Origin of the sequence: Megasphaera hominis, assembly GCF_014269395.1 — a bacterium.
Lineage (GTDB): Bacteria > Bacillota > Negativicutes > Veillonellales > Megasphaeraceae > Megasphaera > Megasphaera hominis.
In genome coordinates, this window is the sequence record NZ_JACOGK010000013.1 from 1 (window position 1) to 57,671 (window position 57,671).

At 49.4% G+C, this 57,671-nt stretch carries 52 protein-coding genes and 2 tRNA genes (1 of these 54 running past the window's edge); 44 read left to right on the plus strand and 10 right to left on the minus strand.

Features of this window, described 5'->3' with window-relative positions:
• Positions 1–943: 943 nt before the first annotated feature.
• The 16 genes from H8J70_RS05485 (at position 944) to folE (ending at position 15,791) form a co-directional block, all read left to right on the plus strand.
• Entirely contained in the window at positions 944–1,627 is a 684-nt protein-coding gene (locus H8J70_RS05485) for a TerC family protein (protein WP_186502858.1), read from the plus strand.
• An 88-nt stretch (positions 1,628–1,715) separates the two neighbouring features.
• Positions 1,716–1,792 (plus strand) — tRNA-Pro (locus tag H8J70_RS05490).
• A gap of 61 nt (positions 1,793–1,853) precedes the next feature.
• Positions 1,854–1,945, plus strand: a tRNA-Ser gene (locus H8J70_RS05495).
• 248 nt (positions 1,946–2,193) lie between these two features.
• Positions 2,194–2,997: a RibD family protein gene (locus H8J70_RS05500; RefSeq protein WP_186502859.1), complete on the plus strand. Its 804-nt coding sequence runs from the start codon at positions 2,194–2,196 to the stop codon at positions 2,995–2,997.
• Positions 2,998–3,026: 29 nt separating this feature from the next.
• A complete protein-coding gene (locus tag H8J70_RS05505; RefSeq protein ID WP_246415277.1) occupies positions 3,027–4,169 on the plus strand; it encodes a DUF362 domain-containing protein in 1,143 nt (380 codons plus the stop codon).
• Between the two features lie 267 nt (positions 4,170–4,436).
• A complete protein-coding gene (locus tag H8J70_RS05510) occupies positions 4,437–4,844 on the plus strand; it encodes an RrF2 family transcriptional regulator (protein ID WP_186502860.1) in 408 nt (135 codons plus the stop codon).
• A 24-nt stretch (positions 4,845–4,868) separates the two neighbouring features.
• Positions 4,869–6,782 carry an acyl-CoA dehydrogenase family protein gene (locus H8J70_RS12850; protein WP_186502861.1) on the plus strand — a complete coding sequence of 638 codons (1,914 nt, stop codon included), beginning with the start codon at positions 4,869–4,871 and terminating at the stop codon, positions 6,780–6,782.
• A gap of 25 nt (positions 6,783–6,807) precedes the next feature.
• Positions 6,808–8,031, plus strand: coding sequence for an FprA family A-type flavoprotein (locus H8J70_RS05520; RefSeq protein WP_186502862.1), 1,224 nt, complete (start codon positions 6,808–6,810; stop codon positions 8,029–8,031).
• Positions 8,032–8,608: 577 nt separating this feature from the next.
• On the plus strand, positions 8,609–9,973 hold the full coding sequence (locus H8J70_RS05525) for a VirB8 family type IV secretion system protein (protein ID WP_186502863.1): 1,365 nt from the start codon (positions 8,609–8,611) through the stop codon (positions 9,971–9,973).
• A gap of 33 nt (positions 9,974–10,006) precedes the next feature.
• A complete protein-coding gene (locus H8J70_RS05530) occupies positions 10,007–12,061 on the plus strand; it encodes a zinc-ribbon domain-containing protein (protein ID WP_186502864.1) in 2,055 nt (684 codons plus the stop codon).
• 19 nt (positions 12,062–12,080) lie between these two features.
• A complete protein-coding gene (locus H8J70_RS05535) occupies positions 12,081–12,677 on the plus strand; it encodes a hypothetical protein (protein WP_186502865.1) in 597 nt (198 codons plus the stop codon).
• A gap of 13 nt (positions 12,678–12,690) precedes the next feature.
• The gene (locus H8J70_RS05540) at positions 12,691–13,212 is read left to right on the plus strand and encodes a DUF805 domain-containing protein (RefSeq protein WP_186502866.1); all 522 of its coding nucleotides are present in this window, start codon (positions 12,691–12,693) and stop codon (positions 13,210–13,212) included.
• A 483-nt stretch (positions 13,213–13,695) separates the two neighbouring features.
• Positions 13,696–13,971 (plus strand): GNAT family N-acetyltransferase, encoded by a 276-nt coding sequence (locus H8J70_RS05545; RefSeq protein ID WP_186502867.1) that lies wholly within the window; start codon positions 13,696–13,698, stop codon positions 13,969–13,971.
• 164 nt (positions 13,972–14,135) lie between these two features.
• Positions 14,136–14,555: a 6-carboxytetrahydropterin synthase QueD gene (gene queD / locus H8J70_RS05550; RefSeq protein WP_186502868.1), complete on the plus strand. Its 420-nt coding sequence runs from the start codon at positions 14,136–14,138 to the stop codon at positions 14,553–14,555.
• A gap of 2 nt (positions 14,556–14,557) precedes the next feature.
• Positions 14,558–15,220, plus strand: a complete 663-nt coding sequence (queE, locus tag H8J70_RS05555) for a putative 7-carboxy-7-deazaguanine synthase QueE (RefSeq protein WP_222433597.1) — start codon at positions 14,558–14,560, stop codon at positions 15,218–15,220.
• Positions 15,221–15,224: 4 nt separating this feature from the next.
• On the plus strand, positions 15,225–15,791 hold the full coding sequence (gene folE, locus H8J70_RS05560) for a GTP cyclohydrolase I FolE (RefSeq protein ID WP_343068696.1): 567 nt from the start codon (positions 15,225–15,227) through the stop codon (positions 15,789–15,791).
• A 52-nt stretch (positions 15,792–15,843) separates the two neighbouring features.
• On the opposite strand, the gene H8J70_RS05565 is transcribed toward folE, so the two are convergent.
• The 5 genes from H8J70_RS05565 to H8J70_RS05585 all read right to left on the minus strand — a co-directional run bounded on the left by H8J70_RS05565 (position 15,844) and on the right by H8J70_RS05585 (position 22,905).
• Positions 15,844–16,908, minus strand: coding sequence for a S66 peptidase family protein (locus H8J70_RS05565; RefSeq protein WP_246415278.1), 1,065 nt, complete (start codon positions 16,906–16,908; stop codon positions 15,844–15,846).
• Positions 16,909–17,000: 92 nt separating this feature from the next.
• The gene (locus H8J70_RS05570; RefSeq protein WP_186502870.1) at positions 17,001–17,633 is read right to left on the minus strand and encodes a TetR/AcrR family transcriptional regulator; all 633 of its coding nucleotides are present in this window, start codon (positions 17,631–17,633) and stop codon (positions 17,001–17,003) included.
• A 222-nt stretch (positions 17,634–17,855) separates the two neighbouring features.
• Positions 17,856–19,022, minus strand: coding sequence for a YkvI family membrane protein (locus H8J70_RS05575; protein WP_186502871.1), 1,167 nt, complete (start codon positions 19,020–19,022; stop codon positions 17,856–17,858).
• Positions 19,023–19,123: 101 nt separating this feature from the next.
• On the minus strand, positions 19,124–20,392 hold the full coding sequence (locus tag H8J70_RS05580) for an NAD/NADP octopine/nopaline dehydrogenase family protein (RefSeq protein WP_186502872.1): 1,269 nt from the start codon (positions 20,390–20,392) through the stop codon (positions 19,124–19,126).
• 338 nt (positions 20,393–20,730) lie between these two features.
• A complete protein-coding gene (locus H8J70_RS05585) occupies positions 20,731–22,905 on the minus strand; it encodes a Tex family protein (protein ID WP_186502873.1) in 2,175 nt (724 codons plus the stop codon).
• A gap of 263 nt (positions 22,906–23,168) precedes the next feature.
• Here H8J70_RS05585 and H8J70_RS05590 point away from each other — a divergent pair, with 263 nt between their 5' ends.
• From H8J70_RS05590 to H8J70_RS05630, 9 genes are all read left to right on the plus strand, one after another.
• Positions 23,169–23,576 (plus strand): Fur family transcriptional regulator, encoded by a 408-nt coding sequence (locus H8J70_RS05590; protein ID WP_186502874.1) that lies wholly within the window; start codon positions 23,169–23,171, stop codon positions 23,574–23,576.
• A gap of 82 nt (positions 23,577–23,658) precedes the next feature.
• Complete coding sequence (locus tag H8J70_RS05595) at positions 23,659–24,492, plus strand: deoxyribonuclease IV (protein ID WP_186502875.1); 834 nt, start codon at positions 23,659–23,661, stop codon at positions 24,490–24,492.
• 18 nt (positions 24,493–24,510) lie between these two features.
• Entirely contained in the window at positions 24,511–25,662 is a 1,152-nt protein-coding gene (locus H8J70_RS05600) for an exonuclease SbcCD subunit D (RefSeq protein WP_186502876.1), read from the plus strand.
• Positions 25,659–28,703, plus strand: a complete 3,045-nt coding sequence (locus H8J70_RS05605) for an SbcC/MukB-like Walker B domain-containing protein (protein WP_186502877.1) — start codon at positions 25,659–25,661, stop codon at positions 28,701–28,703. Before H8J70_RS05600 ends, H8J70_RS05605 begins: the two co-directional genes overlap by 4 nt.
• Before the next feature lie 86 nt (positions 28,704–28,789).
• Complete coding sequence (locus H8J70_RS05610) at positions 28,790–29,272, plus strand: YbaK/EbsC family protein (RefSeq protein WP_186502878.1); 483 nt, start codon at positions 28,790–28,792, stop codon at positions 29,270–29,272.
• A gap of 17 nt (positions 29,273–29,289) precedes the next feature.
• Positions 29,290–29,652: a VOC family protein gene (locus tag H8J70_RS05615; RefSeq protein ID WP_186502879.1), complete on the plus strand. Its 363-nt coding sequence runs from the start codon at positions 29,290–29,292 to the stop codon at positions 29,650–29,652.
• Between the two features lie 85 nt (positions 29,653–29,737).
• Positions 29,738–30,472: an HAD family hydrolase gene (locus tag H8J70_RS05620; RefSeq protein WP_186502880.1), complete on the plus strand. Its 735-nt coding sequence runs from the start codon at positions 29,738–29,740 to the stop codon at positions 30,470–30,472.
• Complete coding sequence (locus H8J70_RS05625; protein ID WP_186502881.1) at positions 30,459–31,682, plus strand: multidrug effflux MFS transporter; 1,224 nt, start codon at positions 30,459–30,461, stop codon at positions 31,680–31,682. The genes H8J70_RS05620 and H8J70_RS05625 overlap by 14 nt, the downstream gene beginning before the upstream one ends.
• A 27-nt stretch (positions 31,683–31,709) precedes the next feature.
• On the plus strand, positions 31,710–32,138 hold the full coding sequence (locus H8J70_RS05630) for a YbjN domain-containing protein (RefSeq protein ID WP_186502882.1): 429 nt from the start codon (positions 31,710–31,712) through the stop codon (positions 32,136–32,138).
• A gap of 133 nt (positions 32,139–32,271) precedes the next feature.
• On the opposite strand, the gene H8J70_RS05635 is transcribed toward H8J70_RS05630, so the two are convergent.
• The 3 genes from H8J70_RS05635 to H8J70_RS05645 all read right to left on the minus strand — a co-directional run bounded on the left by H8J70_RS05635 (position 32,272) and on the right by H8J70_RS05645 (position 36,381).
• A complete protein-coding gene (locus H8J70_RS05635) occupies positions 32,272–33,591 on the minus strand; it encodes an amidohydrolase (RefSeq protein WP_186502883.1) in 1,320 nt (439 codons plus the stop codon).
• A gap of 58 nt (positions 33,592–33,649) precedes the next feature.
• Positions 33,650–34,957, minus strand: a complete 1,308-nt coding sequence (locus tag H8J70_RS12585; protein ID WP_186502884.1) for a DUF3100 domain-containing protein — start codon at positions 34,955–34,957, stop codon at positions 33,650–33,652.
• A 161-nt stretch (positions 34,958–35,118) separates the two neighbouring features.
• Entirely contained in the window at positions 35,119–36,381 is a 1,263-nt protein-coding gene (locus H8J70_RS05645) for a M20 metallopeptidase family protein (protein WP_186502885.1), read from the minus strand.
• A 230-nt stretch (positions 36,382–36,611) separates the two neighbouring features.
• Here H8J70_RS05645 and H8J70_RS05650 point away from each other — a divergent pair, with 230 nt between their 5' ends.
• The 10 genes from H8J70_RS05650 (at position 36,612) to H8J70_RS05695 (ending at position 47,461) form a co-directional block, all read left to right on the plus strand.
• Complete coding sequence (locus H8J70_RS05650) at positions 36,612–38,051, plus strand: CCA tRNA nucleotidyltransferase (RefSeq protein WP_186502886.1); 1,440 nt, start codon at positions 36,612–36,614, stop codon at positions 38,049–38,051.
• Positions 38,032–40,014, plus strand: a complete 1,983-nt coding sequence (locus H8J70_RS05655) for a penicillin-binding transpeptidase domain-containing protein (protein ID WP_186502887.1) — start codon at positions 38,032–38,034, stop codon at positions 40,012–40,014. The genes H8J70_RS05650 and H8J70_RS05655 overlap by 20 nt, the downstream gene beginning before the upstream one ends.
• 13 nt (positions 40,015–40,027) lie before the next feature.
• On the plus strand, positions 40,028–40,867 hold the full coding sequence (locus H8J70_RS05660; protein ID WP_186502888.1) for a bifunctional 5,10-methylenetetrahydrofolate dehydrogenase/5,10-methenyltetrahydrofolate cyclohydrolase: 840 nt from the start codon (positions 40,028–40,030) through the stop codon (positions 40,865–40,867).
• A 29-nt stretch (positions 40,868–40,896) separates the two neighbouring features.
• Entirely contained in the window at positions 40,897–42,063 is a 1,167-nt protein-coding gene (locus H8J70_RS05665) for a class I SAM-dependent methyltransferase (RefSeq protein ID WP_186502889.1), read from the plus strand.
• A gap of 174 nt (positions 42,064–42,237) precedes the next feature.
• On the plus strand, positions 42,238–42,612 hold the full coding sequence (locus H8J70_RS05670; protein ID WP_186502890.1) for a desulfoferrodoxin family protein: 375 nt from the start codon (positions 42,238–42,240) through the stop codon (positions 42,610–42,612).
• A 78-nt stretch (positions 42,613–42,690) separates the two neighbouring features.
• Positions 42,691–43,266, plus strand: a complete 576-nt coding sequence (locus tag H8J70_RS05675; protein WP_186502891.1) for a histidine phosphatase family protein — start codon at positions 42,691–42,693, stop codon at positions 43,264–43,266.
• Positions 43,267–43,370: 104 nt separating this feature from the next.
• Positions 43,371–43,958: a 30S ribosomal protein S4 gene (rpsD, locus tag H8J70_RS05680; RefSeq protein ID WP_186502892.1), complete on the plus strand. Its 588-nt coding sequence runs from the start codon at positions 43,371–43,373 to the stop codon at positions 43,956–43,958.
• 152 nt (positions 43,959–44,110) lie between these two features.
• Positions 44,111–45,091: an asparaginase gene (locus H8J70_RS05685; RefSeq protein WP_186502893.1), complete on the plus strand. Its 981-nt coding sequence runs from the start codon at positions 44,111–44,113 to the stop codon at positions 45,089–45,091.
• 125 nt (positions 45,092–45,216) lie between these two features.
• The gene (locus H8J70_RS05690) at positions 45,217–46,248 is read left to right on the plus strand and encodes an S-layer homology domain-containing protein (RefSeq protein WP_186502894.1); all 1,032 of its coding nucleotides are present in this window, start codon (positions 45,217–45,219) and stop codon (positions 46,246–46,248) included.
• A gap of 19 nt (positions 46,249–46,267) precedes the next feature.
• Positions 46,268–47,461 (plus strand): S-layer homology domain-containing protein, encoded by a 1,194-nt coding sequence (locus H8J70_RS05695; RefSeq protein WP_186502895.1) that lies wholly within the window; start codon positions 46,268–46,270, stop codon positions 47,459–47,461.
• Between the two features lie 40 nt (positions 47,462–47,501).
• Here the strand turns inward: H8J70_RS05695 and H8J70_RS05700 are convergent, their stop codons facing one another.
• A complete protein-coding gene (locus H8J70_RS05700) occupies positions 47,502–48,179 on the minus strand; it encodes an HAD family hydrolase (protein WP_246415279.1) in 678 nt (225 codons plus the stop codon).
• 159 nt (positions 48,180–48,338) lie between these two features.
• Between H8J70_RS05700 and H8J70_RS05705 the strand changes: the two genes are divergently transcribed.
• The 3 genes from H8J70_RS05705 to H8J70_RS05715 all read left to right on the plus strand — a co-directional run bounded on the left by H8J70_RS05705 (position 48,339) and on the right by H8J70_RS05715 (position 51,927).
• Positions 48,339–50,387 (plus strand): LPO_1073/Vpar_1526 family protein, encoded by a 2,049-nt coding sequence (locus H8J70_RS05705; protein WP_186502897.1) that lies wholly within the window; start codon positions 48,339–48,341, stop codon positions 50,385–50,387.
• Between the two features lie 12 nt (positions 50,388–50,399).
• The gene (galU, locus tag H8J70_RS05710; protein WP_186502898.1) at positions 50,400–51,269 is read left to right on the plus strand and encodes a UTP--glucose-1-phosphate uridylyltransferase GalU; all 870 of its coding nucleotides are present in this window, start codon (positions 50,400–50,402) and stop codon (positions 51,267–51,269) included.
• 238 nt (positions 51,270–51,507) lie between these two features.
• Positions 51,508–51,927: a SoxR reducing system RseC family protein gene (locus H8J70_RS05715; RefSeq protein ID WP_186502899.1), complete on the plus strand. Its 420-nt coding sequence runs from the start codon at positions 51,508–51,510 to the stop codon at positions 51,925–51,927.
• Positions 51,928–51,995: 68 nt separating this feature from the next.
• On the opposite strand, the gene H8J70_RS05720 is transcribed toward H8J70_RS05715, so the two are convergent.
• Positions 51,996–53,027 (minus strand): hypothetical protein, encoded by a 1,032-nt coding sequence (locus H8J70_RS05720; RefSeq protein WP_186502900.1) that lies wholly within the window; start codon positions 53,025–53,027, stop codon positions 51,996–51,998.
• Positions 53,028–53,174: 147 nt separating this feature from the next.
• Between H8J70_RS05720 and H8J70_RS05725 the strand changes: the two genes are divergently transcribed.
• The 6 genes from H8J70_RS05725 to ruvA all read left to right on the plus strand — a co-directional run.
• On the plus strand, positions 53,175–54,815 hold the full coding sequence (locus H8J70_RS05725) for a nucleoside kinase (protein WP_186502901.1): 1,641 nt from the start codon (positions 53,175–53,177) through the stop codon (positions 54,813–54,815).
• A 77-nt stretch (positions 54,816–54,892) separates the two neighbouring features.
• The gene (locus tag H8J70_RS05730; RefSeq protein WP_186502902.1) at positions 54,893–55,387 is read left to right on the plus strand and encodes a YceD family protein; all 495 of its coding nucleotides are present in this window, start codon (positions 54,893–54,895) and stop codon (positions 55,385–55,387) included.
• A 36-nt stretch (positions 55,388–55,423) separates the two neighbouring features.
• Positions 55,424–55,609, plus strand: a complete 186-nt coding sequence (gene rpmF, locus H8J70_RS05735; RefSeq protein WP_186502903.1) for a 50S ribosomal protein L32 — start codon at positions 55,424–55,426, stop codon at positions 55,607–55,609.
• A 227-nt stretch (positions 55,610–55,836) separates the two neighbouring features.
• Positions 55,837–56,466: a flavodoxin gene (locus H8J70_RS05740; RefSeq protein WP_186502904.1), complete on the plus strand. Its 630-nt coding sequence runs from the start codon at positions 55,837–55,839 to the stop codon at positions 56,464–56,466.
• A gap of 172 nt (positions 56,467–56,638) precedes the next feature.
• A complete protein-coding gene (gene ruvC, locus H8J70_RS05745; RefSeq protein WP_186502905.1) occupies positions 56,639–57,139 on the plus strand; it encodes a crossover junction endodeoxyribonuclease RuvC in 501 nt (166 codons plus the stop codon).
• Positions 57,136–57,671, plus strand: partial view of a Holliday junction branch migration protein RuvA gene (gene ruvA / locus H8J70_RS05750; RefSeq protein ID WP_186502906.1) — the 5' portion only. It continues 64 nt past the right edge of the window; the window shows 536 of its 600 coding nt (coding positions 1–536); its start codon is at positions 57,136–57,138; its stop codon lies beyond the right edge, outside the window. The genes ruvC and ruvA overlap by 4 nt, the downstream gene beginning before the upstream one ends.

The window sequence follows — 57,671 nt, forward strand, 5'->3', positions numbered from 1 at the left end:
GAAAGTCTTACCTCAGGCAGTGTCCAACTTATTAAAAAGTACTGTTCAACTTTGCGTCAAATTATATTTCTGATTCTAATTTTTTAGATTTTAGTGTCCAAGTTTTGTTGACCAGTGCAGTAATCAGCGGCGATCCAGAGCTGCCCCCATGGGGGGAAGTGACTTATCTGCGCGATGCGCAGATAGGTCGAAAGGGGTTCATTTGAAAAAGATTATAAGACAAGTGTGCCCGCGCCAGCCAGAGAAATCGGTGCTCTTTTTGCGTAATCAGCGGCGATCCAGAGCTGCCCCTTTGGGGGAAGTGATGCATCTGCGCGTTCAGCAGATGCATCGAAAGGGGTTCATTAGAAACCAATCACAAAATAAGTGTGCCCGCGCCAGCTAGAGAAATCGGTGCTCCTTTTTCGTAATCAGCGGCGATCCAGAGCTGCCCCCTAGGGGGCGCAATGCCCCTGTGTGGGCATTGCGGTTCTAACGCGTATCCCCGATTATGATACGCGTTAGAAGGGGACAGTGACTTATCTGCGCGATGCGCAGATAAGTCGAAAGGGGTTCATTAGAAACCAATCACAAAATAAGTGTGCCCGCGCCAGCTAGAGAAATCGGTGCTCTTTTTTTCGTAATCAGCGGCGGTCCAGTGCTGCCCCCTAGGGGCGCAATGCCCCTGTGTGGGCATTGCGGTTCCATCGCGTATCCCAGATTATGATACGCGATGGAAGGGGACGGTGATTCATCTGCGCGTTCAGCAGATGCATCAAAAGGGGTGCATTTGAAGGTAATAATAATATTTACAATAAAATGAACCCCTTCAGGCCCCAATGCTCCGCATCCGGCCCAGCTCCACCACGGGAGAGCCTATCACAGCTTTTTACATTTTTAAAATAAGATGGTAAGATAGATATAATGTATATAAGTATATTTTTATTTATAAAGGAGATTTACCTTGGAAGCAGAATTAGTATCAGATATCTGGACCATAGCACAGGTCATTCTCATCGATCTGGCTTTAGGCGGCGATAATTCTATTGTCATCGGTATGGCAGCGAAGAATTTGCCACCGAAATTACAAAAGAAGGCTATAATTTACGGTACCATCGGGGCTATAGGCTTGCGATTCCTCTTGGCGGCTCTCGTCGTTTGGCTCTTGCAAATTCCTTACTTAAAAACCATTGGCGCGCTCTTGTTGGTACTCATTGGCATTCGTCTTATTGGCGCTAATGATGACGGTGAAGATATCCATGTCAAGGCCAAAGACTCCCTTTTTGAAGCTATATGCACGATTATGGCGGCCGATGCGCTCATGAGTCTCGATAATGTATTGGGCATTGTCGGCGCGACAGGAGGCCATTTAGGACTGCTTGTAGCCGGTATGATGATCTCTGTTCCCATCATTGTCTTTGGCAGTACCATTGTCATTAAAATCATGAATCGTTTCCCCATTCTCATGTATGTCGGTGGCGCAATTCTCGGCTGGGCTGCCGGTGGTATGCTGGCTTCTGACCCATATTTTCCATGGCATACGTTGCCGGCTCATTATTTCCAGGGTGCGTTATTGGTGCTGACACTGGCAGGCGGTTTTATCTGGCAAAAGCTGCAAATATACCGTAAAAGGAATAAGCAGGGATGATGAAAAAATATATGTGAAAAAACATAAAAAGTTGTAAAATCATGCTTGACATTTATCCTGAGTATGGTATTATATACAAGTCAGGTAACGGGGCGTAGCGCAGTTTGGTAGCGCGCTTGGTTCGGGACTAAGAGGTCGCAGGTTCAAATCCTGTCGCCCCGACCACATTTGTATGTTGGGTGTTTTTCCCGAGAACACTGCTGTATAGCAACGACATGCAAGACCTGGAGAGGTGTCCGAGTGGCTGAAGGAGCATGATTGGAAATCATGTGTAGGGCTACAGCTCTACCGAGGGTTCAAATCCCTCTCTCTCCGCCATAAACGTGATAGAATCCGCTTCCGCGGGTTCTATTTTTTTTACAATTTTGGGTTTGACCCTCGAAAGTCATGTGGTTTTTGACCCTCGTTTGACCCTCTTCACAAAAATAAGTATTCTAAGAGAGAATCTGCCAGGGCAGGTTCTCTTTTTTGCAGTCATGCTTGAGATGTATACCTTTGAAAGACTGAAAGGTATTGGAAAATTATGGCAGACTGTGTACAATAGTGTTATAAGGGAGGGGAATTTTATGAATACTTCAGAACGACCATTTATTTTCTGCCATATGGAGACTTCCCTCGATGGTAAAATCATGGGGAAATACCTTTGGATTCCCGAAACGAATACAGAACACGATGTTTTTTATAGTCTCATCTTTGGCGACCAGGCTAAATTCACTTTTCAGGCGAGCTTAGAAGGCCGTATTACAATTGAAGATAATTACACCTTTTATCAAAAGCCGGAGCTGGATCTGTCGGCAGCGCCTGTTCCCGAAGGCGATTACCTGGCGCCCGGTGCCGCACTGGGCTTGTATCAGATCGTGATGGATAGTCATGGCCGCGTAGCCTGGAATCAGAATACGATTGGTGAAGGGGATCGCACCATGCATATTGTTGAGGTACTGACCCGTCAGACGAGCAATGCGTATAAAGCCTATTTACGGCAGCGGGGCATTAGTTATCTGATTTGCGGTGACGATCACGTCGATTTGGAAGTTCTTTGCCGTAAGATAAAAAAAGACCTGCACGTAACAGCCATGATGCTGGCCGGTGGCGGCGTCGTCAACTGGAGCTTTGTTCAGGCCGGTTTGGTCGATGAAATGAGTATCGTCCTCGCACCTGCTGCTGATGGCAATCGTTCGACCCAATCCTTGTTCATGACCAAGGCGGGGATATCCGAAGATCATCCGGTTGTATTTAAGCCTTTGGAGGTAGAACTCCTGGACGACGGCTTCATCTGGCTCCACTATGCCGTAGGTGAAAAAAATATGTATGACTTCGATAATGATCCGGAGTATAAAGAAGTACAGGACATGATCAAAGCAAATTCGTAAAGTCTCATGCTGTGAAGGGGGAACGTCACATGACAGAACAGAAACATGACGTATCACGGCGGGGCTTTCTGAAAATAGCCGCCGGATCGGTCTTAGGGGCAGCATTACTGTCTGTCCCAGGTATCAATCTGGCAAGAAAACGGTCTAATAACCAGAATGAGGAGGTAGTTGATATGACGAAAAAAGTAGTTACGCGTACAGATGGAAATCAGTATGTACCTTATGAAAAGAGAACAGGCAATGAATCAATCGTGTATTTTACCCGCGATTTATCTGCTGCAGGCCTTTTAAAAATTTATGATAAGGTTGCGACTACCCTGACGGGCAGAGTCGGTGTTAAACTCCATACAGGGGAACAACACGGCCCGAATATTATTCCTCGCCCGTGGGTACAGGAACTGTTAGAAAAACGGCTGCCTGAAGCTCATATCATTGAAACCAACACGTATTACGCCGGTGACCGCTATACGACAGAGCAGCACCGGAAGACCCTGGAAGTCAATGGCTGGACGTTTGCACCTGTCGATATCCTCGATGAAGACAGCACAATGATGTTGCCCGTTAAAGGCGGCAAGTGGTTCCGTGAAATGTCCGTAGGAAACCATTTGGAAAATTATGATTCCTTCCTGGCCTTAACCCACTTTAAGGGCCATACACAAGGTGGTTTCGGTGGTTCCAATAAAAATATCGGTATCGGCTGTGCCGACGGCCGTATTGGTAAAGCCATGATTCATACGACACCGGGCCAGCCCAACCAGTGGGATATTGCCAAGGAAGAATTTATGGAACGGATGACTGAATCGTGTAAAGCAACGATTGATCGCTTTGCCGGCCACATTGCTTATATCAATGTCATGCGCAACATGTCCGTTTCCTGTGACTGCGAAGGTGTAGCTGCCCAGCCGGTTGTGACGCCGAACGTAGGCATCACTGCATCCCTTGATATCCTGGCCGTTGACCAGGCCAGTGTCGATCTGGTCTATGCTATGAAAGAACAGGATCACCATGATCTGGTAGAACGGATTGAATCGCGTCATGGCCTGCGCCAGCTGACGTACATGCAGGAACTCGGTATGGGCAACAGCAAGTATGTCCTCATCGATCTGGATCATGATGGACAGCGCATTACACCGGCTGACGCCATTAAGGATGTCGTTCCTTTTAGTAAATAAATAGAAACTGTTACGCAGCCCGCTTCCTATGGAGGCGGGCTTTTTATATGTCAGTTTGGCTGTAATGTGTTAAACGAATTCATATTACTTATGAATTGTTGCAGCTGCGAAATAGTATTATGAACATATATCATTAAACAACCATTGTGTGTTACTAATTGATATACAAATATAGGTCACTCTTTCTTGACTTTTTTTATCTAAAATACTACAATCGAATAGAAAGAACGAAGAAATAATTATTATTTGGAAGAATGGTGACTCCCTATGTTCATGAACCGGAAAACTGATTATGCGATTCGTATTCTCCGGGGCCTCCTTGACGGACAACGCCATGCGGCTGCCCAGTTGGCAGCCAGTGAAGAAATCCCTTTGGCTTTTGCTTACAAAATCCTAAAGCAATTGTCTAACGCCGGCATTGTCCGGTTAGAGAGAGGACCTGGCGGTGGCTGCATGTTGCAGGCAGATCTAAAACAAGTAACCTTATATGATCTGGTCGTTTTGATGGAAGGAGACGCAGATATTACGGCTTGCATGAGCGGCACATACGACTGTGAATGGCGGCGCACCCATGGTATCTGCAAAGTACATTTAAATTTATGTTCCTTGCAGCAGGAAATTAATCAGAAACTACAGGCGAAAAGCCTATGGGCAGTTTTAGGTAAATCTAATTAGTGTATTGCAAAGGAGGAAATCAGTATGTTATTTGAAACAACAGCGGCGCATGAAGCGCTGCGGAAGGAAATCCGTACATTTGCTGAGACCGAAGTCAAACCTATTGCTTTCTCACTGGATCAAAACAATGAGTTCCCTGATGACATCGTAAAAGAAATGGGGAAACGCGGCTGGATGGGGTTGCCCTATCCGAAAGAATATGGCGGTGCCGGTTTGGATGTCATCAGCTACGCTATTGCCGTTGAAGAATTATCCCGTATTGACGGCGGCGTCGGTGTTATCCTTTCGGCTCACACATCCTTGGGCACGTATCCTATTGCCGCTTTTGGTAACGAAGCACAGAAGAAAAAATATCTCGTTCCCTTGGCAAAAGGTGAAAAACTGGGCGCTTTCGGCCTGACGGAAGAAAATGCCGGTTCTGATGCCGGCGGCACGGAAACGACAGCTGTCGATAAAGGCGACTATTATCTGCTCAATGGCGGCAAGATCTTTATTACGAATGCGCCGAAAGCTGATATTTACGTTGTATTCGCCGTTACGACGCCGGATATTGGCACGAAAGGTATTTCTGCCTTTATCGTAGAACGGGGCTGGAAAGGCTTTGATTTCGGCGATCATTATGACAAATTAGGGATCCGCTCGTCCACGACGGCAGAACTGATTTTCAATGATGTGAAAGTACCGAAGGAAAACCTGCTCGGCAAAGAAGGACAGGGCTTCAAAATCGCTATGGCCACACTGGATGGCGGCCGTATCGGCATAGCCTCCCAGGCCTTGGGCATTGCGCAGGGTGCTTATGATAACGCTCTGGATTATGCAAAAGAACGTATCCAGTTTGGCCAGCCTATTGGCGTGCATCAGGGTATTTCCTTTAAATTGGCTGATATGGCAACGAAGCTGCGTGCTTCCCGTTATCTCATTTATTCGGCTGCCGAAATGAAAGAAAACCATGAACCGTACAGCATGGAAGCCGCTATGGCTAAGATGTACGCATCCGATGCTGCCGTAGAAATTACGAACGAAGCACTGCAGGTATTCGGCGGTTCCGGCTATCTGAAAGGGATGGACGTCGAACGGGCTTTCCGCGATGCTAAGATTACGACCATTTATGAAGGGACTAATGAAATTCAGCGCGTCGTCATTGCAGCCCACCTCTTAGGCCGTCTGACGAAGAAAGAAGGCGGTGGACGCCGTTCCGTTGCCAAGAAAGCTGCACCGGTTACAGGAATCCGTAAAAATAAGATCTTCCGCGAAGGCGATGCTAAAGAAAAAGTAGCCGAATTGGTCAGCACGCTGAAACAGGATGGATACGATTTCACCGTAGGCATTCCGGAAGACACGCCGATTACCCAGGCAGAACGTGTTGTTTCTGCAGGCAAAGGCATTGGCAGTAAAGAAAACATGAAACTCATCTACGATCTGGCACACGCTGCCGGCGCTGCTGTCGGTTCGTCCCGTCCGGTTGCAGAAACGTTGAAATATGTTCCCCTCAACCGCTATGTAGGGATGTCGGGACAGAAGTTTACGGGCAACCTCTATATTGCCTGCGGTATTTCTGGCGCTAAACAGCATCTGAAAGGCATTAAAGAAGCTTCGACGATTGTCGCTATCAATAAAAATGGGAATGCCCCGATTTTCAAGAATTGTGACTATGGTATTGTTGGCGATGTCAACGAAATTCTGCCGCTCTTGGCAGATGCCTTGGGCCGTGGTGAAAAGAAAGCAGCACCGCCTATGGTGAAGATGAAACGCCCGGTTGTACCAAAACCGGAACCGATCGGTCCCCGTTACGTATGTAATGGCTGCGGCTATGAATATGTACCGGAACTGGGCGATGAAGAAGCAGATATCGCACCGGGGACACTCTTTGAAAATCTGCCTGATGACTGGGTTTGCCCGGAATGTGCAGAAGCTAAAGAAAACTTTATCAAAGAATAAGCGGACCGAAAGGAGCAGATGATATATGTATTGTGTACGGAAAGTTACAGATGATTTATTTTGGGTAGGCGCCAATGACCACCGCCTGCACCTGTTTGAAAATATTCACCCCATCCCGCAGGGCGTATCCTATAATGCCTACGTGCTGCTGGATAAAGCGACTGTCCTCTTCGATACAGTAGACTGGGCTGTATGCCGTCAGTTCCTGGAAAATGTCGAACACGTTCTTCAGGGCCGTCCACTGGATTACATGGTAATTAACCATATGGAACCGGACCATTGTGCCTGCATTGAAGAAATTATCCTGCGCTATCCGAAAGTAAAGATCATTAGCACAGAAAAATCCTTCATGCTCATGCATCAGTTTGGCTTCCACATCGATAAACAGGAATTAATCGAAGTTAAGGAAGGGGATACGTATTCCTTTGGCGGCCACACGGTTACCTTCGTAGAAGCACCGATGGTTCACTGGCCGGAAGCAATGGTTACTCTTGATCTGACCAATGGCGCTCTCTTCTCGGCCGATGCCTTTGGTTCCTTCATCGGCCTCGATGGTCACCTCTTTGCTGATGAAGTCAACTTCGACCGCGACTGGCTCGATGAAGCACGCCGCTATTATACGAATATCGTCGGCAAATATGGTCCGCACGTACAGCTGCTTTTAGGCAAGGCTGCGACGGTTCTCGACAAGATCAAATTCATTTGCCCGCTCCATGGTCCGGTTTGGCGTAAAGACTTCGGCTATATCCTGGATAAATACCAGCACTGGAGCACGTACGAACCGGAAGAAAAGGGCGTTCTCATCGTCTACGCTTCCATGTACGGCAATACAGAAGCGGCAGCCCAGGATTTGGCCGCCCGCCTCTGCGAAAAGGGCATTACCAATACGCGCCTTTACGACGTATCGTCTACCCACGTATCGGAATTGATTTCCCAGACCTTCGAATATTCGCACCTCGTCTTGGCTTCTGTTACGTACAACCTGGGCATTTACCCGGTAATGCTTGATTATCTGGAAGATATGAAAGCCCTCAACCTCCAGAAACGGACCGTAGCGATCATTGAAAACGGTTCGTGGGCAATCAAGTCGGGCGATCTCATGCAGAAATTCCTCGACGACAATATGAAGGATATGACTGTACTGAACGAACGCGTATCCCTCGCTTCGACCTTGCCGGATGACAAAGTATCCGAAATGGAACAGCTGGCCCAGGCTTTGGCCGACAGTGTAAACGGCGTAGAAAAATAATTCCGCAGCCTTTGCGGCACGCCTCTTTCTACCATCTCTAACAAAACAACATGGGGCTTGTGGCGGAATGCCTCCCCAAAACAGGCCTGCATGAAGTCCGATATAGGATGCCTTTCCCTTCGGATTCAAAAATCCCTCTCAGTGGTTACTGGGAGGGATTTTTTTTGGCAGTAGAAGAAATTATTACGTGTTTCTTATCATATCCATAGAAAGATATATAATGAATGCATATTTTTTCTCTTATAGGATGTACAATTTTATAGCAAATGTGATATGCTTATACTATTAGAATGATGGTTAACCCGTGATAAACAGCGTATATCTTGATTTTGTGAAGTGCATGCTGTTGGCATGGTCAGAATCTGCCTGAGATAACTGTAAATAAAAATACATTAGAAATTTTATATAGGAAACGAAGAAAAAAGGATTTTTTATTATTTCGTACGTTTCATGCTCTAAGATACGTTTTCTATATAACAAAAAGACGAACGGTTGTCTTTGGCAGGAGTAAGGGAGGCATGCGTCATACGGAAGTCCTGTTCGGGAATACAGGAAAAATGCAATAAAAAGCAAAAAGATGAAAGAAAATACAAGGTGTGAAAGAAGGAATAGTATGCATATGTGGCAAAAAGAGAATAGGAAATATGGCTTTGTTCATAAAGGCCTCGTGCTGATTGCTGCCTTGGCTGGTGTAGTCGTTCTAGGCGGTTGCGGTACGATAAAAGCAGATTTAACCTTTCATGATGATGGCACGATTACATCGAGTACTTCCTTTTCCGTCAATGATTCCGTACGGAATCTTTACCCTCAAATTATGAATGAACTCAAGAAAATGGAAGATGAAGAACGGGCCAATGGCAATGAAATTAAGAAAATTCATAATGGCTTTAGTGAGACTGCCGTGCATAGTGATATCCAATCTTTAGTCGATAATGGCGGGGAAATCTACCGGGATAATGGTCCGGGCAGCGTGCGCTATCGCAAGGGAGTACTGTATGATATGTATTCCCTCCATTTGGGACTTCAGGGAAAGGAATCATCAATGCCTGGCATGAATGATTTATATGGCATGGATGCGTTATATGGGGCTATGCTACAAAGCACCTATGAGTCAGCTAAATTTGATTATCGTATTACCTTGCCTCAGTCTGCTGACGCCACAAACGCTAAGAACGTAAGCGCAGATCAACGGACCTATACATGGGATCTCAAACCGGCACTTTTTGGTCAGCAGGATGTGAAGGTGAATATTGATTTTAGAATATATCACAAGAATGTGCTCTATGCCTTTGCCGGTATCGGTGCTATTCTGCTTATTTGTGCGCTCGTATGCTTTATTTATGGCATCATGAATAAAACGGACGCTGTCAGAAAAAAACAGCTTTTCATAGTGGCAGGAGTGTTATTGGCAATTGTTTTGTGTGGCGGTGGCTACATCAAGTATATGCTTGATAATCCGCCTGTGTTAACAGCCGCTGATAATATCATCAAAACAGGTACCAGCACAGCTGTAAATACGGATACGCAGGCAGGAACCGATAAGAAGGACGGGACGGATCAAACCGCCCAGACGGCTAGTAAGCCGGCAGTACCCCTTTCTCCGGCTGAAAAAACGTTGCAAGCCTATTACAAGAACATTACGCAGAAAAATTACCGTACTGCCTATGATATGATGACACCGGAACTGCAGCAGCAAATTGGTGCATATGAAGACTATGCTGCTGGATATAAAACGACGATTTCCAGTGAAGTATCGAATATGAAAGTGATATCTTCATCTGCTACCAGTGCGAAGCTGGAATTTACCTTAACGGCCAGAGATACAGATAATGGCGGCGTAAAGGTACAGTACTTTGCCGGTCAGGCCACGTTGTCTAATGTAAATGGTGTATGGAAAATCAGTGATACATCTGTTAGTAAGACTGGCGAAGCCAGAGAATAATACTAGTTTGGCTATGTAGAAGAGGTGAGCATAATGAGTAAGCAATGTACCAATTGTGGGGCTGCCATTCCAGACAACAGTAAATTTTGTGAATTTTGTGGTAAGCCTGTAGAAGCAGAAAAAAAGAAACAACCTGTTTGCCTGCATTGTGGTGCGCCTATTGCCAAGGGGGACGCCTTTTGTACGGCCTGCGGTACGCCGGTAGAGGCCCCGGTGGAAGAGGAAAAAGCAGAGAAAAAACAGCCATCTGTACCGGAAGAAACGTCTCCTGCAGCAGAGGAACCCTTAAAAATCGTCAAATTGCAGGAGCCGGAAACGGAACCGGTACAGGAAAATGATGCTCCTTTGGAAAACGTGCATACGAGCGGGCCGGAACAGGATACGGCATCAGCGAAAGAACCGGCAGCCAATGGGAGCACACGTGCGTATTGCCAAACCTGCGGTGCCCCACTTGCAGCAGACGATAAGTTTTGTATGGCCTGTGGCACCCCGGTAGCAGCAATGGCTAGTGGGCAGGAAGTGGTCACAACAGCGGCAGAAGAACCGCTACACACAGTGAAGCTGGCAGACGATGTGCCGGCGCAAGGACCGGAAGCTAAAGAAAATGCTGTTACGCACTGCCCGTCTTGCGGCGCTGTGCTTGCAGCAGAAGATAAATTTTGCACGGCCTGTGGCGCCCCGGTAGCAGCAACGGCTAGCGAGCAAGAAGTGGTCACAGCAGCGGCAGAAGAACCGCTGCACACTGTGAAGTTGGCAGACGATGTGCCGGCACAAGGATCGGAAACTAAAGAAAATGCTGTTACGCACTGCCTGTCTTGTGGTGCCGTGCTCGCGGCAGACGATAAATTTTGTACGATCTGTGGTGCCCCGATAGCAGCAACGGCTAGCGGACAGGAAGCGGTCAGCGCAGCGGCAGAAGAACCGCTGCACACTGTGAAGCAGGCAGACGATGTGCCGGCGCAGGGACCGGAAGCTAAAGGAAATGCTGTTACGCACTGCCCGTCTTGCGGCGCCGTGCTTGCGGCAGGCGATAAATTTTGCACGACCTGTGGTGCCCCAGTAGCAGCAACGGCGAGCGGGCAGGAAGCAGTCACAGCAGTGGCAGAAGAACCGCTGCATATCGTGAAGCAGGCAGAGGATGTGCCGGCGCAGGGACCGGAAGCTAAAGGAAATGCTGTTACGCACTGCCCGTCTTGCGGCGCCGTGCTTGCGGCAGGCGATAAATTTTGCACGACCTGTGGTGTCCCAGTAGCAGCAACGGCGAGCGGGCAGGAAGCAGTCAGCGCAGCGGCAGAAGAACCGCTGCATATCGTGAAGCTGGCAGACGATGTGCCGGCGCAGGGAACGGAATTTAAAGAGACTGCTGTTACGCACTGCCCGTCTTGCGGCGCTGTGCTTGCAGCAGATGATACATTTTGCACGACTTGTGGCGCACCTGTAGAAGCAAAGCCGGCTGTTCCGGAAGCAGCTGCAACTTCGAAGACGCTGTATTGCCATTCTTGTGGGGCCGTAGTGAATGCAGGTGATACATTTTGTGCTTCCTGCGGAGCACCTATACGTGCGGTTTCTAAAGTAAGACAGGGGAATGACCCGTTGCCTGTCGTACACTTACATGATGAAATACCGCCTCATACAGGATCGTCTGGGCAGCCAGGTACAGGTAGCGCTGGCGTGCCGCCTGTAGCGGATGGAGCAGAACTGTTGGTAAAAAACATCAAGCCCCTTCTTTCTGTCATCGCCGCTATCGCTGCTATTTTGTTTCTATTATTCAAGTTTTCCAGTGGCGGAGCCGTCCAGGAAGTAAAAGAAATGAAATTTCATGATTTTAGCACGACCGTCACAATCGGCCAGGCCTTCGATCGCCGCTTTGAAGAGGAGGACTGGAGTTCAGAAGGTTCGGGCAAGGTTAAAACTGTCATTTTTAAGGGGAGAGATAAGGATACGGGTAAAATGTGGAAGGTCTACTTTAAAGTAACGGAAGGAAAAGAGTATTACCAGTGTGAAGTTACTAAAATTGTAGTGGACCAAACGGTATCGACGAACAATTGGGATGTGGGCAGGCTTTTGACCTATATTTATGACGGTTAATATATGAAGGGATGATACAATGATATTTTTTGCACTAATACTGAACGGCGTTATCAGTTTTTTCAATGCCCGTGTAGCCGGAAAGATTTGGGCTGAATCAAAGGGCATTGGCGGCAACGTGCGCATTATGGCGTGGTGCGCTGCTATTCAATCAGCCATTGGTTTTTCTTACATTTACATCACAATTTTGGTATATGCGTGCAGCGCTCTCCATATATTGTCCCATAGTGGCATCAATTTTATGACCAGCCTGACCTATGTATTTCTGATTGTCCCTTTGCTGGGGACGGGCATTATTATTACCATTCAGTCCTGGATACAGGCGTCACGGGAAAAATCCCTGCTTTCCATGGGCGTAGCCGGCTGGAATACTTTTGCTACGGCATATAATCTGTACCATGCCATCCAGTCCTTTGGCCCGGCTTGGGAAATGGCTACGAAAGGTATTTCGGACATCTTTTCCGGCGATGATGATGACGACGAAGACAGTGTCGTACTGGCACTGGTTATCTTAGCGCTATTGGCCGGTGTCATGACGACAAAAATTATTATGAATGTGTATACAGCCAGTCTGCCTGTATCGAGAACGGTACGGCAGCGGTATGAAACAATGTGAGGAGGAATCTGTTATGAGTAAGTTTTGTTCCCAATGTGGAACCCCGCTTTCTGAAGGGGCACGCTTTTGTCCCTCCTGTGGTGCTCCGGTACAGGGAGAGGTTGCAGTTCAGCCTGCCTATGAAAATAACGCCGTACCTGCCTATGGCAACACGCCAGATGTAGTGGAAATGCAGTGGAATGGTTATGTAGAAGATAAAACCATCAAAGCGATGTTCTTTACGAGTAAAGGCCGGCTAAACAGGAAGCGGTATATTATGCGCAGTTTAATGCTTCTGCCGGTATCCATGATAGGGATGCTCCTGATTTATACTATGGTGACTCCCCTCATAGTAATTGGCTTCCTGCTCATCCTGTCCTTGTGCATCCCCAATGTGCTGTTGGCTATCCGCCGCTGCCATGATTTGAACCGGTCAGGATATTTCTACTTACTTACGGCTGTTCCGATTGCCAATATTATTGTTCCCCTAATGCTGTTGTTTCAAAAGGGATCGACAGGCCCGAATCAATATGGTCCTGATCCTCTTGGCAACTAAGGGGAATTAGCAGTTTCTATAAACATCGTACAATTATGTAATAAATGCATGATTGTACGATGTTATTTTATTTGATAAACAAAATGATATCAGTTATAATAAGAGAAAACAAACGAGGCTCTAACCTATCAAAACACTCTCGTTAAGAAAGAACTATAACCAAGAGATGGTAGTCCTTGTACGTAACGGGAGCTTAAAACAGACACCTATGATCCTATTTTGTTGTGCCACTTAGCAATAAGAGAAACTAAATATGATTGTCGGAAAACCATGAGCGTACCGTAACGCTTGAAATCATCAGGACGTTGTCTGCCCTATTTTGTATGATTTTATTTTACGGCATCTAGAGAATTTCCGATATGAATGTTTCTAAAATCCGGGAAGACCACGTGTAAGCTTTTTTGTAAAATTTACAAATTTTGCCACAAAGACTACTAAAATTGTCTATTAATATGGTATACTATGCACAAGGAGATGATTTAAATGGAATTAGTACAAGGTGAAAATAAATTTTGTATTAAAGATGACTCCGGTAAAATCCTGGGAGAAATAGATTTCCTCGCTGATCAAAATGGAAAATACGATATCGTTCATACAGAAGTGGATCCGTCTTTAGGCGGCCAGGGCTGGGCCGGCAAGCTCGTGCAGGCAGCCGCTGATTATATCCGCAGTGAAGGCAAGAAGACCAGTGCTTCCTGTTCGTATGCGTCGCGTTGGCTTCAGCGCCATAAAGAGTATGACGATATTTATGAACCGTAAGCTCGTGCATTGACAGTTCTTTTCTCTGCGTGTACAATAAAATAGTTGTAATGCAGACCGACAGTTCGTTTGTACCATCCTGTCGTAAAACAAAACCAGGACTTGTTCTTTGTCATGAACAGCCCCGTCGTCTGCGGGGCTGCTTTTTTTATAGGAGAAGTACCATGTATTATTTAAAGACCGAACAGTGCTTTGATGCGGCCCATTTCCTCCAGGGCTATGACGGAAAATGCCATAACCTGCACGGCCACCGCTGGCGCGTCGTCGTCGAAATTAAGGCGGACACACTCCAGGAAGGCCGTCAGTGCCGTGGTATGGTCATCGATTTCTCGGAATTAAAGCACGTTTTGAAGGATATTTGTGACTATTTTGATCATTCCTTTATTTTTGAAAAGAACTCCCTGCGTCCCCTTACGCTGGCAGCTCTTAGGGCTGAAGATTTTTGTCTGCGAGAAGTGCCCTTCCGGCCGACGGCAGAAGAGTTTTCCCGCTACATATATGAAACCATTCAGGCGAAGGGCTATGACCTGTCCCGTGTGGATGTTTATGAAACGCCAAATAATTGTGCATCCTACGGAGGCTGACCATGAAAGTAGTCGAACTATTTACGAGTATCAACGGCGAAGGTACGCGGGCTGGGGAACTGGCTGTCTTCGTCCGTTTCCAGGGCTGTAATCTGCGCTGCAGCTATTGTGATACCATGTGGGCTAATGAAAGGGACTGTGCGTATACGGAGCTTACGCCGGCAGAAATTACAGACCGCATTTTGGCAACGGGGATCCGTAACGTTACGCTGACAGGGGGCGAACCCTTGCTGCAGCCACAGCTGACGGAACTCTTACAGGCATTGGCGGCGCATCCGGAATTACGTGTAGAGATCGAGACCAATGGCGCCGTGAGCCTGGCTCCCTTTGGCATAGAGGCACCGTGGCGGCCTGTATTTACGATGGACTATAAGCTGCCGTCGAGCGGCTGGGAACAAGCCATGGTGACGGAAAATTTTTCTCTCCTCGAGGCAGCTGATACAGTTAAGTTCGTTTCGGGCAGCCTGGCTGATCTGGAACGGGCCCGGGACATTATAGAACAATATGACCTGACGCACCGTTGTCACGTGTACTTGAGCCCTATCTTTGGGGCCATTGAGCCCGTCGCTATGGTAGAATTTATGAAACAGCACAAACTGAATGATGTGCGTCTGCAAATCCAAATCCACAAGGTGATTTGGGATCCGCAAAAACGAGGTGTATGACATGATTGATACGAAAGCAATAGAAGAACATATCCGCGGCATTCTCGTCGCCCTCGGCGAAGATCCCAATCGGGAGGGTCTCGTGGAAACGCCTAAACGCGTAGCCAAGATGTATGAAGAAGTCTTTGCCGGTATGAATTACACGAATCATGAGCTGGCGGATCTTTTGAACAAGACCTTTTCGGAAGACGACGGTACGACCGACAGCGATCAGGTCGTTGTCATGAAGGATATCGATCTCTTTTCGTATTGTGAACATCACATGGCACTCATGTATGATATGAAGGCTACTGTGGCTTATATCCCTAAAGGTAAGGTCATCGGCCTTTCCAAGATTGCCCGTATGTGCGATATGGCCGGCCGGCGGTTGCAGCTGCAAGAACGGCTGGGCCGGGATATTGCCGATATTCTTAGTGAAATTACAGGCAGCCAGGATATTGCCGTAATCCTTGAAGGCCGGCACAGCTGTGTCAGTGCCAGAGGTATTAAGAAAACGAATGCCAAGACAAAAACCGTGGAATTACGGGGCCGTTTTAAAGACGAAACAGCCTTGCAGCTGTACTTACATTGAAAAAGGACGTTATCTGTAGCAGAGCGGAAGCTACAGATAACGTCCTTTTTAGTTAGCGGGCGGCGCTTTCCAGAATTTCCAGCTGGGCCGTACCGTCTGCGTTGGCCGTCACGCGGGCCGGAATCCCTAAAGGCAAAAACATATTATCCCGCGTATGGCCTGCAGGCAGGCCCTTGATAGCTGGCTTGCCTGAAAGTTTGGCATAGTGGGCGATGATGGCTGCAAGCTCCGGATCGTCATTGCGGTCGCCGTCACTGTCAGGGAAATTACCAAAAACAATGGCCTTGACGCGGCTCAAAAGACCGTTTTGATAGAGCTGCAGGAGATCTCTGTCAAGTTTATAGGGACTTTCGTCTGTATCTTCAAGAAAGAGAATGGCACCGTCCCCTTTTAATTCGTAGGGCGTACCGGCCAGGGACGCGAGGATAGTAATGTTGCCACCGGCCAGACGGCCTTCGGCAGTACCCGGAACCAGCGTCGTCAAGGTATCGCCTGCCGGCAGGGACACGTTTCCGGGAGGGCTTGTCCGGACCAGACCTTCTTCGAACTGATAGAGCGTATAGGCTGTCGTAGCGTGGGTCAGGGACGTGAGCATAGGACCGTGCACAGTGACTAGCTGACAGCGTTCTCCTAAGACGGTGTGCAAGGCCGTGATATCACTGTAGCCGATAAAGAGCTTAGGGTGCTTAGCAATCGTGTCGTAATCGAGCAAACCTAAAAGCCGGGCTGAGCCATAGCCACCACGTAGGCAGAGAATTGCTTTAACTGAATCGTCAGCAAAAAAATCGTTCATATCTTTAGCACGGACCGCGTCGGTACCGGCGAGATATGTTCCTTCAGCCGTCGCAGATGCACCTAGCTTGACGTGGTAGCCCATCGCTTCCAGAAGTGCGACTTCGGCAGGCAGTTCGTCGTTGAGCGCATGCGAAGCCGGGGCAATGACGCCAATCGTATCGCCTGGCTGTAAGGCAGGGCCGCGCTGGCGCCGCCCGGTGAACGCAGCGTAATGCCAGGATAAGGCCGGCATTACCTGTGGTATGACGTACCAGCACGTGCCTGCCAGCAATAGGGCACAGAGTAAGCCTAAAAATAGGCGATGATGTTTTTTTTGATACATGACCAGAACCTCACAATCTTGACTCTATGCCAGTATAACACAAATACCGGGAAAGAAGAAAAGCTTCTTCTTTCCCGGTAACGGTGACATGTTTATTTTTCAACGATTCCTTTGACAGTCCCCATGACAGCCGTAACGGCCATGTCAGGTAAAGAAGGGGCCTGCGGATTCATGCACCAAAGGACTTCGACGCCGATCAAGGAGGAGAGAAGCAAGAGGATCATTGCGTCTTCCGACCGGTCCTGGCCGATGATGCCTTCATCCTTGCCGGACTGTAATATCTTTCGTAAGCACTTGATGAGGCGGCGGTCATTCCCGTAGAAATTAAATTCACGATAGGAAAAATAATTGGAGATAATTGCTTTAATGATCCCCTTACCGCGTTTTTCATATTGAATATATGAGAGGCGGATAAATTCTTCCATCATGATCAGAAATGGCTGGCCCTTAATTCGGGTATATACCTTCTCATAAATATCATCGGACTGCTGAAACGTGTAGAGAATCAGGGCATCCTTTGTTTCAAAATAGTTGTAGAAGCTGCCCTTCGCTACGTTAGCGGCTGTCGTAATATCCTCAATGGTTACATTTTCAAACCCTTTTTCATTGATGATTTTTACGGCTGTATCGTAGATGCGGTTTTTGGTTTGGATAGCCTGGAGCTGCCTTCGCGTCAGGGGCTTGACGGGAGAACTTTCTGGCGGTAAGGCGTGTCTTGGTGGCATAATTATCTCCCCTTTGAAAGAGAAACGCACTGCATAGGAATGGAAAACAATTCTTAATGGCTTACAGTATACGGTATTTCCTGAAAAATGTAAAGTTCCATTCCTTATTGATATGATTGGATGTGTAATAAAAGCCCTGTAGCAAAATCCATACAGGGCTTTTATTAGAGCATGGTAAGACAGTCTGTTTACTTATAAAAAGATGCTACTCATAAGAACGTCTTAATGGGACGCCGTATTATGTGTGGCTTCTATCGTTTTGTCAGTACTTTCTTCGGAAATGCCCTGACGTTCTTCATGACGCACGCGGATAAACTTAATAATCATCAAGACAGCCAGAAGATCACCGGAAAAGCCGAGGATCGAGTAGACAATATTGACGATGACACTGAAGGGAATAAACGTACCGCCAATGGCACCAAAGGCAGCCGTACCGAAAATAATGGCATACGATTTTTTACTTCCTTCTACAGCAAAACGGTCAGAAAGGAGGAAGAGCATGCCTGTAGCCGTAGTAAAAATCCCGAGGATGATAACGATCGAATACGGGAAGGCTAACATGGGCAGTGTGTGCTGAATGGCTGCCAGCATAGGAATCTGTGTGCCGGCAACGGCGTCGAGATTGATCATCAGGGCGACGGCAACGGCCATAGCAGCGCTAAAGAGGAAAATAGCGGAGCAGAAGGCGGCGACGCCAGCCTGTTTCGTGTTGCTTAATAATTTACCCATAGACGTAACCCACGGCAATGCCAGCGTCAAAATGCCAGAGTAGAATAACCCTGCCATAATCGGGTTGGTTTCGCCAAAGAAACTAGGCTGCAGGATAATTCCTTCTTCTACGTAGGTCTGTGTATTGGCCGCAGCAGCTATAGGCGACTGGTCGGCTGTGACGATCATGTATAAGCCACAGAAAATCGTAAAGGACATGATGACGATACCGATGGAACCCAAGACATCAACGAGCTTGCGCAGGCCCAGGCAGGCTACAGCCGAGCAGATAACTGCCATGAAAAGAGTACCTACGTATTCCGGTGTACCAAAATATTGGTTCAACGTAGCCCCGCTGCCGGTAATCATGACGAGAACGAAGGCGACCAAGGTAATATATACGTAATAATCAAAAAGACGGCCCAGATGCTTGCCGCAGAAATAGTAGTAATACTGGTTAGGCTTCTTAAAGGTTTTTAGGAACCCTGTGCGGTACATGATGAAGTTGGTGATCATCGTAAAAATAATGGCAATGGCGAAAACCAGGAAGGGCGTATAGCCGCCCCAGGAAACGAAAAACTGTGTGATTTCATTGCCTGTGGCAAAGCCGGAGCCAATATGATAGGCTGTATAAGCGCCAGCCAGTTTAATGGCTGTGCCGTAACCGACGTTTTTACTCATAATTAGTCTCTCCTCTCAAAGAAGGTAGCTGTGAGTTGATAGAATAAAACGAGCTGTATAAGGTGTATACAGCTCGTTTTATGACTTCTGCTAATTTACGATTATGCTTTCGGTGTAAACTTGCCTTCGCGCAGATAGCTTTGGAGCTGTTCGTCAGTCATATGGCCGATGTCCAGATAATCCAAGGTGTATTTGCTCTGAGCAGCCAGATCGCGTTTCAACATGGTGCTGGCAAGAAGAATCATCGAGTCTATAATCGGCGTCGGAACATTGTATTTCTTACCTAACTGACTCATGAGGTAGCAGCCTACAGGAACGTCTTCTGTGATGTAGCGGTTTTCCAGATCGAACGGGCCATCACCGAAGAAGTTTTCATATTTTTCATCAAACGGAACGGCGAAATCAGGTCCCATATATTCTTTGCCGTACATCGTCGTGCGGGAGAAGAAGTCTTCATAATTTACTGTGCAAAGACCGATGTGCATGGCTTTAGACAATGCTTTTTCTTCTTCCCAGAACTGGGCCTGTACTTCGGCAATAGCCGGGCAAAGAGCGAAACCATAGAGGGAATAGTTCTTCTTTTCCTGGTCGAGGACTTTGTCGAAGTTCTGCATGGTCGAGACGCCTAATACAGTACCCGGTACGTGGATAACGGGGTTAACGTTAGAAAGGTTAATATCGAGAACGGTATTGCCTTCTACAAACCCGTGATGGAATTCTTCGCCCTTTTGGGAAATGGTGACTTCCCCTTCTGCATCGATAATAGCGCCAAAGGCCGGAATATAATAGGCAGAAGCCATAAAGGCTTCGTTATCGGTCATTGGCAGTGCGCAGCCCCGAATCGTCGTAATGCGGTCTTCAACCTTGCATTCGTTGGTTACGACGCCACCGCGTTTTACGACGCGGATACCGTATGGTGCAGTATACCAGGCGCCGACGATAACTTTCTTCGTGCAGTTCATTTCACGCATCAGTTTGCGAAGAACAAGGCTGCCGCAGTTATCCGGCAGAATATGGATGACCTGGCCATCTTCGAGAAGCGGAACGAGTTCCCGGAAGATCGTTTCATGGGCAATGGCAACGGCTGCGACGATGATGATGCCGGCGCCTTTAACGGCTTTAGCCATATCGTCTGTTGCCAGGGCTAATTTGACGGTCCCTTTGCGCTGGTAACCAAAATAACTGAACTGGTTGCCGCTCAAGGTAATCCCCGTTTTTTCAATATTGGTGAAGTTTCTCTTGGCAAATGCCGGCTGATCCCAAATGCGGACTTCTTTGCCTGCAAGTGCACAATCGGCTGCCATAGTTTTACCAACGGCGCCACCACCCAAAACTGCAATCGGTTTGTCTTTCAAATAACTCATGTCCATACGAATAACCTCCTCTAAATACATATATTATTTACATTTAGGCTCTGCCTAAATAAATTGACTTTAATTCACTGACTTACGGTCATTTATCTTGACTAAAGTATCTCATGTTTCTTTTATCATGTCAATAGGTTGTTTTTATTATTCGAAAAAATCATTAAAATAATCATTTGATATGAAAAAATGTAATAAAAATACCAGGGACTTTCGCCTGGAGGCTGTCCCTGGTATTTAAAATAGCTATTACGTAGGATGAGATTGCAAAAATCTTGCCTAAAATATAACAAATATGCTACAATAATACGCGCCGATTTCCGTCTAGTACAGGAAAATCGGCATTACCTTTTATGTTGTTGTACCCGTTTCATAGAGAGGGCAATGCGTTTACGTGGCGCATCGACAGAAAGAATGACGCACGTGACGATGTCACCGACGTGGACAATGTCCATGGGATGGTGAAAAGGATGTGTACTGAGTTCTGAACGATGGACGAGGCCGGGGATCTTGAGGCCGAAGTCGACGAAAGCACCGAAATCGACGACGTTTTGGACGGTCCCCTGGACGAGAGCGCCAGCTTGCAGTTCATCCAGCGAAACGACGTGCTGGCGTGTCAATGGCTGGGGAAATTCACTGCGGGCATCGCGGCCGGTCTTACGCAGCTCTTCCAGAATATCGCGGATGGACTGTTCGCTCGTACCTAGTTCGGCAGCTAAGCCCGGGGCGGCATTCATTTGCAGCCTGTTTTGCAGTTCCTGCAATAACTGGGGATCCCGGATGTCGTCTTCACAGTAGCCGTAGTGCTCGATAATCTGACCGGCTAATTCATACGACTCGGGGTGAACCGACGTGTTATCTAACGGTTCCGTACCGCCGGCAATGCGCAGGAAGCCCGCACATTGTGTAAACGTAGCCGGTCCCAGCCGATTGACTGCTAAGAGCTCTTGCCGGTTTTTAAAGGGGCCTTTTTCTCTACGGTAGGCGACAATATTACCGGCCGTTGCTGCAGTAAGCCCTGAAATATGCTGTAAAAGGGCGGCAGATGCCGTATTCAGATCCACTCCGACGTAATTGACTACCGATTCAAAAACGGCGTCCAGAGCGGCATTTAGCGCTTTCTGATTGACATCGTGCTGATACTGGCCGACGCCAATGGATTGGGGATCGATTTTAACGGCTTCTGCCAGAGGATCCTGAATGCGCCGGGCAATCGACACAGCACCGCGGATGGTAACGTCCAGATCGGGCATTTCTTCGCGGGCCAGATCGGAAGCAGAATAGACGGAAGCACCGGCTTCATTGGCTATGATATAGCGGCAGCGCAGTTTTTGGTCGGCAATCAGCTGGGAAATAACCTGTTCCGTTTCATAGGAAGCCGTGCCATTGCCGATGGAAATAAGTGTAACGCCGTGCTTGCGGATCATAGCAGTCAGGGCCGCTGTGCCTTCCTTTTTCTGCTTTTCCGAGCCCGTCAGGTAATACGCGCCATAGTCGAGTACCTTTCCCGTCGCATCGATGACGGCGGCCTTGCAGCCTGTACGGAAGCCCGGATCCAGGCCGAGAATGGTCTGTCCGGCAAAGGGTGGCTGTAAGAGCAGGCTGCGCAGGTTGCCTGCAAAGACGCGGATAGCCTGGCGTTCTGCCTTTTCTGTCAGGGCATTGCGCACTTCCCGTTCAATTTGCGGACCCATAAGGCGCTTGTAGCTGTCTGCAGCTGCGTCTGCCAGAATTTGGCTGTACGGAGAGGTGCCGTGTATGATCAGCTCCTGCAGCCGTTTGATATAAGCCTCTGCCGGCACCTGGAGAGAGACTTTAAGGATCTTCTGGGCTTCGCCGCGGTTAATCGCTAAAATACGGTGACTGGGCAGGGTACGTACATGTTCGCTGAACTCCTTATACGAGAGAAAGGGGCCGGCTTTCGCTTCTTCCACTTGCAGCGCGCACAGAATCCTGCCGTCCTGGCGGAAGGACTGACGCAGGTAACGGCGGAAGGGGGCCAGCTCGGAGCAGCGTTCGGCAATAATGTTGGCTGCCCCTTGAATGGCATCCTCTGTCGTGGGCACTGCCGGGGACACATAAGGCCGGGCTGCTTCTTCCGGTGCCGGTGCCTGGGGATCCTGTTTCCAGAATAAATCAGCTAAGGGTTCCAAGCCGGCAGCACGGGCAACGGAGGCTTTCGTCCGTTTTTTAGGACGATAGGGCAGATAAATATCCTCGACATCCTGCAGCTGGCGGGCTGCCAGCAGCTGTTGGCGCAAGGTATTACTCCAAAGGCCTTGGTCCATCAGGGATTGGCGGATCGTTTCTTTACGGGCTTCCAGAGCCTGTTCGTATTCGTACTGGGCTTGTATATTACGCAGCTGTACTTCATCCAGCACGCCTGTGGCTTCTTTGCGGTAGCGGGCAATGAAGGGAACCGTGTTACCGTCGGCAAATAAGCGTAGGGCGGCTGCTACCTGGTTTGGCCGGATATGCTGGTCTGTGGCAATTTGTTGAATAATCTTATCTTCACTCATGGGGAGCTCCTTTCTGCATGTATTAATATTATGCTGGTAAACGGAGTTCTCGTCAACTTTTTGTTTTTTTTGCTTGAAGAATCTCTAACGGAGTATCGTTTTTAAAAAAAAATTACTATTTCTAGCGTAATATAACAATTCTCATATTGCCATATAAATCAATAACATGTAAAATATAGGTGAGGTTGGAAGTAAAAACAAAACTCAACAAATATCTATAACAAATTGTAGATATGAGGTAGGTAGAAAGGAGGTTGTTATTCATGGATATTGCTGCAGTATTACGAGAAAATGGATACAAGGTTACGCCGCAACGACTGGCAGTCTACGAAGTAGTAAATCAGAACACGACGCATCCCAACGCGGAGGCTATATACAAAACGTTACAGCCTAAGTACCCGTTTATAAGTTTGGCAACCGTCTATAAGACGATGGAAATATTTGCCAAAATCGGAGTAGTACAGGTACTGCAGTGCGAAGAAGACGCACATCGCTACGACTATAATACTAAGCCGCATGCGCATATTCGTTGTACCCGCTGCAACAAGGTGATGGATGTGGACATCGACCAGGACAAGCTATCTGAAATGGCAGGTAGTCAGACCGGCTATCGTGTAGATAGCATTAGTTTGTCATTCACAGGAGTTTGTGCTGAATGCCAGAAAAAATAGGAAAAGCCAAAACAGGCTGTAACGAAGCGTTTGCGTTCGTTGCAGCCTGTTTTCCTGTCTTCAGGAAAGAAAGGAGAATACTATGCTGCACATCGGCTGTCATTTATCTGTATCCCAAGGATTTTTACATATGGGCCGGGAAGCCCTGTCCCTGGGAGCTGATACATTTCAATTTTTTACACGCAATCCCCGGGGCGGGAATGTCCGGCCTCTTGATATAGAGGATATGCAGGCTCTCAATGCCCTTATGGAAGTACATCACTTTGCGCCGATTCTGGCGCACGCGCCGTATACGCTAAACGGTTGTTCCAAAACGGAAAAGACGCGGGATTTTGCCCGGCGGGCCATGAAGGAAGACTTAGAGCGTCTGGAGTACCTGGATCATTGCCGCTATAACTTTCATCCCGGCAGCCATGTTGGCCAGGGAGCGGAAACCGGTATTACCCTGATTGCTGACATGCTCAACGAATGCCTCTGGCCGGAACAAAAGACGACGGTCCTCTTAGAAACCATGGCCGGCAAAGGAACCGAAGTAGGTCGGAATTTTGAAGAAATTTCTGCTATAATAGAAAAGACAACTCTTTCGGATAAGCTGGGCGTCTGCCTCGATACGTGCCACGTCTTTGACGGCGGCTATGATATTGTCGGGCAGCTCGAAGAGGTACTGCATCAGTTTGACAGCACCATCGGTCTCAGCCGTCTGAAAGCAATCCATATTAATGACAGCAAAAATAGCCTGGGCAGCCATAAGGACCGCCATGAAAAAATAGGCCAGGGCCAGATTGGCATAGAGGCCTTTACTGCGATCATCAATCATCCGGCACTGCGGGATTTGCCTTTCTATTTGGAAACGCCGAATGATCTGGCCGGCTATGCTGCGGAAATAGCCATGCTGCGCCGCTTGCAGCAGGCCTAAGACAGAAGAGGTGACGGTATGCGTATTTTACATACGGCAGATTGGCATTTAGGGAAAATGTTCTATGGTGAATATTTGACAGATGAGCAGGCCTATGTTCTCAAAGAACAGTTCCTGCCACTGCTGAAAAGTGAGCACATTGACGCGGTTGTTCTGGCAGGGGATGTATATGACCGCAGCTTGCCGCCGGCAGCGGCAGTAGAATTATTTGACGAAATTTCGACGAAGGTTACGGCAGAAATGCACGTGCCTTTTTTCGTTATCAGTGGCAATCACGACAGTGCAGCACGACTGTCTTTTGGCAGCCGCCTCCTGGCTCGTCAGCAGCTCTACATTGCCGGCGACCTGGATAAACTATCAGGTCCCGTCGTTCTGGATGATGCGGCCGGACCGGTCGCCTTTATTATGCTGCCCTATGCTGAACCGGCCGATGTGCGGCAGCTTCTGGGTGATGACAGTATCCGTGATCATCAGACTGCCCTGAGCCGTCTGGCAGCCTTTCAGTCAAAAGGAACAGCCGGCCTGCGTACGGTCTGCCTTGCCCATGTCTTTGCCAGTGGGGGTACGGCTAGTGACTCTGAACGGCCTCTCTCTCTTGGAGGAACAGAATGTATCGATACAGCTGTCTTTGCACCTTATTCCTATACTGCCCTGGGGCATCTGCATGGGCCGCAGCAGGCTGGCCGTGCGAATATCCGCTATGCCGGCAGCCTTATGAAATATTCCTTCAGCGAAGCGAAGCAAAAAAAGGGGGCAGTCATTGCCGACTTGGCAGCAGACGGTACAGTGACGACTACCCATGTGCCTTTTGTGCCACGTAAAGACGTGCGCATTCTGACAGGCACCTTTGCAGAAATAATGGAACGCGAAGACGGGCAGACAGACGATTTCATCCTCGCGCGGGTAGACGATACACAGCCAATCCTGGATGGGATGGGGAAATTACGGCGTAAGTATCCTAATGCCCTGGCTTTAGAAACGCCACAACGCCAGATGGCGGCCAACAGCGGTGACAGAAATTTTGACCTGCGCCAGGCATCTGATCAGGTGCTTTTTGATAATTTTGCCGCGGCCATCCGGCCGGATCAGCCCCTCTCGGAAAAGGAAACTGCCTATCTCCAGCGTCTTTGGGAGACCTTGCAGCGTGAAGAAGGGAGTGATGACCAATGAAACCCATCTATTTGGAAATGCACGCTTTTGGTCCCTATGCAGGCAAACAGATCATAGATTTCCGCCAGCTCGGCACGCGCCAGCTGTTTCTTATTTATGGGCCTACCGGATCCGGTAAGACGACGATCCTCGACGCCATTTGCTATGCCCTTTATGGAGACACGAGCGGTAACAGCCGCTCCGGAACCAACATGCGCAGTGAATACGCGACAGCAGATGAAGCTACGAAGGTTCTCTTTGCCTTTGCCATTGGCGAGAAGTGTTACTGTATTGAACGCAGTCCTGAACAATACGTAGCCAAAAAGCGGGGCACAGGCCTGAAGCACGAGCCTATGCACGCAGCCTTGTATGAATGGCAGGGCGATGAGATGACAGGTACACTGATTACGAGCCGCAACGTAAAAGCTGAAGTAGAAAACCTCTTAGGCTTTAAATACGATCAGTTCCGGCAAGTCGTGCTCCTGCCGCAAGGGGAGTTCCGCCGGCTGCTTCTGGCACCGTCGGCAGAACGGCAGCAGATTATGCAGGTTCTCTTTCATACCGAGCGCTATGGCCGGCTGGAACAACTGGCGGATGCGGAACAAAAGGCGGCCGGCAAGGGCAACGAAGAGAGAAATATGAAAATTGCCCAATACCTGGAACTGGCAGGTGCCGCCGATGAACAGGCCCTGGCGGCCACGATTGCAGCCCGCACAGGTGACGTGAAAACGAAAGAAGAAGAAGTCCGCGTGGCCCTGCAGCAACGGGATGCGCACCAGCGCCAGGTCCAGCAGCTGGAAGTACTGGACCATCAGTGGCAAACTCTGGACCGGGCTGAAAAAGAGCTGCAGGCCCTGCAGCAACAGGAAACAGCTATCGCCAAAGAACGGGAGTATTTGCAAAAGCTGGAAAAGGCAGAGCTCTTAGCAGAGCCATGCCAGCATTTGGCAGATATCTTACGGCAGGGCAAGGCAGCCCGTGCCGAATACGACCGTTTTCAAGCCGAGGCACAGCAGGCACAGCAGGCTGAAAAAGAGCTGCAGGTACAATCGGAACGGTGGGAAAAAGAACGGCCGGCTTATACTGAACGGGCTAAGCAGATTGGCAAGTTGGAAGGACTGCAGGCCCAGGCGGCAGCCTATGCCGACGTATGCCGTCAGGAAAAGCAGGCGGCGGCCCGGGCTGCAGGCGCGCAGAAAGAACAGGAAAAGGCCCAGGCATCGGTATTGTCATGGCGTCAGAAGGTGCAGCGTGCACAGGAACAGACCGGCAACCTGCCACAGCTGGCTGCGACAGCGGAACAGAAACGGGCAGACGTGCAGAACGCTGAGGTGTGCTTAAGCCGGGAACTGGCCTTGGAGGCCTTAGCACAGGATATCCATCAGGCAGAGGCCTGTTGGCGCCAGGCGATACAAGAACTGACGAAAGCTGACGAAGCAGCAGCGCACGACCGCGTTGATTTCGAAGCTGTGAGTCAGCGGTATCAACAGGGACAGGCTTTTGTCCTATCGGAAACACTGACCGAAGGGGCACCCTGTCCGGTCTGTGGTGCGACGACGCATCCCCATAAGGCAGCCAAACCGGCCGATTTTCCCCAAAAGTCCGATGTGGACCGGCGCAAAGCGCTTGCTGCGGAGAGTGAAAAAAAGAGGCAGGCCGCAGAAGTACAGGCTAAGAGCCTGGAAACGGCTTTAAAAGAAAAACAGAAGCAGTATGAGCAGCAGCGGCGTACCTATCCGGCAGAAAAGGACAGCCGTACATGGCAGACATATGTACAGGAAGGAAAACAGCAGTTAGCAGACGTAGACCGCCAGGTAAAGGCTTTGCAGCAGCTGCAGCATGATCTGCTCCAGTGGCAGCAGAGCCTGGCAGATCAGGAAACGGCGGCAGAAAAAGCCCGCCAAGAGGCGGAAACAGCAGGCCGTGAACACGTTCGCCAAATAGAGATCAAAACACAGGCTGAAGCTGTATTACCCGAAGAATACCGTCAGCCTGAGGCCTTACAGCAGGCCCTGCAAGGTCTTAGGGAGCAACAACAGGCCTTTGACAGGGCAACGTCGGCCCTGCAGCAGCAGCTGGCAGAAACGATGCAGGCAGCTGCCCGCTTTAGCGGCCAGGCGGCTGCGGCACTGAAGCAACGGGAAAACCTGGCAGCGCAATATACGGAAACGCGAACGGCTTTGACAGAGCAGGCTCAGGCCTATGGCTTTGCGTCCCTGCAGGAATGTCAGGACCTGCAGGCCCATATTCCCAATGCGGCAACTGTACGGCAGGCAATTAAAGACTACGAAGGGCAGGTACAACAGGTACAAGGCCAGCTGCAACTGGCCCGTCAGGCAACGACTGGTAAGGAACGGCCACAAATGCAGGTTGCCTATGAAAAGCTGAAAGAGGAAAATGAACGTTGTCAGCACCTGTCCCAGGCTGTAGCGGCCCTGCAGACAGAACTCAGACAGTTAGAGACCTATGAGCGTCAAATTGCCAAATGGCAACAGGAACAGGCAACCCTTGCCAAACGCTATGAAACGATCCGCAGCGTCTATGATCTCCTGAAAGGTGATGCTACAGGTGTTAACTTTGAGCGGTATGTCCTGGGGGCCCTGCTCGATGAGGTGCTGCAGGCCGCCAATTTGCGCCTGGAAAAGATGAGCCGCAGCCGCTATGAGCTGCAGCGTTCGCATAGCCGGGAAGATAAGCGCGTCTTACGGGCAGGCCTCGATATAGAGGTTTTTGATACGTATACAGGCTATGCCCGGCCGGCCAATACCCTGTCCGGCGGGGAAACGTTCCTGGCCTCCCTGTCTTTGGCGCTGGGCCTGACTGACGTTGTTCAGGCCTATTCAGGTGGTATTCATTTGGATACGATCTTTATTGACGAAGGCTTTGGTACGCTCGATCCGGAAACGCTGGATTTTGCCTTAAAAACGCTGATGGAACTTAAGCAGGGCGGCCGTCTGGTCGGCATTATTTCCCACGTCGGTGAATTACGGGAACGGATTGATACGCGCCTGGCCATTCAAAAGACGAAGCGGGGCAGTACGGCTTCCTTTGAGCTTCTCTAAGGTGAAATGCTTGTACAGAAGTTCTTTTGTAGTATATAATAATAGCGTTAAAAGAATTGATAAATCCGGCTGAGGGGGGGATCTGTATGTCCTTGGAAAAGGTCCGGGACTATCTGGCGCCTTTTGGCGCTGCCACACGCATTCAGGTATTGGCAGAATCCAGTGCGACTGTGGAGCTGGCGGCGGCTGCCCTGCATACGGAGGGCAAGCGTATTGCCAAGTCTATGTCGTTTTACCGGCCTGATCATGATGGGGCTTTTTTAGTGATTTTTGCCGGTGATGCCCGCGTGGACAACCACCGTTTTAAAGAAACGTTTCATACAAAGGCCAGTATGGTGAAGGCAACGGATGTGAAACGACTGACTGGCCATCCCGTTGGCGGTGTCTGTCCCTTTGCCGTCAATCCTGGCGTAGACATCTATCTGGATCTGTCCCTGAAACGCTTTACGACGGTGTTTCCTGCCTGCGGTACCGGCAATAGTGCCATTGAAGTGACCTTGCCTGAATTAGAAGTTTTTTCTCATGCTGCAGGCTGGGTCGATGTAGCGAAAGGCTGGCAGGAAGAATAAAAAGGAGGCTGTATAGCATGGAATTTAAGTTTGCACACACCAATTTCAACGTTCTTAATCTGGAAAAAAGTATGGCTTTTTATCAAGAGGCCTTAGGCCTTACAGAACAGCGCCGCATTGAAAACCCGGCGTTTACCATTGTCTATGTGGGCAATGAAGCCAGCGATTTTCAGCTGGAACTGACGTGGATTAAAGACCGCAAGGAACCGTATAATCTGGGCGAAAATGAATTCCATACGGCATTCCGCGTACAGGATTTTGCTGCAGCTCATAAGAAACATGAAGAAATGGGCTGTATCGTCTTTGAAAACAAAGGAATGGGTATTTACTTCATTGCCGATCCCGACGGCTATTGGCTGGAAATCATTCCGGTCCGTTAAGTCTGTATGACGTTAAATGTATATTGCGGAAGCAAATCCCCCGCATAAGGCGGGGGATTTTATATTGGAAAGGAGAGACTCTCTTTTGGAAATAAGGGAAGTACCTGCGCAACAGCTGCAACTGCTGTACAAACCGGATTTATTTATTTTTGATATGGACGGTCTTATGTTTGACACAGAACGGATTTCCGTACCTTGCTGGCGGGCCGCAGGAAAAAAATATGGTATTACCCTGAGCGATTCCTTTTTTGATCGTATTTTTGGCATGAACGACCGGCAAATCAAAGAAGTCTTTCTCCAAACCTTTGGCAGGGACTTTCCGTATGAGGCCATGCACACAGAAAAGGCGGCAGCCCAGCTGGCTATATATGAACAGTCCGGAGCGCCGCTGGAGCCGGGCCTGAGGGAATGTCTGGACTACGCCAAAACGGCGGGCATTGCCTGTGCCATTGCTTCGTCTTCCTCTGAAAATACCGTGCGCATGCTGCTTGAAAAGGCAGGCCTTACGGCTTATTTTTGTCTTATTCAGAGCGGTGCCGAACTGGCGCATAGCAAGCCTGCGCCGGATATCTTTCAACGCGTTTGCGCGCAGCTGCACGTTATGCCGGCAGCTGCGCTGGTTTTTGAAGACTCGGCCAATGGCCTGCTGGCTGCCCGGGCGGCAGGCATCCCGGCTATTTGGGTACCGGACCTCGTCCGCGTGCCTGCTGCAGTGGCGGCATCGGCCTGGCATACGTGTCAGACCTTGGGTGAAGTACCGGCACTAATAGAACGGCTGCAGGAAAAGAGAGGAGAACGTTATAGTAATGGTAAAAACTAAGCAAGAAAAAATGATGCTATGGATGACTGTATTTATGGGCATGCTGGCGGCGATTGCACCGCTATCGACAGACATGTATTTGCCAGGCTTGCCGGCCATGATGGCCGATTTTGCTGTCTCGCCGTCTATGATTCAGCTGACCCTGACCGCATCTATGGCAGGCATGGCTGCCAGCCAGATCATTTCCGGTCCCGTTAGCGATAAAAAAGGGCGGCGCCGGCCTCTCTTTTTGGGGATGGCTATTTTTTCCCTGTCGTCCCTGGCCTGTATTTTATCCCATACGATCTATTGGCTATTGTTGTTTCGTTTTATTCAAGGTTTTTCCGGTGGCGCCGGCATTGTCATTGCCCGGGCCATTGCCCGTGACCTTTGCCGCGGGACTGCCCTGACAAAGCTCTTTTCTATGCTCATGCTGGTCAATGGTCTGGCACCTATTTTAGCGCCGGTGATTGGCGGCCAGATTTTGCGCTTTTCCTCATGGCGCGGTATTTTCTGGCTCCTTGTCAGCATTGGCATCGTGTTGGCCGTCTGTGCCTGGCTTATGCCGGAAACGCTGCCGCAAAAACGCCGTTTGGTCAGCAACGCTGCCGGTGGCCTGAAGCAGTTTGCTTCACTCTTTGGCGACCGCTATTTTATGGGCCATTGTATTATGCAGTGTTTTGCCTTTGCCGCTTTCTTTGCGTATATTTCCGGTTCGTCTTTTGTCTTTCAGAACGTGTATCACGTGAGTCCCCAGGCGTTTAGCCTCATTTTCGGTCTCAATGGCATTGGCCTCATGATCAGCGGCGCTGTTACGGGACGCCTGACCGGACGTATTGCCGACTGGCGTATGCTGCGCGTTGTCCTTTGGGTGGCACTCATTGGCAGTGGCCTGCTGCTCCTGGGCTTTTTAGCCGGCCTGCCCGTATATGCGATCATTACCATTCTCTTCTTTACGGTGGCAACGCTGGCGTCTATGTCGACGACGAGCTTTTCCCTGGCCATGCAGGCCCAGGGAAAACAGGCCGGCAGTGCTTCGGCATTGATCGGTTTCTTTTCTATGATTTCCGGTGCTGTCATGGCACCTGTCGTCGGTATTGCCGGCAGTTATACGGCGATTCCTATGGGCCTGGTCATGGTTTTTGGTGAAGCCGGTGCGCTGCTTTCATTTTATTTTCTTATTTATCCGGCTCATACGCATAGCCAGGATGTGCAGGATATGATACAATGATGTTATAAAATCTAATGAGGTGATATTATGAACGCTAAAGCAGAAAAGTTTAAAGCTTATTATGACGAACACGATCCTAAGGCCTTTACGGCTGAAGAAGTAAAAGACGATCCGATGCATATGGTTGTCTTCCGTTCTTCCATCGTAGTAAAAGGCCAGCATCTGCCCTTATTCGTCCTGGCAGATGACAGCATCTATTCTATTACCCGTGTCATTATCGCCGGCCAGGCAGTAAACGATGACAACCGGGCAAAGATCGTAGATTTCCTGAACCTTTGCAACCAGCAGTATAAGATTTCCAAATTCTTCGTTGCACAGGATGGCACAATCGTTCTCGATTGCTGCATTGCAGCTACAGACGAACAGTTTGATCCGGCTATGATCTACGTACTCATTCGGGATGCCGTCTTCCAGTGCCTGAATGATCATTTCACAGAAATTATGGAAAAAATCTAAACAGCAAACGAAAAAAGGCCATGACTGCCCTCCCGGACTGGTTCATAGCCTTTTTTTCGTTTGTCTGCTAGCCAAAAAAGCCGTTGTCACAGACAGGTTACAGTCTGTGACAACGGCTTTTAGTACGGTGTGCTTATTTTGTACTGCGTAAGGATTCCATGAATTTCAAATATTCATCCTTCGTCATGAGCGGCGTATATCCTTTTAAAATACCTTCTAAGGAAGCTGCATCGGCGTAGAGCAGATCGATAAGCGTCATGGCCAGAACTTTGGTCGTCTTGGCATAGGCTGTTTCCTTTTGGAAGAGATCGAATTCAGCACTGTGCAAGGCCCCGTGGACACTGCCTACATAGGGATGGATGCAGGGCATGATATAAGAAATGTCACCCATATCGGTGCTGCCGGAATCGAAAGGTGGCTGGGCATCGACGTGTTCTTTGCCGAAGATTTCATTGGAATTGGCTTCCAGCAGGTCACACATGGCCTGATTTTGGAACATGGGCAGGTAGCCCGGCATATTTTTTATTTCACACGTAGCGCCTACGGCGTCAGCGCCGGCTTTTAAGGCTCTGTCTACCGCTTCATTATAATGCTTCATGGCGTCGGCTGACGCAGCGCGGACGTAGCTTTCCATACGGACGAAATCCGGTACGACATTGACCAGGTCCCCGCCGCTGGTAATGATGGGATGGAAGCGGACGTGGTCTTTTTCCTGGAAGGTTTCACGCAGGGCATTGACGCCCATGACACCGAGCATGCAGGCATTGAGGGCGTTGACTCCTTCGTGGGGAGCAGCTGCCGCATGCGCTGCGTGGCCATGGTAGTCAATCAATTTCGTGATAAAGCCATTGCAACGGGCATTGATGCGGATGTCACCTTCCGGATCGTCTGTCGGGTTGACGTGCATCTGCATGGCCGCATCAATATCGTCGAAGCCGCCTTGGCGGATGATTTCCTGCTTGCCGCCAAAGAAATGAATTTTCCCTTTTTCCATCAGTTGTTCCCGGTATTCAATTTCAATGCATTCTTCACTGGGGACGGCAAAGAAGACGACGTCGCCACCGAGATACTGCATGGCATTCGTATCTTTTAAGGCCATGGCTACGCCGAGCATGTCCGAAACCTGAACGTTATGGCCGCAGCAGTGGGCTGCACCCGTAACGGGATCGGCTGATGGATGACGGCGGCAAACGACGGAATCGAGTTCGCCCATGACGGCGATGGTCCGTTTGGAAGCGGCACCGGTCAAGCGTCCTTTGACGCCGGTCAGACCCCAGCCCGTCGTATAGGGAATACCGAGCTTATCAAATTCCTTTTGAATTTTAGCCGAAGTCTTTGTTTCTTTATATCCGAGTTCCGGTTCTGCGAAGACGGATTCCCCAAAGGCAACCATTTCTTCATAGCGTTTGTCAATTGCTTCGCAGACTTGTTTTTTCAGTTCTTCTTTGGTCATACTGTAAAACCTCCTTGTATGCAAATAATCCGGCCTGGGCCGGATTATTTGGTTCGTATTAGATAACGCCTTCTAAGTGGAGCATGACTTCTGCCATGAGGGTAGCGCAGATGAAAGTACCCGAGGCTACCATGAGGGCAACCGGTACAATACGCCAGGAAAGACGTTTAAAAGCAGGAATATCTTTGCCCAGGGAGAGACCGCCGTAGGCAAGAATCGGCGTGCAGGCAGCCAGGAAGTTGACCGGATTCGTAGCGGCTGTAATCGTCGTAGCGCCCGGTACGGACGGAATGGATACGATAACAGCGATGATGGAAACCCAGAAAACGACAGGCAGCTTCTTCAGGCCCGGGATACGGGCGATGAGAATACCGGCAAAGCAGATAGCAATAATCATGAGACAGCCGATAAAATCATCAGCCGGATTGACTTTGAAGCCGACGAAATTGCCAATCAGTGTCAGAACACCGGTGAGGCAGAGAATGAACAGGTCGTCGCCAAGGGAGGATTTTTCCCGTACTTCTTTGGCTTCTTCTTCTTCCTTAGCAATCGTATCGGCTACGGCGTTTTCCTGTACTTCACCGGCAGCGACTTCTTCATGTCTTTTACGGCCTGTTACCCATTCGTATACTTTAATCGTAACCGGCAGGGAAATGAAGAGGGAGAAATAAATGCCGATGACCGAGGTCATGAGGTTAGCAGCGCCGGCAAAGGCGGTAATCTTTTCCGTTTCTTCCGGGAAAACGGCGACAATCGAACCGACGGAAGCAGCCATCATACTGGCCGAACCAATGCCACCACCCATAGCCAGGGCGTAGGGATGGAAGAGGCCTGTACGGGCGATGATGCCGGCGAGGATGGAAATCCATAGCGCGCCGAACAGAGTGCCGCAAATGTACATGCCCATTACGCCACGGCCTTCAGGCGAGAAGATACCGAACTTTTCAGCGATAATGGCGACGTTGGCTTCACGGTCGATGGAGTAGCAGGCGCCGATGGCTTCACGGCCCATTTTTAGGAGAATGGCCGTCGGCAGACCGAAGATCAGCGTACCGAAGAAATGACCAAATTCCTGCATGATCAGGGCAATACCGGAGTTCAGTAAGAGGTGCAGGTTCGGGCCGATGCCTAAGCCGATCTTGGCGATGAGGAACAACATGGTAATACTCATCAGGTTGCCGGCCCGGGTCATCTGTTTTTCATTTAAAATATGGAATGAAGGATAACTGATAATACCGCCGAGAACCAGGGCGTAGAGCATGGGCAGGAAAATGACCAGGCCGTGCTTTTGGATACCAATGGTTTCGGCTACGATGACGAGGATCAGCGCAAAAAGATGGATGCGCCAGTTTTTTACTAAGTCCACTAATAGTAGCCTCCTTTAAAAATAAATCAAGCAAATACACGGCCGATTGGCACGTGTGGTATAAAATGAGCAGGCACCTTATATAGGTGTATGCTCATTTTACAATATTTACTCTATAAATACAAATGTCTTTTCCGAGCTTGCATCATAGGAAAATATAATTATACATTACGCGCTGCCAGCTCGTTCAGTGGTTCGTCAGTCCGTTCAAAGGGCAGATCCGGCTGGGTCTTGAAGAATTCCAAGGCATAGGCCAAACCCGTCGTAGCGCCTACGGCCAGGGCATCTTCATCCAAATCGAATTGCGGTGTGTGGTGGTTGGCACCGCTGCCCTTTTCCGGATTGGCAATCCCTGTGAAGGTCATGAGCCCCGGATAGAGACGGGTCAAGATGGCAAAGGTTTCCGATGCCATCCACGGTTCGCACTGGGTCAGGCTGCCGGCACCGAGTGTTTCTGTGACTGCCTTTTTGGCCAGGTCTACACAGACCGGATTATTCTGTACTTCGTAAAGAGGCTTGGGCATGTCGAGAATATCATAGGTACAATGATAGGTATCACAGTCGTTGCTCAGGAGACGGAAAAATTCATCGAAGAAGCGGCGGCCGGCATGGTCATAGCTGAAAAAGCGGCACGTACCGGCAAATTCGAGGCTGTCAGGGACTACGTTTTGCAGTTCGCCACTATGGACACTGCCGACGGAAACGGTCAGGCATTCCTGCGGGGCAATAGCCCGCAGACGCAGCTCCTGTAAATGTGTATGGAACGAGGTGAAGCAATCAATCGGGCTATAGGCGAGATCCGGACGCGAACCGTGTCCGCCCTTGCCGGCAATGCGGACGCGGAACCGGAAACCGCCGGCCATGGGGGCATTGTCACAAATCGCTACTTTGCCGACGGGAACATCCCAGCGCAGGTGTGTCGCATAACAGCTGTCAATGGAAAGGCCACTTTTTTCTTCCAAATAAGGGACGATATAGCGCATAGCCGGTGAATCTTCTTCCCCTTGTTCAAAAAGAATGGCTGCCGTGCCGTTCCACTGGTCTTTCGTTTCCTGCAGCAGTTTGGCAACGACCAGCTGCATGGCAATATGGCCGTCATGGCCACAGGCGTGCATGACGCCGGGCGTTTCCGAACGGACGACGCGGGGGCAGGAAAGATTGCTTTCGCTTTCAGTGATCGGCAGGGCATCGATATCAGCCCGCAGGAGCAGCGTTTTACCGGGAGCCTGGCCGTCGATGCGGGCCAGGATGCCGCCCTTATCGATATGCTGCCAGGCAATACCAAATTTTGTCAGTTCCTCTTCAATATAGGCCATGGTCTGCGTTTCCTGCCACGAGAGTTCCGGGTGGCGGTGGCAAAAACGACGGATTTCGATGAGTAAAGGAATATTTTCTTCAACTAGTTGTTTACAGTTAATAGCCATAGTAGGTGCCTCCTTAGAGAATAATCTTTCTAAATTATAGCATAAATAATCAATAAAAACAGCGTTTTTTTAATATTTTATAAATATATTATTCTTAGCTTTGCCGGTCCGGCATCTGGCCAGGGGCAAACTTGTATTTCACAGGTATACTATAGTATAATTGGTATACTAAAAGGGGAGAGTTCCCGTTTAGTATATTCTCTTTCGTAATAGAAAGTGAGGAATTCCTGTTGAACCGGATTGTACGCAGCGTACTGCACGCCTTGGAAGAAGCCGGGTATGAGGCTTATCTGGTCGGCGGTGCTGTGCGTGATATATTGATGCAGCGCGAACCCCATGATTATGATGTGACTACATCGGCGCGGCCGGAAGAAATCCGTGCCGTCGGGGCGGCGCAAGGCTGGCATACAGTAGAAATAAATAGCGAACGTTTTGGCATTGTCGTCCTTGTCGTCGACGGCATGACCATTGAAACGGCGACCTTTCGCGGTGAAGCCTATGGTGCAGACAGTCATCGGCCGGCTTCGGTCTGGTATGCAGACACTTTGCGGGAAGACGTGTTACGCCGTGATTTTACGGTGAACGCCCTGGCGATGGATCAATATGGGACCGTATATGATTACGTAGGCGGACAGAAGGATTTGCACAAAAAGCGCCTGGTCACCGTCGGTGATGCTACGCGCCGCTTTACGGAAGATGCCCTGCGTCTGTTCCGTGCCTGCCGTTTTACAGGCCAGCTCGGCTTTATACCGGATAAAACAATGCTGCGGGCTATGCCGGCAGCTTTTTATCGCGTACAGGGGCTCTCCTTGGAACGGGTCGTACAGGAAATTGACCGTCTCATGCTGACGCCGGAGGTTAGCAAGGGCCTCGATGTGCTCGTGCGGAGCGGGCTGGGGGCTTGCAGCTGCCGGCAAAAGGAAAACGGTGTTTACCGGGAGGTCCCCATTTTACCGGAACTCAGTCACTTGCCGGAAACGCCCCAGTCCCGGCCGTTTCATGTGTTTGATGCCTGGTTCCATACGCTGGCGGCGGTAGCGCATACACCAGCCGATTTGACGATCCGCTATGCCATGCTGTTTCATGATGTAGCTAAGGGCCTGCCCGGTATTCGCGGCATCCATAAGGGCCGTTTTACCGACTATGGCCATGACAATAAAGGGGCGGAAATCGCGACGGCTATTTTGACGCGCTGGGGGAAACGTCCGGCCTTTGTGCAACGTGTAGCCTGGCTCGTGCAGACCCATATGAAGTTTCATTATTATGCCAATACGGGCGAAGGGGACTTGGCGAAATGGCTGCGCCATGAAGCGCTGCAGGGACCGTTTCGCCGCACAGACGAACTGACCGATGCGGTAGAACAGGCAACAGCCGTAGCTGTCGGTGATATTTGGGGCTGCGGCCGTACGGAAGCCAATACCCAAGGGACAGAAGAATTCGGCCGCTTCATGGCTGACCTGGCCCAGGCTATGCCCGTTTCTACCAAAGACCTCCATTACGACCGGCGCCTTACTATGCAGTGTGGTAAAGAAACCGGCGCCTGCCTGCACAACCTGTTGCAGCGTGTGCAAAACGGACAGCTGGAAAATGACCCGGATGTATTGTATGAGGCAGCCGAAAAATGGCTGAAACGACAGGGTGAAAAAAATCATGAAGACCAAACAAGATAAAAAAAGAGACAACCAGATGCGCCGGCGCATGTCCAGTTGTATTATCTGCATGTTTATCCTTGTCGTACTGATCTTTGGCGAGTTATTCTGGCTGCAAGTCGTACGGCGGGCGGATATGAATGCCATGGCCGATGCCCAATCCGAAGAAAGCCGGGAAATTACGTCGCCCCGTGGTACTATTCTTGACCGCGATGGCCGCGTCCTGGCGATTAGCGAAATGGCAAAGTCGCTTTATGCCGACCCGACAATGATTAACCGCTCACCGGCAGAAATGGCTCATCTCCTGGCACCGTATCTGAGTATTAGCGAAAGCCAGATTCAGGAACGGCTGCAACGGGACACGGCCTTTGTCTGGCTCGACAGAAAAATGGACCACGATAAATACGAAGCCGTAGCCGAACTGATCAAGGATCAGAAACTGCAGGGCCTGCGCTTTAATAATGAAAGCCACCGTTTTTATCCGAATGGTACGATGGCAGCCCAGCTGATCGGCTTTGTCGGCGAAAACGACCGTGGCTTAGACGGCATAGAAATGGTCCTCGACAAGGAAATCAAGGGGGATGTAGAACGCTATCAGCTGTTGACAGACAGCCACAATATCCCTATTTTGGATTCGGCTTTGGAAAAAATACTGCCTAACAAAGAACGGTCCGTACAGCTGACCATCGACAGTACAATCCAGTATGTGGCAGAACAGGGTCTCGATGGCATTATGAAACGCAATCATCCCTCTGGTGCTGCAGTCATCGTCATGAATCCTAAAACGGGAGAAATCCTGGCCATGGCCAGCCGTCCGAATTTCGATCCTAACGACTATGGCAAGGGCAACCAGGAAGCGTACAAGAACCGGGCCGTCGTCAATTTGTATGAACCGGGCTCGACGTTCAAGCCGATTATGGCAGCCGCCGCCTTGGCATCGGGAAAATGGGATGTCAACCGCGTGTATCACGATGTGGGCTATATAGACATTGACGACCGTACGATCCACAACTGGGATGATGCGGGGATGGGCAATGTGACGCTGAAGGAAATCATTAAGTTTTCCATTAATACGGCCATGGCCTATATCGGCATGCAAATGGGCGGTAAAATAGAAACGGAATATGCGCATCGCTTTGGCTTTGGCCAGCCCACAGGGATAGAGCTGCCAGGCGAAGGCTCAGGGATCCTCTTTGACGCTGATTCGATGAGCAAAATCGATGAAGCGATTATGGCTATTGGCCAAGGGAATGCCGTAACGCCCTTACAGATGGTCCAGGCGTTTGGTGCCATTGCCAATGGCGGCCATATGATGAAGCCCTTTGTTATTAAGGAAATTGATAATCCCGATGGGTCCATTTATAAAAAAGCAGAACCCGTCGAAGTAGGACAGCCTATTTCGCCGGAAATCAGCCAGACGATCAGTAAAATTATGGCCGAAGAAATCGCATCTGGCGGCGGGCAAAATGCCAAGGTTGACGGCTATGCCTTTTGCGGCAAGACCGGTACAGCCCAGCGCTTGAATGCAGAAGGCACAGGCTATGCGGAAAATCAGTATATTGGTTCTTTCGTCGGCTTTGGCCCTTTGGAGGACCCGCAGTACGTCGTACTGATCGTCGTAGATAATCCGAGTGGTGTATACTATGGTGCCCAAGTAGCGGCGCCGGTGTTTAAAGAAATGATGACCCAGATTGTCCGCATCAAAGGTTTGCGGCCTACGGAAGCGACGTCCTTAGCGGGGCTGCCGCAAAAGGCGGACACGAAGGCTAAACCGGCCCGGGTGATTCCGGATATAAAACGATCTGATGCAGGGGTCCTGGTGCCTTCATTCCTGGGCTGGGATAACCGGGAAGTCAATGACTGGCTCGACCGGGCAGGACTGGGCTTCGTACCGAACGGTGCTGGTCATGCTGTGTATCAGAATCCGCCGGCAGGTACCTACGTGCCGGATGGCTCTGATGTACAGGTTACGTTCTTACAGTAAGGGGGAGATTTTTATGGTTATATTAGATGGCAAAGCCGTGGCTGCGTTTCACCGAGAGAAGGTGGAACGGCGGTTATATGATTTTCAGGAACGCCATATACAGCCGGGACTGGCGATTATCTTAGCCGGCAGTGATAAACCTTCTGATTTGTATGCCCGGTCGCTGCAAAAGGTAGCTCAGGGCGTAGGATTATCAGCAGAAATTTACAGGCTGGCAGAGACGGTATGTGAACACGATCTGATCTCTATGATCACGCATTTTAATGAGGACAAAAATATTTTTGGTATTCTCATGATGATGCCTTTGCCGCGCCATATTGATGCGGCAAAAGTGATTAACTGTATCAGTCCGGAAAAGGACGTCGATGGCCTGACGGACAGCAACATAGCCCGTCTCTTTTCGGGCCGTCCCGGGTTTGTTCCCTGTACGCCCCGGGCTGTTATGGCAATTCTGGATTATTATCATATTTCTTTGACGGGGAAAGAGGTGGTGATTATCGGGAGAAGTAATGTAGTTGGCAAACCTTTGGCGCAGCTTTGCCTGAACCGCAACGCTACGGTGACGCATTGTCACACACGCACGCGCGATTTAGTAGCAGCTGCCCGGCGGGCTGATATTTTGATCAGCGCTGCCGGCTCACCGGGACTGGTAACGGCAGATATGGTAAAACCAGGCGCCATCGTCATCGACGTGGGCATTAACCGGGTAGAAGGGAAGACCGTAGGTGATGTAGAATTTGAGGCGGTTTCACAAATCGCCGGCGCAGTAACACCCGTACCAGGTGGCGTAGGAGCCGTGACAACCATGATGGTATTGGAAAATGCTGTGTGCGGCATAGAAAACAGAGCATAAATTAAATTTATCTGAATGAAGGTGTTAGCATGCATTTAATGGATAATTTTCTTATTTATTATTTGCAACGATTCGACAAATACTGCTTTGATGTAGTATTGCATGGGAAACATTATACGATTGGTACGGGCGAACCCTTATTTCGCGTTATCTTTCATAAAGACATCCCAAAGAAAGAATTGCTGACTTCGACTTCTTTATCCTTAGGGGAAGCTTTTATGCGGGGGGATTTGGAAATTGAAGGAGATTTATTCACAGTATTGGAATGTCTGCTCGAACAGGTAGATCAATTCTCCTTAGACAGAAGTGCCGTCAATTCGCTTCTCTATCCGTCGGAAGACAAAACGACACAGCGGGAAGAAGTATGCTCCCATTACGACTTGGGCAATGATTTCTATAAGCTCTGGCTCGATCCGACACTGAGTTATTCCTGTGCGTATTTCAAGCATGATGACGATACGCTGGAAGAAGCACAGAAAAATAAGGTTCATTATATTTTATCCAAGCTGCACCTGGAAAAGGGACAAAGCCTTCTCGATATTGGCTGCGGCTGGGGCTACTTACTCATTGAAGCCGCGCAAAAGTACGGCGTCAAGGGCTATGGCTGCACCCTGAGCCATGAACAGTGGGCTATGGGACAGGAACGGATCAAGGCATTAGGCCTGGAAGATCAGGTCCATATCGATCTTCTCGATTACCGTGATCTGCCCAAGAAAGATATCAAGTTCGATCGCGTCGTCAGTGTAGGCATGCTCGAACACGTAGGCCGTTCCCAATTCGAACGATATATGAATGTCGTCGATAAGGTCATGAAGGACGGCGGGCTCTTCCTTCTCCACTACATCGATGGCCGGGACGAACAGAACAGCAATCCGTGGATGCGTAAGTATATTTTCCCGGGCGGTACGCTGCCGACTATCTATGAAATCGTGGAATTGGCCTACAAAGGACCGTTCCAGCTCCTCGATGCAGAAAGCCTGCGCCGGCACTATTACAAGACGCTGAGCTGCTGGTACCACAATTTCCAGAAGGTCCGCGCCCAGGTAGCCGCAGATAAAGGTGAAGAATTTGTCCGCATGTGGGATCTCTATTTGTGCGGCTGTGCTGTAGCCTTCTATATCGGCTATATCGATGTACATCAGCTCCTCTTTACGAAGGGTACGAATAATGACCTGCCTATGACCCGGTGGTACTAAAAAGTAAAGATTCCGAATCAATAAAAAGTGCTACCATTTCAGGAAAAAATGATTCTTAGGTAATATACAATTCGCTTTGTTTATGCTATACTATTCGTATAAGATATGATATGGAACGAAGCGTCCATTCATGTTTTCTACGGTATCGTTTTATCTCTGAAGGGGGTAAGGAACATGGCAGTAGAATTTTACAAATGCGAATTGTGCGGTAATATTATTGCAGTCATCAAATCCGGTGGCGGCACGAATCTTACGTGCTGTGGACAGCCTATGGTACATCTCGTACCGGGATCGGTTGATGCAGCGACGGAAAAACATACGCCGGCTGTAGAAAAAGGCGATAAGATGATGCATGTAACGGTTGGCTCCGTAGAACATCCTATGCTCGACAACCATTACATCGAATGGATTGCCTTAGCCAGCGAAGGTAAACTGCTCTTTAAATATCTGAAACCGGGTGAAAAACCGGAAACAGAATTCCATCTCGTCGGTTCCGGTACAGTATATGCATACTGTAATCTGCACGGCCTGTGGAAGACAGAAATCTAAGTATCAGGCAGTATGTGGCGGGCCCGCTTTCACGGGCCCGCTTTTTTTTGCAATACATATGAAAAGGAGAACGCAATTGTGAAAAAAATATGGCTGATCCGCCACGGTGAAAGTACAGCAAATGCCGGAGCTGCTACGGAAGACCATCGTACGATTCCCTTGTCTCCGCTGGGAGAAGAACAGGCTAAGGCTGTCAGCCTGATCGTGCCCCGCCCGGATCTTATCATCACCTCACCGTACGCACGGGCCCGGCAGACGGCGGCTCCCTTGTGCCGCCTATATCCGGACGTGCCTGTAGAGGTTTGGCCGTCAGTGCATGAATTTGTATACCTTTCACCCCGTACCTGCGTAGGTACGACGTCGGCCCAGCGCCGGCCCAGGGTGATTGCGTATTGGCGCAATCTGAACCCGGACTATGTGGATGCCGGTGATGCAGAGAGCTATAGAGACCTCGTGTCACGCATTACAGAAACCCTGTCAGCTCTGGAAAAACGGCGTGAGCATTTTATCGTCATTTTTACGCACGCCCAGTTCATTCGCAACCTGCTCCTCGTCCGGCACGAGCCCGGTTTGGCAGCAGCTGCCTATATGCACCGCTTTTTGCACAGCCCGGCCATCAAAAATGGCCAAATTGTTGAAATCACGCTGCCCTGATCCAAGGGCGGATAAAGTTGACAGGGATTCGTAATTGTGATAGAATAACAACACTGCATTGTGTGCAGAAAATATCTAATTATTTACTATGAGGTGATGTAGAAATGGCAACGAGGAGAGACCCGCGTTTTAAGGAATGTCGCCGGTTCGGACTGAATGTGTACGGACATCCTAAGGCATTAAAACGCGTTAAGAAAGATCAGCGTCAGAAGAAAATGTCTGAATATGGTACACAGTTATTGGAAAAACAGAAGCTCCGTGCATATTACAACTTGCTGGAACGTCAGTTTGTCCGTTATTATGATAAAGCTAAGAAGATGGAAGGCGTTACAGGCCAGAACATGCTGAAACTGCTGGAATGCCGCCTCGATAACCTGGTTTATCGTATTGGCTTCGCTAATTCCATCCGTCAGGCTCGTCAGATGGTAAACCACGGCCACATCCTTGTCGATGGCAAGCGGTGCGATATTCCGTCGGCTAACGTCAAAGTGGGTTCCGTTATTTCCCTGAAAGAAAGCTCTCGTTCGAATGAAATGTTCAAAAAATCTTTCACAGAACTGAAATCTTTCGATGTCGCTTATATCGACAAAGACTTCGATAACTTTGCTGGTACCCTTACCCGCATTCCGGAACGTGACGAACTCCCTATCGAAATCAACGAAACGCTTATCGTCGAATTGTACAGCAAATAATAATCATATTTGGCGATACACAAACCTATGCAGAAAACAGGAAACCTTCGGGTTTCCTGTTTTTTTATGCTGTCGTGCGGCTCCGTTTGTGATACATTGCTTTCCGTGATACAATCGAAGTATCATTTTGTTACTTACGAGGAGGAGTTTGTATGAAATCCCGCATTTATATTATTGGCTGTGGCGGCACTATTGCCGGCCGGGCCGGTGCTGCTGATGAATTGCTTGGTTATCAGGCCGGTGAAGTTTCTGTTGCCGAATTGATCGCGTCCGTACCGGCACTGGCTGAATACGCCTCTATTGCAGGCGAACAATACTGCAATATCGATAGTTCGTCTATGACGGAAGAGCTATTGACCGGTCTTTCCGCACGGATTCAGGCCGTAGCAGACCGGGACGACGTGGACGGTATCGTCGTGACGCACGGTACGGATTCTATGGATGAAACGGCCTATTTTCTCAATCTGACTGTGCATACGCACAAGCCCATTGTGATCGTCGGCGCCATGCGTCCGGCTACGGCCATCAGTGCCGATGGCCCGCTAAACCTGCTGGAAGCAGTACGGCTTGCAGCCTGCCCGGAAGCCGGTGACTATGGCGTTTTGCAGCTCATGAATAGTTCTATCTGCGCGGCCCGGTACGTAGAAAAAACAGATACGACCCATGTCCACGCTTTTTCTGATGGCCAGCTGGGGTATGTGGGCTTTATGCAGGACGGTGTCCCCGTTTTTTATCAAAAGCCTTTACGTAAGCACACGTATACATCTGAATGGACGTGCCAGGCTGGGAAACGCCTGCCGGCAGTCTGGATCATCTATTGCCATATCGGCATGAGTGAAGACCTCATCGAAGCCGCTTTGGCAGCCCATGTGGAGGGACTCGTATTTTGTGGTTTTGGCCATGGCAACCTGCCTCTTTATCTTAAGGAAGGGCTCGAAAAGGCCCTAGGCCAGGGCGTCGTCGTTGTCCGTGCGACGCGGGCTTCCGGCGGTATCGTCAGTCCTGTGCCGCAATGGCCCGGAGTCGTCGGTGCCGATAATCTGTCACCGCAAAAGGCACGCCTCCTGTTACAGCTCATACTGGAAAAGACACACGATCCGGAAGCTGTGCAGCAGTACTTCCAGCTGTACTGACAGGCGTCAGCCTTGTGACACGGCGTGCTATATGATAAAATATGATAAATAGAGTCAATCATCAGACTGACCTTGTTTGGCCTGATATAACGAGTACTATAGACCTTGGATAGGAGTGGGATACCATGAAAAAATATACGAAGTTTCTGGCAGTAGCAGCCCTTGCCGCGGCCATGAGCAGTGGCGCCATGGCTGCAGGAACTGTCAGTGGTTTACAGGATATTGACAGCTATTGGGGTAAGAGTGCAATAGAATATTTCTATGATAATCATTATATTAGCGGCAGCAACGGGTATTTCTATCCGAATGATCCGATTACGCGGGAAAGCATTGCCTCCATTTTGGATAATATGCTGGGTGAAAACGATACTGTCCTGCGCTCTGATTTTAAAGACGTTCGCGGCCGCTGGTCTGAACGGGCCATTGCCTCACTCGTAGATAAACAGATTATGAGCGGCTATAAGGATAATACGTTCCGCCCGACACAGGATATTACGCGTCAGGAATTTGCCGTTATTGCCTACAATTATATGAACTATAAGGGCATTATCGTGCAGGATACGGCAACGCCGTATACCGACGAAGCGTCCATTGCGCCGTGGGCGAAAAAAGCCGTCAATACGTTGTCTGCTGCCGGCTATATGCAGGGTGCCAACAACTATTTCCAGCCGAACCAAAAGGTAACCCGCGGGGAAGCTGTTAACGTCCTGTATCGCATTATCAACAACAGCCAGGGCAGTTCGGAAAAGCAAAATAGCCTGCAGACACAGGTCTTTAAAGACGTGACTGACGTGTACGGGTCGGTCAAAAACTTTGCCAAGGATGGCATTATGTACTGGATGGATAATAAACTTCACGTAGGCGTGAAGACCAAGGCTAACCAGGACAAGCTGGAACAGGTCATTGCTACGGATTCGGCAATCCCTGCAGGCAGTGTTATTGTCCAGCGTTCGACGTACAGCTATAACGACTATAAAAATATCAAAGCCCAGGCAGAAAAAATCTATCGCGCAACTGAACCGACGGGCACGGCTGTAGAAACAAAAGAAGATTATTTGAATGAACGCGTAGACTTGATCGTCCCGTCGATCAGCAAAGAAACACAAGCGGCGTTAAATAAACAACTGGGCAGTGTACTGCGCATTGTCATCCAGTAATCAGGCAGGAGGAATAATCATGGTTAAGCGAAAGAAAGTTTTGGCTGTCTTGACAGCCCTCGTTGCCTGCACGTCTTTTTCTGTGTTCGCAGCTGCGCCCTATACCGATCTGGGCGGCTTGAAGAGCCGCGTGGCGATCGATTATCTCTACGATAATAACTGCCTGTCCTTTGCGCCGGGCACAACCTTTTCACCACAGCAGGTGCTGACCCGTGGCGATTTGGCACAACTTATTTATGGCACGGCTTTGAATTTGCCGACAGCACCGTTGAATTTTACAGATGCGCCGTCTCCGAAGGCCAACGATGCGATGGCTGCCGTTGCCTCCCATGGCATTCTGGAGGGCTATGCGGATGGCTCCTTTAAACCTGACCAGCCGGTAACGCGGGAAGAATTTGCTGCTGTGTTATACCAGTATTTAAAGTACTGCGGCCTTACGGATGTCTCGCGTACAGTAGCACCCTATGCGGACCAGGCCTCTATCGATGCAGCAGACCTGGAAGCGGTACAGTACTTGCATAATAAAAATCTCATGCTTTCCGCAGACAACCTGTTTCGTCCCAAAGACGGCATAACCCGGGCGGAAGCAGCGGAAACTATGTACCACGTGAGCCATTCTGACGGCGATTATGTATCCCATGTCGATGTAGAACGGCAGGTCATCCGGGCGCTCAACGCGGAATATGGCAGTATGCCTGCCTATTTCCAGCAGGGGACGCTGTACTGGGATGGCAATAAACTCGTCTTGGGTATGAAAACGGGACCGCATATGTTCCTCAATCAACGCCTGAAACGGGATGTCAGCCGCTATGATGTGCTGGAAATCCGTCCGGCCCGCTTTGCCCGGAGTGATTATGACCAGCTCATGATGCGGGCTATTAATTGCATTGTTTCGGAAGAAGGCGTGCAGAATTATATCGGGGCTATGCCTGATTACAAGGCAGAACAAATTGACGTGATCGTGCGCCGGCCTTTAGCAGCTTCGACCTTACAAAAATTGGAAGAACGCGTAGGTAAAGGCATTGTCAGAATTCGGGATCTTCAGACCATTGCGGCGGCTAAGCCGGCAGTCCAGGCAGGCGACGCAACGGACGAAGACCTGACGGATACGCAGACGAATACAGATCGTGATGGCGCTAATGTGTACTCACCGCTGTATGATACGGCTACGAACAAAGCTGTCGATTCAGTTATTCAGGATACGATTAAATAAAAAAACAACCTGTTCCTCTTGAAGGAACAGGTTGTTTTTATTAGTCGCCAGAAAGGAGGAGCGTCTGTAATTCTTGCGGCGTCTGTACGAGGTAGTCCGGCTGCAACGCTTCCAAAAAGGCCGGATCCCGGAAACCCCAGGTGACGAGGATAGAATCCAGGCCGGCATTATCTGCTGTGCGCTTATCTACCTCCGAATCGCCTATGTAGACGGCGTCTTCCTGGGCACAGCCCAGGCGCTTTAAGGCTTCCCAGACCATATCCGGCGCCGGTTTCTTTTGATAAAGCGGCGATTCACCCAGAGAAAACGTAACCAGGCCGGAGAAGAACTCTTCGTGCAGCGTCGTCACGGCAGCCTGGCCCTTGTTGGAAACGATCGCAGTCTGCCGTCCTGCGTCTTTTAGAGCCTGTAATAATTCGTGAATACCGGCGTACAGACAGGTGTGGCCGGCGCAATGAGCGCCATACCAGTCCTTGAATTCCCGGGCCAATTGTTCTTGTTCCGCCACCGGCAGATCAGGGACGGCCCGCTGAATCAGGCCAATATAGCCATAGCCCAGGCAGGCACGGACTTCCTGACTGGTTTTTTCCGGGAGTCCGTGCTGCCGGAAAATGTGAGCTAAGGAGTGGGTTAATTCATCTAACGTATCGAGGACAGTTCCGTCCATATCGAAAATAATCGCTTTATATGGTTTCATAATACATGCCGGAATCGGCATAAGGCCTCCTTTGTTTAACATGCTTTTTATTATACCACGGAATGGGGACAGAGACGAAAAATTACGTCATATCTGCCTTTTTCTAAACTGGAAGTTGTGTACTATCTATGGTAAAATAGGGCTTAAGATTATGTTATAGGTTATAGAGGAGAGGATGAAATGTCTAGTTATTTGCCGTATATCATACTGGCAGGCGTAGTACTTGTTTTTTTCGTTATTTGCCTGATTTTCTTTTCCGGCAGCAAGGCTGAAAAAAGCCATAAAAAGCAGGAACGGGAAGAAGCCCAGCAGTTAGCGCAAAAGAAAGCTGAAGAAAAGGCCGCATGGGCACAAATCGAAGCCTTGCACAATGAACGGCAGGCTGAACGGGCTACAGCCCGGTCGCATACAGCGCCGGTACCCAAGATATCGACGGTAACCGTGCGGGAACGCCGGGAAAATCCGGAAGAAACCGCTTTTGTTACGACCAAAGGGGAAGCCGTTCGCCAGGATGGCCATATTGTCTATAAGGCTGCGGACACGCAGCATAGCCATAAAACGGCAAAGGATAACCTCGACGCCACACGGGTCTTGTCACGTGATGAAATCATCGAGGCCATGGATAAAGTAGATAAAGAAGAAGCAGCGGCTTTCAAGGCGGAAGCAGAGGAAGCCAAAAAACGCCGTGAAGAGGAAGCAGCCCGGGCAGCGGAAAAGGAAGCGGCAGAACGCCAGGTTGCTGAAGCAGAGCGCCGCAGAAAACAGGCAGAAGCTCTGCGCCAGCGGCAGGAACAGGCTGCGGCACATAAGAAGGAAGAAACAAAGGAGGCCGGCGACCCTTCATTAGCTCACATGGCTGCCGTCGTTTCGGCAGACCTGGCAGCTAAAAATGCGCCTGCCGGCGAAGCGGCAGCTACAGCCGCCACGACAGTCATTCCTGCTGTCAAGGTAGCGGCTGCTGTTGCTGACAGTGCCGGCGACCAGACACAGATTATGCCGCCCGTGAAGGCAAGAACACACACCCTCTCATCCAATGCACCAGGTGATGAAACACGCCGCATGGAACCTGTACAGGTAGATACAGCCAGCAAAGATACCGGTGCGAACCGGCCTGTACAGGCTGCGGGCAAGACTACGGACAGACGGACCCAGAGCCGGGCTGCGGCAGAGGCCAGAAAAAGCCCATGGGGCAATGAATTACCGGCATCGGGAACAGAAACACGCCCTGTGTCCCACGATTCGATCTGGGCCTCGGATACGGTGGAAAATTCTTCTATTATCCGCGAATGTGCCCATCACTTCATGGGTCAGTATGGCATTGCCACAGAAGAATTTCAGCAGAATGTCAACAATATTACAGCAGCAGCCTTTAACCGTGTGGGCTGCAAAACCGATGCCGAACGGGAAAAGATGGTAGCACCGCTTATCGTACAGGAAGCCCTGCAGAATTTGCAGAAGGCCTACGTGTCGGATCCACAGGATTATGTTGCCACAATGGGACTGCGTGCCTTTTATGATATCGTCTGCTGCCCTGCCGTTTCTACACGGCACCTGGTAGCCATCGATGCCCTGAAAGTAATGCCTTACCTGAACCGTTCCCATTATCAGATTTTGGCTCTCTTGTTGCTCTTCCTTTACTCGCGTAATTCCCACAATGTAGATAAGGCGACATTTGGCCAATACATTGATAAATACGTCATGCCTTTCCTCGATCATTTTCCGACGGAACGGCCCTATTATCAGCAGCTCGACTATTTACATTGTACGGCGCTAGAAACGAAGGAAACACGCTTTGCCGAAATTCTGGCAGACTCGTATCCGCTCTTGTTCCGTTACCGTGGCTTTACAGAAGAAGAACTGCGCAAGGCCTTGAAAGGACAGCGGATTCCGCGGGAATATATCGTTCGCTCCTTTAATTCACCGCTCATCAAGTTAGCTCTCGTCGATGATACGATGGCTATCCGCTACTTCCGCACAACCGGTATTACAGAACGGGAAATGCAGGACCGTCTCTTGCGTCTGGCTAAAAAACGGCCGTGTAATTTTGCCGGTGAGGAAGCCCTGGATGTCATGGAAGATATTTCGCCTATCCTGGCCGACTTGGGAGATATTTGGGATAGCACGCTCTTACGGATTTCTACTCTGTCTCTCTTGGGCCTCTATTTGGCACAAGGCTATGTGAAAGAAACCATTGGTGAAGAATTTGACCTGTCACGCTGGTTTGAATAAGGAGGCAAGGGTATGAAGAAAATTCGTAAAGCCGTTATTCCCGCAGCCGGGTTTGGCACGCGATTTTTGCCGGCTACAAAAGCAACACCGAAAGAAATGCTGCCCATTGTGGACAAACCGACCATTCAGTATATTGTAGAAGAAGCATTGCAGAGTGGTATCGAAGAAATCCTGATCATCAGTGGACATGCGAAACGGGCCATTGAAGATCACTTTGATACAAATATTGCCTTGGAGCTAAACCTGCAGGAACATCATAAGACGGAACTGTTACGAATGGTCCGCAGTATTTCGGAGATCAATATCCATTATATCCGGCAAAAGCACATGCGCGGCTTAGGCGATGCCATCCTCTGTGCCCAATCGTTCATTGACGATGAACCTTTTGCTGTACTGCTGGGGGACGATGTCGTCTACAATGAAACTGTGCCGGCCTTACGGCAAATGATCGATATGTATAATAAGGTTGGTGCTACCGTTCTGGGCTGTCAGGAAGTACCCCGGGATAAGGTATCCGCCTATGGCATCGTCAAGGGCGTACCTGCGCCGGATGCAAAGCTGATGCGGGTCACGAATATGATCGAAAAGCCTAGCATTGAAGAAGCGCCGAGCCGTATTGCCGTCTTGGGCCGTTACATCATCACACCGGATATTTTTGAAATTTTGCGCCGTACGGAACCGGGCAAGGGCGGTGAAGTACAGCTGACCGATGCCTTGCAAACTATGGCGTCCAGGGAAGCTGTCTATGCCTATTGCTTTACAGGCAAACGCTATGACGTAGGAGACAAACTGGGCTTCTTAAAAGCCACTGTAGAATACGCCTTGCGCCGTCCTGATTTGGGCCAGGAATTCCGGGATTATTTAAAAAGCCTTTCTCTATAATATAGGGCAGGGAAAGCAGACGTTCGTCTGCTTTCCCTGCTTTTTTATTTTCTCGGCCAGTAAACCAGCAGAAATAACATTGTGATTAGAAGAAAAAATGATAAGGTCAAAAAGGCAACGATGCTATACCTAAAGGACACCATAGAGGTGTTGATTATTGAGAATTTGCATGCTATACTAGCTTTGAAAAGCAAAAGATAATTATTCTTCATAACATAGGATGAAAGAAGGGGTCTTTATGAAGATCGAAGAAGGTACGATCGTAGGGATCAACGATAATGGATTGGCAGATGTGAAGGTTGGCCGTCATTCCGATTGCATGGCTTGCGGTGCTTGCGATGGCGCACAAAATATAGTCGTTCAGGCGTTAAATCCTGTAGGCGCTGAAGTGGGGCAGCATGTCAAGTTTGAAATGCGGGAAACGAACATCGTCATTGGCGCGTTTGTCTGTTTTGTCATGCCCCTCCTGGTTGCGGCAGCAGGCGTGTTTATCGGCCATTGGATCGCCCTTTCCCAGGGACTGAATGAAATTAACCTGGAAATTGCCGGCGGCATTATCGGTTTTCTCCTCGGCGCTGTCGGTGTCAAGCTCTTTGACCGTTCTTTAAGCAACGATGCCAATGCAAAACCGAAGATTGTCGAAGTACTAGTCAGATAAGTGACAAAAAGCCCCTTCCGGAACGAGTGCTCTGGAAGGGGCTTTTTTCGTTATACTGGTACGCGTTGTCAGTGGGGAACTTTATCTGCCAGCTGCAGTGTCGAACCATCTGCACGGGTAATGCCTGTAATGCGCAGGTGGCTGTGCGTGCCGTCTAAATTGGTGCGCGTTATGAGCGCATACTGGCTGGGAATCATAGGATTTAACAGGAACTGGCTCGTATGGGCCTGATTGGATATAACCGGTGACAAGTGGATCGTACCGGAATAGAGGATGGCCTTGTCAGCATCCCGCTGTAATTCATAGAGACCGTGGATTTCCTGAATCCCTGTGTTTCCGGTAATGACAGGCGTATACGTAAGGCGCAGAAAGGTTTGTTGGCCATCGCCGTGAATGAGCGTTGCTGACGTATTTTTTAAGGTGACCAGCGCATCTATTTGCTGTTGCAGGGACGCGTTATACGTTGCCAGCGCCTGGGAGCGGGCCGTGTCGATGTGATCGATGAACGCTTTAGGATCGGCCAGGCCGCTGACCTGCCAGACATGCGGCGAAATACGGGTGAATTGAATCCGGCAGGGAATATACGCTTGTAATTCATCATTGTAAAGGGTAATATCCATTTCGGCGTGGGTACTGTCTGTTTTGTGGGCGAACTCATGGCCTGCATAATGCCAGCCTGTCAGGGGGATAGGGGCATTTAGGGCCTGCAGACAAGCCTTGAGCGAATCCTCCATGCCCTTGCGTTCCAGTCCGTTTGCCTGGGGCTGTAAGGACAGTGTAACCAGGCGGCTGCTGTCGTCAATAAAATCAGTGCGCAAGGGGGCCCAGGCTGTACGCAGGATAGGAAAGGAGTCAATACCGCTGACATTGGCCGAAAGCGTATCAAAGATCTGGGCGGCGATATTTTTAGAGTCTGTTAAGGCATTGGTTTTCTCGCTGTCCTCCTGCTGAACGGCTACGACGAGCTGCTTGAATGAATAGTCCGGCGTAGCTTTATAGACTTCTTCATAGGCGCCAATGGCAGCCTCTATACAAAGTAAAATGATAAATAAGGCTGCCAGGATGGAGACGTCCGGTGTAGGAATTTTATGTTTTTTCAAGAATAAAACCTTCTTCATATATAACAAATAGAGAGAACGGATTAAAATCATTATACCATTTTTGTAAAAATAAACGTATAATATTTCTAGATGTATTTGCCAGAAATAAACCGGCTGGAATAAAATGAAGAAAGAGGAGACGCATAGATGATTACTTTACACGATAAAACAAATAAAAAAGTCTATGAAGTTCCGGAAGGAACGACGTTATTGGCCATTAGCCAAAAGGAATATCCTCAGGCCAAACCACGCATTGCCGCTGCGTTATATAACAATGAAATGGCAGGCCTGCAGACGAAGGTCCATGCCGATGGGGACATTGAATGGTTTTCCCTGGCAACGACGGAGGGCAATCAGTGTATTGTACGCACGGCTATTTTTCTTTTGGTCCGGGCTGTATCGGATCTCTATCCCCAGGGCAAGGTGCTTGTCAAGCATGCCCTGCGTAAGTCCCTTTATTGTGAACTGGAGCTGGGACATACGGTTACCCTGCACGATGTAGAAGAAATAAAAAAACGGATGGAGGAAATCGTCGAGCAGGATGAAACGATTACCCAGGTCGTAGCCAGCGCCGACACAGCCATGGCCATGTGCCGCAACCGCGGCATGACGCGGGAGGCGGAACTGTTGCAGCACGTAGACGTGACGCATATTATGGCCTACCAGTGCGGCCAATGCTTTGACTACTACATGGGCCCGCTCTTGCCAAGCATGGGCTATTTGACCTGCTTCAACCTGCGCCTCTATGCGCCTGGAATCATTTTGGAATATCCTAAGGTGGAAAATCCGGAAGAATTGCCGGAATATAAGGAAATTCCCAAGATGGCCCGCCTCTTCCTGGATGCAGAAGAATGGGGCCGTATCGTACGCTGCGAATACGTATCGGACTTGAATCATTATATTGAAAATGGTACGATACAGGAGATTATCGATATGGCAGAAGCCTTGCAGGAAAAGAAGCTGGGCCAGATTGCCGATTATATCGTCAATCAAAAGCCCGGTATCAAAGTCGTATTGATCGCCGGGCCGTCATCAGCCGGCAAGACGACCTTTTGCAAGCGCTTGACGACGCAGCTGCGCGTCGTAGGTCTCCGGCCGGTACGTATTTCCCTGGATGATTATTTTTATAATCGCGAAGATACGCCGCGCAATCCCGATGGCAGTTATGATTTTGAATCGTTGCGGGCTATTGACGTACCCTTGTTCAATCAGCAAATAGATGATCTGAGTCAGGGCAAGGAAGTCTATTTATCGCGTTTTGATTTCGTAACGGGCCAGCGTCATTTCGACGAAAAGCCTACCGTCCTTGAGGCCAATCAGCCTATTGTCGTCGAAGGCCTGCACGCGTTAAACGATTCCCTGACCTACATGCTGCCGCGCTATGAAAAGGTGAAGATTTCCCTGGGTGTGCTGACGCAGATACGTATTAACGACCACAACCGTATTTCTACATCGGACACGCGGATTATCCGCCGTCTCGTACGAGACCATCAGTTCCGCGCCCGTGGTCCGCAGGCGACATTAGAAATCTGGAGTGACGTCCGCCGTGGAGAAGAAACGAATATTTACCCTTATCAGGAAGATGCCGATACCATTTTTAATACGGCCTTGCCCTACGAACTGTCTGTACTCAAGCCCTTTGCGGAACCACTCTTAGCTTCTGTAGAACCGGATAATCCTTATTATGCAGAAGCCCAGCGGCTGCTCCTCTTTTTAAAACCCTTCCGTTCTGTCGACGCGTCCGTCGTACCGAATAATTCCTTATTGCGGGAATTTATCGGCAAATAGGGCGGACAGGCGTCAGATAATTAATCATTGACAAAGCATAGACTGATGGATATAATAGTATAGTCGAGGTAGAAATAATGAAACTACAAGTCGAAGAAGCACTCAAGGCTGAAGGAAAGCAATTTCCTTTTTCCTTTCAAAAACCGGCTGCCGAACTGGGTGATGTAGACGCTTTTCCCTGGAAAAGCCATGATGTGGCTGTGGAAGGCACGTTTTGGTTCGATGGCAACCATCTGGTTGTACAAGGAACTGTACATACAACGGGTATGTATTCCTGCAGTCGCTGCCTGACACCGGTATCGGTGGATCGGAATGCAACACTGTCTGAAGTCTATGGTACGGAAGCAGAGCTTCCCGAAGATATACTGCCTTATAACGGTGAGTATATTGATCTGACGGAGACAATTAGAGAAATCTTGATCCTCAGCGAGCCTATGAAGGTATTGTGCCGGCCTGATTGCAAAGGGCTTTGTCCGCAATGCGGTGCAGACCTAAACCAAGGACCCTGTAGTTGTCCTACCGACAGTATTGACCCAAGAATGGCTGTCTTGGGGAAGTTACTTAAAAACTAGAACAATCACGTACCATGATTTAAGGAGGTGCAGAACATGGCAGTACCAAAGAACAGATTATCCCAGACTCGTCAGAAAATGCGTCGTGCCAACTGGAAGTTGACAGCACCGGGTTTTGTTGAATGCCCGCAGTGCCACGAAGCAGTAATGCCTCATCATGTATGCCCGACTTGCGGCTACTACAAAGGCAAACAGGTTGTTAACAACACTACAGCTGAATAAGAGTTCGACATAAAAAAGAGTATCCTTGCGAGGGTGCTCTTTTTTGTCGATTCCGATACAGAAATACCTAAAAAGCATGAAATGCTCATACGAGATAAGTATGCTCTATGGCTGGATATAGCGTTCACAGGCCTGCTCCCTTGATGTATAATAGAACGTAGTAATAAATGATTTCCCGGGCGCCTTCAAGCGGGCCCGGCAAGGGGATTACACAAGGGGGTATTCCAATGAAAATGAAAAAGATATTGGTTCTGGCCTTAGGCCTGCTCATGGTATTTGGCCTTTCGGCCTGTGGCAACAAAGCAGATTCGGCTTCCGGAGCGTCTGCAAAGGAAACGAAGACGGAAGCTTCAGCTCAGGCTATTAAGCATGACGGCAAAGTCCTGGTCGTGTATTACTCGGCTTCGGGACATACGAAAAATGTAGCCTCGTACATCGCCACGGCAACCAAAGGCGACGTCCTGGAACTGCAGCCGGCTCAGCCGTATAGTGAAGCTGATTTGGACTATAATAATGATACGAGCCGCGTATCCAAGGAACACAAGGATGAAAGTCTGCGTAACGTGCCGCTGGTAAAGGATAAAGTGGACAACTGGTCGTCGTACGATACGGTTTTCATTGGCTATCCTATTTGGTGGGGAATCGCTGCCTGGCCGGTCGATACGTTTGTAAAAGCCAATGACTTTACCGGTAAGACGGTCATTCCGTTCGCTACCTCCTATAGCTCTGGTCTTGGTGAAAGCGGTAAGCTCCTGCAGAAAATGGCAGGCACGGGCAACTGGCTGGAAGGCAAACGGTTCCCGTCTGGTGCATCACAGCAGGATGTACAGGATTGGATAAAAACCCTAGGCTTCTAACAGCTTGGATAACAGCGGGGCAGCATGCATATAACGCATGCTTGTCCCGCTCTTTTTGTTTCGTAAAAATGACGTAAAACAAGTGCCTATCTGTACCATCCGGCCTGTTTCATGATATAATACAATTTAGTCTATCAATTAGTTAGTCTTTGCGTGTGGAGGCAGGTAACCTATGCGGGCTATGGGAATCGATCCGGGCACGGCCATCTGCGGCTTTGGCGTCGTCGACGCGAGTGGCAGCCGGCTGCGTCCCGTTACATACGGAACGGTACAAACGACGCCGGAGTATAGCGATGCCGAACGGCTGGTCATGCTGTACGACGGACTCAACGAATTATATAAGAAATATAAGCCGGACGTCGTCGGTGTAGAACAGCTTTTTTTTAATCGCAATGTGACGACGGCTATTACAGTCGGTCAGGCCCGGGGCATTATCTTGTTGACGGCCCAGCAGGCAGGAATTCCCATTCTGGAATTTTCGCCGCTGCAGGTCAAGCAGGGTGTAACGGGCTACGGCCGGGCGACGAAGGAACAGGTTATCGATATGACCATGCGCCTTTTGGGTATTCGCGAGAAAATCAAGCCTGACGATGCGGCTGATGCACTGGCTATGGCTATTTATACGATTTATTCCAGTCATTCGCTCAGCTTAAAAAGGACGGTGCAGCTATGATTGGCTATTTAAAAGGAAAAATTACCCATGTATTTGCCAACTCCTGTTTCATTGAAGTAGGCGGTGTCGGCTACCGGACCATCGTTTCCGGAACGACACTGGGTGAGCTCAGCGTCGGCAAAGAGACGATGCTCTATACGTACATGAGTGTTACGGAAAACGATATTACCCTCTATGGCTTTCTGACCCAGGATGAGTATGAACTGTTTTTGCTGCTCATTACTGTAAACGGCATTGGGCCCAAACTGGCTGTCAACGCCTTAGGAGCGGTTACACCGGATACGCTGCGCCTGGCCATTAGCCAGAACAATATGAGCGTCTTGACGAAGCTGCCCGGCATCGGCAAAAAAACGGCGAACCGGCTGGTACTCGAATTGAAGGATAAAATCGGTACGGTTGATGCCGGCGACATGGCCATAAAGGATGTCGTCAGTACGCCTGCTGGCGGTGCCGCAGCCGAAACGCTGGCAGCGCTTCAATCCCTGGGCTATGCCGAACAGGAGGTACTGCCGGCTATTCAAAAATATGCAGG

Excerpts from the sequence above, each read along its gene's own strand:
- H8J70_RS05535 (WP_186502865.1), top strand. The coding sequence starts at position 12,081 with ATGATATTTTTTGCACTAATACTGAACGGCGTTATCAGTTTTTTCAAT.
- H8J70_RS12850 (WP_186502861.1), top strand. The coding sequence starts at position 4,869 with ATGTTATTTGAAACAACAGCGGCGCATGAAGCGCTGCGGAAGGAAATC.
- H8J70_RS05695 (WP_186502895.1), top strand. The coding sequence starts at position 46,268 with ATGGTTAAGCGAAAGAAAGTTTTGGCTGTCTTGACAGCCCTCGTTGCC.
- queE (WP_222433597.1), top strand. The coding sequence starts at position 14,558 with ATGAAAGTAGTCGAACTATTTACGAGTATCAACGGCGAAGGTACGCGG.
- H8J70_RS05690 (WP_186502894.1), top strand. The coding sequence starts at position 45,217 with ATGAAAAAATATACGAAGTTTCTGGCAGTAGCAGCCCTTGCCGCGGCC.
- H8J70_RS05570 (WP_186502870.1), bottom strand. The coding sequence starts at position 17,633 with ATGCCACCAAGACACGCCTTACCGCCAGAAAGTTCTCCCGTCAAGCCC.
- H8J70_RS05665 (WP_186502889.1), top strand. The coding sequence starts at position 40,897 with ATGCATTTAATGGATAATTTTCTTATTTATTATTTGCAACGATTCGAC.
- H8J70_RS05580 (WP_186502872.1), bottom strand. The coding sequence starts at position 20,392 with ATGGACATGAGTTATTTGAAAGACAAACCGATTGCAGTTTTGGGTGGT.
- H8J70_RS05705 (WP_186502897.1), top strand. The coding sequence starts at position 48,339 with ATGTCTAGTTATTTGCCGTATATCATACTGGCAGGCGTAGTACTTGTT.
- H8J70_RS05610 (WP_186502878.1), top strand. The coding sequence starts at position 28,790 with ATGTCCTTGGAAAAGGTCCGGGACTATCTGGCGCCTTTTGGCGCTGCC.
- H8J70_RS05660 (WP_186502888.1), top strand. The coding sequence starts at position 40,028 with ATGGTTATATTAGATGGCAAAGCCGTGGCTGCGTTTCACCGAGAGAAG.
- H8J70_RS05730 (WP_186502902.1), top strand. The coding sequence starts at position 54,893 with ATGAAACTACAAGTCGAAGAAGCACTCAAGGCTGAAGGAAAGCAATTT.
- H8J70_RS05715 (WP_186502899.1), top strand. The coding sequence starts at position 51,508 with ATGAAGATCGAAGAAGGTACGATCGTAGGGATCAACGATAATGGATTG.
- H8J70_RS05700 (WP_246415279.1), bottom strand. The coding sequence starts at position 48,179 with ATGCCGATTCCGGCATGTATTATGAAACCATATAAAGCGATTATTTTC.
- H8J70_RS05565 (WP_246415278.1), bottom strand. The coding sequence starts at position 16,908 with ATGTATCAAAAAAAACATCATCGCCTATTTTTAGGCTTACTCTGTGCC.
- H8J70_RS05645 (WP_186502885.1), bottom strand. The coding sequence starts at position 36,381 with ATGGCTATTAACTGTAAACAACTAGTTGAAGAAAATATTCCTTTACTC.
- H8J70_RS05540 (WP_186502866.1), top strand. The coding sequence starts at position 12,691 with ATGAGTAAGTTTTGTTCCCAATGTGGAACCCCGCTTTCTGAAGGGGCA.
- H8J70_RS05520 (WP_186502862.1), top strand. The coding sequence starts at position 6,808 with ATGTATTGTGTACGGAAAGTTACAGATGATTTATTTTGGGTAGGCGCC.
- H8J70_RS05630 (WP_186502882.1), top strand. The coding sequence starts at position 31,710 with ATGAACGCTAAAGCAGAAAAGTTTAAAGCTTATTATGACGAACACGAT.
- H8J70_RS05575 (WP_186502871.1), bottom strand. The coding sequence starts at position 19,022 with ATGAGTAAAAACGTCGGTTACGGCACAGCCATTAAACTGGCTGGCGCT.
- H8J70_RS05585 (WP_186502873.1), bottom strand. The coding sequence starts at position 22,905 with ATGAGTGAAGATAAGATTATTCAACAAATTGCCACAGACCAGCATATC.
- queD (WP_186502868.1), top strand. The coding sequence starts at position 14,136 with ATGTATTATTTAAAGACCGAACAGTGCTTTGATGCGGCCCATTTCCTC.
- H8J70_RS05525 (WP_186502863.1), top strand. The coding sequence starts at position 8,609 with ATGAAAGAAAATACAAGGTGTGAAAGAAGGAATAGTATGCATATGTGG.
- ruvC (WP_186502905.1), top strand. The coding sequence starts at position 56,639 with ATGCGGGCTATGGGAATCGATCCGGGCACGGCCATCTGCGGCTTTGGC.
- H8J70_RS05500 (WP_186502859.1), top strand. The coding sequence starts at position 2,194 with ATGAATACTTCAGAACGACCATTTATTTTCTGCCATATGGAGACTTCC.
- H8J70_RS05635 (WP_186502883.1), bottom strand. The coding sequence starts at position 33,591 with ATGACCAAAGAAGAACTGAAAAAACAAGTCTGCGAAGCAATTGACAAA.
- H8J70_RS05725 (WP_186502901.1), top strand. The coding sequence starts at position 53,175 with ATGATTACTTTACACGATAAAACAAATAAAAAAGTCTATGAAGTTCCG.
- H8J70_RS05510 (WP_186502860.1), top strand. The coding sequence starts at position 4,437 with ATGTTCATGAACCGGAAAACTGATTATGCGATTCGTATTCTCCGGGGC.
- H8J70_RS05545 (WP_186502867.1), top strand. The coding sequence starts at position 13,696 with ATGGAATTAGTACAAGGTGAAAATAAATTTTGTATTAAAGATGACTCC.
- H8J70_RS05615 (WP_186502879.1), top strand. The coding sequence starts at position 29,290 with ATGGAATTTAAGTTTGCACACACCAATTTCAACGTTCTTAATCTGGAA.
- H8J70_RS05670 (WP_186502890.1), top strand. The coding sequence starts at position 42,238 with ATGGCAGTAGAATTTTACAAATGCGAATTGTGCGGTAATATTATTGCA.
- H8J70_RS05625 (WP_186502881.1), top strand. The coding sequence starts at position 30,459 with ATGGTAAAAACTAAGCAAGAAAAAATGATGCTATGGATGACTGTATTT.
- galU (WP_186502898.1), top strand. The coding sequence starts at position 50,400 with ATGAAGAAAATTCGTAAAGCCGTTATTCCCGCAGCCGGGTTTGGCACG.
- H8J70_RS05590 (WP_186502874.1), top strand. The coding sequence starts at position 23,169 with ATGGATATTGCTGCAGTATTACGAGAAAATGGATACAAGGTTACGCCG.
- rpmF (WP_186502903.1), top strand. The coding sequence starts at position 55,424 with ATGGCAGTACCAAAGAACAGATTATCCCAGACTCGTCAGAAAATGCGT.
- rpsD (WP_186502892.1), top strand. The coding sequence starts at position 43,371 with ATGGCAACGAGGAGAGACCCGCGTTTTAAGGAATGTCGCCGGTTCGGA.
- H8J70_RS05530 (WP_186502864.1), top strand. The coding sequence starts at position 10,007 with ATGAGTAAGCAATGTACCAATTGTGGGGCTGCCATTCCAGACAACAGT.
- H8J70_RS05740 (WP_186502904.1), top strand. The coding sequence starts at position 55,837 with ATGAAAATGAAAAAGATATTGGTTCTGGCCTTAGGCCTGCTCATGGTA.
- H8J70_RS05685 (WP_186502893.1), top strand. The coding sequence starts at position 44,111 with ATGAAATCCCGCATTTATATTATTGGCTGTGGCGGCACTATTGCCGGC.
- H8J70_RS05505 (WP_246415277.1), top strand. The coding sequence starts at position 3,027 with ATGACAGAACAGAAACATGACGTATCACGGCGGGGCTTTCTGAAAATA.
- H8J70_RS05595 (WP_186502875.1), top strand. The coding sequence starts at position 23,659 with ATGCTGCACATCGGCTGTCATTTATCTGTATCCCAAGGATTTTTACAT.
- H8J70_RS05600 (WP_186502876.1), top strand. The coding sequence starts at position 24,511 with ATGCGTATTTTACATACGGCAGATTGGCATTTAGGGAAAATGTTCTAT.
- H8J70_RS05655 (WP_186502887.1), top strand. The coding sequence starts at position 38,032 with ATGAAGACCAAACAAGATAAAAAAAGAGACAACCAGATGCGCCGGCGC.
- H8J70_RS05605 (WP_186502877.1), top strand. The coding sequence starts at position 25,659 with ATGAAACCCATCTATTTGGAAATGCACGCTTTTGGTCCCTATGCAGGC.